General features: G+C 71.2%; 51 protein-coding genes, 1 rRNA gene and 1 pseudogene (1 of these 53 cut by a window edge). 22 read left to right on the top strand and 31 right to left on the bottom strand.

The window, feature by feature from the left end:
• From J5V16_RS21640 to J5V16_RS21625, 4 genes are all read right to left on the bottom strand, one after another.
• Nucleotides 1–726, bottom strand: the 5' portion of a protein-coding gene (locus J5V16_RS21640; protein WP_208499066.1) for a ferredoxin reductase domain-containing protein. 558 nt of this gene lie to the left of the window's left edge; 726 of the gene's 1,284 nt are visible here — the first part of the coding sequence; its start codon is at nt 724–726; its stop codon lies beyond the left edge, outside the window.
• Nucleotides 723–2,231 carry an amino acid adenylation domain-containing protein gene (locus J5V16_RS21635; RefSeq protein ID WP_208499065.1) on the bottom strand — a complete coding sequence of 503 codons (1,509 nt, stop codon included), beginning with the start codon at nt 2,229–2,231 and terminating at the stop codon, nt 723–725. Before J5V16_RS21635 ends, J5V16_RS21640 begins: the two co-directional genes overlap by 4 nt.
• A gap of 248 nt (nt 2,232–2,479) precedes the next feature.
• Nucleotides 2,480–3,865: an alpha/beta hydrolase family protein gene (locus tag J5V16_RS21630; RefSeq protein WP_208499064.1), complete on the bottom strand. Its 1,386-nt coding sequence runs from the start codon at nt 3,863–3,865 to the stop codon at nt 2,480–2,482.
• An 85-nt stretch (nt 3,866–3,950) separates the two neighbouring features.
• A complete protein-coding gene (locus tag J5V16_RS21625; RefSeq protein ID WP_208499063.1) occupies nt 3,951–4,874 on the bottom strand; it encodes a LysR family transcriptional regulator in 924 nt (307 codons plus the stop codon).
• 116 nt (nt 4,875–4,990) lie between these two features.
• Between J5V16_RS21625 and J5V16_RS21620 the strand changes: the two genes are divergently transcribed.
• Nucleotides 4,991–6,382: an MFS transporter gene (locus tag J5V16_RS21620; RefSeq protein WP_208499062.1), complete on the top strand. Its 1,392-nt coding sequence runs from the start codon at nt 4,991–4,993 to the stop codon at nt 6,380–6,382.
• A gap of 37 nt (nt 6,383–6,419) precedes the next feature.
• On the opposite strand, the gene J5V16_RS21615 is transcribed toward J5V16_RS21620, so the two are convergent.
• Complete coding sequence (locus J5V16_RS21615) at nt 6,420–7,097, bottom strand: response regulator (RefSeq protein WP_208499061.1); 678 nt, start codon at nt 7,095–7,097, stop codon at nt 6,420–6,422.
• Nucleotides 7,094–8,290: a sensor histidine kinase gene (locus J5V16_RS21610; protein ID WP_208499060.1), complete on the bottom strand. Its 1,197-nt coding sequence runs from the start codon at nt 8,288–8,290 to the stop codon at nt 7,094–7,096. Before J5V16_RS21610 ends, J5V16_RS21615 begins: the two co-directional genes overlap by 4 nt.
• A 144-nt stretch (nt 8,291–8,434) precedes the next feature.
• Between J5V16_RS21610 and J5V16_RS21605 the strand changes: the two genes are divergently transcribed.
• The 3 genes from J5V16_RS21605 (at nt 8,435) to J5V16_RS21595 (ending at nt 10,727) form a co-directional block, all read left to right on the top strand.
• Nucleotides 8,435–9,355, top strand: coding sequence for an ATP-binding cassette domain-containing protein (locus tag J5V16_RS21605; protein ID WP_208499059.1), 921 nt, complete (start codon nt 8,435–8,437; stop codon nt 9,353–9,355).
• Complete coding sequence (locus J5V16_RS21600; protein ID WP_208499058.1) at nt 9,352–10,173, top strand: hypothetical protein; 822 nt, start codon at nt 9,352–9,354, stop codon at nt 10,171–10,173. Before J5V16_RS21605 ends, J5V16_RS21600 begins: the two co-directional genes overlap by 4 nt.
• A 104-nt stretch (nt 10,174–10,277) precedes the next feature.
• Nucleotides 10,278–10,727 carry a hypothetical protein gene (locus J5V16_RS21595; RefSeq protein ID WP_208499057.1) on the top strand — a complete coding sequence of 150 codons (450 nt, stop codon included), beginning with the start codon at nt 10,278–10,280 and terminating at the stop codon, nt 10,725–10,727.
• On the opposite strand, the gene J5V16_RS21590 is transcribed toward J5V16_RS21595, so the two are convergent.
• On the bottom strand, nt 10,724–11,287 hold the full coding sequence (locus J5V16_RS21590; protein ID WP_208499056.1) for a DUF4291 domain-containing protein: 564 nt from the start codon (nt 11,285–11,287) through the stop codon (nt 10,724–10,726). The two genes, J5V16_RS21595 and J5V16_RS21590, sit on opposite strands and share 4 nt — an antisense overlap.
• 81 nt (nt 11,288–11,368) lie before the next feature.
• Between J5V16_RS21590 and J5V16_RS21585 the strand changes: the two genes are divergently transcribed.
• Complete coding sequence (locus J5V16_RS21585) at nt 11,369–12,379, top strand: phosphotransferase (RefSeq protein ID WP_208499055.1); 1,011 nt, start codon at nt 11,369–11,371, stop codon at nt 12,377–12,379.
• 51 nt (nt 12,380–12,430) lie between these two features.
• On the opposite strand, the gene J5V16_RS21580 is transcribed toward J5V16_RS21585, so the two are convergent.
• The gene (locus J5V16_RS21580; protein ID WP_208499054.1) at nt 12,431–13,339 is read right to left on the bottom strand and encodes an NmrA family NAD(P)-binding protein; all 909 of its coding nucleotides are present in this window, start codon (nt 13,337–13,339) and stop codon (nt 12,431–12,433) included.
• A gap of 81 nt (nt 13,340–13,420) precedes the next feature.
• On the opposite strand from J5V16_RS21580, the gene J5V16_RS25245 reads away from it, so the two are divergent.
• Nucleotides 13,421–13,834 carry a winged helix-turn-helix transcriptional regulator gene (locus J5V16_RS25245; RefSeq protein ID WP_307793040.1) on the top strand — a complete coding sequence of 138 codons (414 nt, stop codon included), beginning with the start codon at nt 13,421–13,423 and terminating at the stop codon, nt 13,832–13,834.
• A 179-nt stretch (nt 13,835–14,013) separates the two neighbouring features.
• Here J5V16_RS25245 and J5V16_RS21570 read toward each other — a convergent pair whose 3' ends face one another.
• From J5V16_RS21570 to J5V16_RS24710, 4 genes and pseudogenes are all read right to left on the bottom strand, one after another.
• Nucleotides 14,014–14,184, bottom strand: coding sequence for a hypothetical protein (locus tag J5V16_RS21570; RefSeq protein ID WP_208499052.1), 171 nt, complete (start codon nt 14,182–14,184; stop codon nt 14,014–14,016).
• A gap of 77 nt (nt 14,185–14,261) precedes the next feature.
• Entirely contained in the window at nt 14,262–15,062 is an 801-nt protein-coding gene (locus J5V16_RS21565) for a DddA-like double-stranded DNA deaminase toxin (protein ID WP_208499051.1), read from the bottom strand.
• A 21-nt stretch (nt 15,063–15,083) separates the two neighbouring features.
• Nucleotides 15,084–15,323 (bottom strand): DUF397 domain-containing protein, encoded by a 240-nt coding sequence (locus J5V16_RS21560; RefSeq protein WP_208499050.1) that lies wholly within the window; start codon nt 15,321–15,323, stop codon nt 15,084–15,086.
• Nucleotides 15,320–16,111 (bottom strand): annotated as a pseudogene (locus J5V16_RS24710) (helix-turn-helix domain-containing protein). Before J5V16_RS24710 ends, J5V16_RS21560 begins: the two are co-directional and overlap by 4 nt.
• A 122-nt stretch (nt 16,112–16,233) precedes the next feature.
• On the opposite strand from J5V16_RS24710, the gene J5V16_RS21545 reads away from it, so the two are divergent.
• Together J5V16_RS21545 and J5V16_RS21540 are read left to right on the top strand one after the other, a co-directional pair.
• Nucleotides 16,234–16,473, top strand: coding sequence for a hypothetical protein (locus J5V16_RS21545; RefSeq protein WP_208499047.1), 240 nt, complete (start codon nt 16,234–16,236; stop codon nt 16,471–16,473).
• Nucleotides 16,466–16,771 (top strand): hypothetical protein, encoded by a 306-nt coding sequence (locus J5V16_RS21540; RefSeq protein ID WP_208499046.1) that lies wholly within the window; start codon nt 16,466–16,468, stop codon nt 16,769–16,771. Before J5V16_RS21545 ends, J5V16_RS21540 begins: the two co-directional genes overlap by 8 nt.
• Nucleotides 16,772–16,856: 85 nt before the next feature.
• On the opposite strand, the gene J5V16_RS21535 is transcribed toward J5V16_RS21540, so the two are convergent.
• The 3 genes from J5V16_RS21535 to J5V16_RS21525 form a co-directional block, all read right to left on the bottom strand.
• A complete protein-coding gene (locus tag J5V16_RS21535; RefSeq protein ID WP_208499045.1) occupies nt 16,857–19,598 on the bottom strand; it encodes an Hsp70 family protein in 2,742 nt (913 codons plus the stop codon).
• Between the two features lie 109 nt (nt 19,599–19,707).
• Nucleotides 19,708–20,496, bottom strand: coding sequence for a hypothetical protein (locus J5V16_RS21530; protein ID WP_208499044.1), 789 nt, complete (start codon nt 20,494–20,496; stop codon nt 19,708–19,710).
• A gap of 84 nt (nt 20,497–20,580) precedes the next feature.
• Nucleotides 20,581–21,837 (bottom strand): PA2928 family protein, encoded by a 1,257-nt coding sequence (locus J5V16_RS21525; protein ID WP_208499043.1) that lies wholly within the window; start codon nt 21,835–21,837, stop codon nt 20,581–20,583.
• Between the two features lie 111 nt (nt 21,838–21,948).
• Between J5V16_RS21525 and J5V16_RS21520 the strand changes: the two genes are divergently transcribed.
• The 6 genes from J5V16_RS21520 to J5V16_RS21495 all read left to right on the top strand — a co-directional run bounded on the left by J5V16_RS21520 (nt 21,949) and on the right by J5V16_RS21495 (nt 28,272).
• Nucleotides 21,949–23,226 carry a hypothetical protein gene (locus tag J5V16_RS21520; protein ID WP_208499042.1) on the top strand — a complete coding sequence of 426 codons (1,278 nt, stop codon included), beginning with the start codon at nt 21,949–21,951 and terminating at the stop codon, nt 23,224–23,226.
• A complete protein-coding gene (locus J5V16_RS21515; protein WP_208499041.1) occupies nt 23,223–24,263 on the top strand; it encodes a hypothetical protein in 1,041 nt (346 codons plus the stop codon). The genes J5V16_RS21520 and J5V16_RS21515 overlap by 4 nt, the downstream gene beginning before the upstream one ends.
• Nucleotides 24,260–25,882, top strand: coding sequence for an ATP-binding protein (locus J5V16_RS21510; RefSeq protein WP_208499040.1), 1,623 nt, complete (start codon nt 24,260–24,262; stop codon nt 25,880–25,882). The genes J5V16_RS21515 and J5V16_RS21510 overlap by 4 nt, the downstream gene beginning before the upstream one ends.
• Nucleotides 25,876–27,054, top strand: a complete 1,179-nt coding sequence (locus tag J5V16_RS21505) for a CHAT domain-containing protein (RefSeq protein ID WP_208499039.1) — start codon at nt 25,876–25,878, stop codon at nt 27,052–27,054. Before J5V16_RS21510 ends, J5V16_RS21505 begins: the two co-directional genes overlap by 7 nt.
• A gap of 271 nt (nt 27,055–27,325) precedes the next feature.
• The gene (locus tag J5V16_RS21500) at nt 27,326–27,757 is read left to right on the top strand and encodes a peptidase inhibitor family I36 protein (protein ID WP_208499038.1); all 432 of its coding nucleotides are present in this window, start codon (nt 27,326–27,328) and stop codon (nt 27,755–27,757) included.
• A 71-nt stretch (nt 27,758–27,828) separates the two neighbouring features.
• The gene (locus tag J5V16_RS21495; RefSeq protein ID WP_208499037.1) at nt 27,829–28,272 is read left to right on the top strand and encodes a peptidase inhibitor family I36 protein; all 444 of its coding nucleotides are present in this window, start codon (nt 27,829–27,831) and stop codon (nt 28,270–28,272) included.
• 168 nt (nt 28,273–28,440) lie between these two features.
• Here the strand turns inward: J5V16_RS21495 and J5V16_RS21490 are convergent, their stop codons facing one another.
• Genes J5V16_RS21490 through J5V16_RS21450 form a run of 9 tightly spaced genes read right to left on the bottom strand, consistent with a single transcriptional unit; the run spans nt 28,441 to nt 38,422 of the window.
• Nucleotides 28,441–28,995: a hemerythrin domain-containing protein gene (locus J5V16_RS21490; protein ID WP_208499036.1), complete on the bottom strand. Its 555-nt coding sequence runs from the start codon at nt 28,993–28,995 to the stop codon at nt 28,441–28,443.
• 38 nt (nt 28,996–29,033) lie between these two features.
• Complete coding sequence (locus J5V16_RS21485; protein ID WP_304606754.1) at nt 29,034–30,659, bottom strand: long-chain-fatty-acid--CoA ligase; 1,626 nt, start codon at nt 30,657–30,659, stop codon at nt 29,034–29,036.
• A 51-nt stretch (nt 30,660–30,710) separates the two neighbouring features.
• Entirely contained in the window at nt 30,711–31,904 is a 1,194-nt protein-coding gene (locus J5V16_RS21480) for an ROK family transcriptional regulator (protein WP_208499035.1), read from the bottom strand.
• Nucleotides 31,901–32,791 carry a DUF6807 domain-containing protein gene (locus tag J5V16_RS21475; protein ID WP_208499034.1) on the bottom strand — a complete coding sequence of 297 codons (891 nt, stop codon included), beginning with the start codon at nt 32,789–32,791 and terminating at the stop codon, nt 31,901–31,903. Before J5V16_RS21475 ends, J5V16_RS21480 begins: the two co-directional genes overlap by 4 nt.
• A gap of 15 nt (nt 32,792–32,806) precedes the next feature.
• Entirely contained in the window at nt 32,807–33,667 is an 861-nt protein-coding gene (locus J5V16_RS21470) for a DUF6807 domain-containing protein (RefSeq protein ID WP_208499033.1), read from the bottom strand.
• Nucleotides 33,660–35,210, bottom strand: coding sequence for a glycoside hydrolase family 43 protein (locus J5V16_RS21465; protein WP_208499032.1), 1,551 nt, complete (start codon nt 35,208–35,210; stop codon nt 33,660–33,662). The genes J5V16_RS21470 and J5V16_RS21465 overlap by 8 nt, the downstream gene beginning before the upstream one ends.
• Nucleotides 35,211–35,224: 14 nt before the next feature.
• A complete protein-coding gene (locus tag J5V16_RS21460; protein WP_208499031.1) occupies nt 35,225–36,127 on the bottom strand; it encodes a carbohydrate ABC transporter permease in 903 nt (300 codons plus the stop codon).
• Between the two features lie 10 nt (nt 36,128–36,137).
• Nucleotides 36,138–37,061, bottom strand: coding sequence for a carbohydrate ABC transporter permease (locus J5V16_RS21455; protein ID WP_408612510.1), 924 nt, complete (start codon nt 37,059–37,061; stop codon nt 36,138–36,140).
• A 23-nt stretch (nt 37,062–37,084) separates the two neighbouring features.
• Nucleotides 37,085–38,422, bottom strand: coding sequence for an ABC transporter substrate-binding protein (locus tag J5V16_RS21450; protein ID WP_208499029.1), 1,338 nt, complete (start codon nt 38,420–38,422; stop codon nt 37,085–37,087).
• 200 nt (nt 38,423–38,622) lie between these two features.
• Between J5V16_RS21450 and J5V16_RS21445 the strand changes: the two genes are divergently transcribed.
• Nucleotides 38,623–39,654 carry a pectate lyase family protein gene (locus J5V16_RS21445; protein WP_208499028.1) on the top strand — a complete coding sequence of 344 codons (1,032 nt, stop codon included), beginning with the start codon at nt 38,623–38,625 and terminating at the stop codon, nt 39,652–39,654.
• A gap of 146 nt (nt 39,655–39,800) precedes the next feature.
• Here J5V16_RS21445 and J5V16_RS21440 read toward each other — a convergent pair whose 3' ends face one another.
• Nucleotides 39,801–42,371, bottom strand: a complete 2,571-nt coding sequence (locus J5V16_RS21440; RefSeq protein WP_208499027.1) for a GNAT family N-acetyltransferase — start codon at nt 42,369–42,371, stop codon at nt 39,801–39,803.
• 66 nt (nt 42,372–42,437) lie between these two features.
• Between J5V16_RS21440 and J5V16_RS21435 the strand changes: the two genes are divergently transcribed.
• Both J5V16_RS21435 and J5V16_RS21430 read left to right on the top strand, forming a co-directional pair.
• Nucleotides 42,438–43,151 (top strand): siderophore-interacting protein, encoded by a 714-nt coding sequence (locus J5V16_RS21435; protein WP_208499026.1) that lies wholly within the window; start codon nt 42,438–42,440, stop codon nt 43,149–43,151.
• Between the two features lie 100 nt (nt 43,152–43,251).
• Nucleotides 43,252–43,512 carry a hypothetical protein gene (locus J5V16_RS21430; RefSeq protein ID WP_208499025.1) on the top strand — a complete coding sequence of 87 codons (261 nt, stop codon included), beginning with the start codon at nt 43,252–43,254 and terminating at the stop codon, nt 43,510–43,512.
• A 324-nt stretch (nt 43,513–43,836) separates the two neighbouring features.
• Here the strand turns inward: J5V16_RS21430 and J5V16_RS21425 are convergent, their stop codons facing one another.
• A complete protein-coding gene (locus J5V16_RS21425) occupies nt 43,837–44,562 on the bottom strand; it encodes a DUF998 domain-containing protein (RefSeq protein WP_208499024.1) in 726 nt (241 codons plus the stop codon).
• A 188-nt stretch (nt 44,563–44,750) separates the two neighbouring features.
• Here J5V16_RS21425 and J5V16_RS24695 point away from each other — a divergent pair, with 188 nt between their 5' ends.
• From J5V16_RS24695 to J5V16_RS21405, 4 genes are all read left to right on the top strand, one after another.
• A complete protein-coding gene (locus J5V16_RS24695) occupies nt 44,751–46,025 on the top strand; it encodes a sensor histidine kinase (RefSeq protein WP_208499023.1) in 1,275 nt (424 codons plus the stop codon).
• Entirely contained in the window at nt 46,022–46,696 is a 675-nt protein-coding gene (locus tag J5V16_RS21415) for a response regulator (protein ID WP_208499022.1), read from the top strand. Before J5V16_RS24695 ends, J5V16_RS21415 begins: the two co-directional genes overlap by 4 nt.
• Nucleotides 46,697–46,784: 88 nt before the next feature.
• Nucleotides 46,785–47,648 (top strand): NmrA family NAD(P)-binding protein, encoded by an 864-nt coding sequence (locus J5V16_RS21410; protein WP_208499021.1) that lies wholly within the window; start codon nt 46,785–46,787, stop codon nt 47,646–47,648.
• Between the two features lie 290 nt (nt 47,649–47,938).
• A complete protein-coding gene (locus J5V16_RS21405; protein WP_208499020.1) occupies nt 47,939–49,096 on the top strand; it encodes a S1 family peptidase in 1,158 nt (385 codons plus the stop codon).
• Here J5V16_RS21405 and J5V16_RS21400 read toward each other — a convergent pair.
• From J5V16_RS21400 to J5V16_RS21385, 4 genes are all read right to left on the bottom strand, one after another.
• Complete coding sequence (locus J5V16_RS21400) at nt 49,093–50,019, bottom strand: DMT family transporter (RefSeq protein WP_208499019.1); 927 nt, start codon at nt 50,017–50,019, stop codon at nt 49,093–49,095. The two genes, J5V16_RS21405 and J5V16_RS21400, sit on opposite strands and share 4 nt — an antisense overlap.
• Before the next feature lie 52 nt (nt 50,020–50,071).
• The gene (locus tag J5V16_RS21395) at nt 50,072–51,199 is read right to left on the bottom strand and encodes a DNA glycosylase AlkZ-like family protein (RefSeq protein WP_208499018.1); all 1,128 of its coding nucleotides are present in this window, start codon (nt 51,197–51,199) and stop codon (nt 50,072–50,074) included.
• A gap of 171 nt (nt 51,200–51,370) precedes the next feature.
• Nucleotides 51,371–52,915 (bottom strand): gamma-glutamyltransferase family protein, encoded by a 1,545-nt coding sequence (locus tag J5V16_RS21390; RefSeq protein WP_208499017.1) that lies wholly within the window; start codon nt 52,913–52,915, stop codon nt 51,371–51,373.
• A gap of 128 nt (nt 52,916–53,043) precedes the next feature.
• Nucleotides 53,044–54,204: a tetratricopeptide repeat protein gene (locus J5V16_RS21385; RefSeq protein ID WP_208499016.1), complete on the bottom strand. Its 1,161-nt coding sequence runs from the start codon at nt 54,202–54,204 to the stop codon at nt 53,044–53,046.
• Between the two features lie 180 nt (nt 54,205–54,384).
• On the opposite strand from J5V16_RS21385, the gene J5V16_RS21380 reads away from it, so the two are divergent.
• A complete protein-coding gene (locus J5V16_RS21380) occupies nt 54,385–55,521 on the top strand; it encodes a hypothetical protein (RefSeq protein ID WP_208499015.1) in 1,137 nt (378 codons plus the stop codon).
• Nucleotides 55,522–55,641: 120 nt separating this feature from the next.
• Here the strand turns inward: J5V16_RS21380 and rrf are convergent.
• Nucleotides 55,642–55,758 (bottom strand): 5S ribosomal RNA (gene rrf, locus J5V16_RS21375).
• Nucleotides 55,759–55,765: the final 7 nt, after the last annotated feature.

Raw genomic sequence — 55,765 nt, 5'->3', positions numbered from 1 at the left:
GCCGTGCGTGAACCGGGCGATCGCCACGTGCGAGGACGGCCGTTTGATGTCGACCGGGACGCGGCGCAGCCGGGTCCACGGCGCGACGACCGCCGCGGTGAGCGCGACGAGCACCCAGAACTCGAGCGAGGCGAACAGTTCCTGAAGTCCGATCTGAGCGACGGTGAGCGCCCACAGCAGGACCAGTGAGGTCCACCCGCCGAAGCGGTGCACGAGTTCGAACCGGTTGTGGTTCTTGGCCCGCAGCTTCGGGATCGTCGTCACCAGCATGGCCGCGAAGAGCCCGACGAGCGTGTACGCCAAGAGCAGCACCTCTGCCGGAGCATGCTCCACTGTGGCCAGGGCGACGAACGCGGCGAACCACAGCGAGCCCGCCACAGCACCGCCGACGTGCAGTCCGCCGAAGTGGTAGACCTTCGCCAGCGTCCACCGCACCCGCAGCGGCCAGGTGACCGGCGCTGCGGTGGCGATGCGGAAGAGCAGGTTGATGAGGCGCTGGCGGCGGATGAGGATCGCCAAGGCGAAGTTGAACAGCGCTGCGCGCGAGGCGAACTCGGCGTCGACATCGGGTAGTGCGGTCGCCAGGACCACCGCGTTGACGGCGATCACGGCGGCGGCGAGCCGGTTGAAGTGCATCAGCGCCGGGTGCTTGAAGACACGGCGCGCCAGGGGCAGGAGCGGCGGGAGCGCGACGTCGTCGATGCGGTCGTGCTTGAGCTGCGTCATGCCGTGGCCTCCCGTCCGATTCGGGCGAGGCGCTGCAGCCGCGCTTTGTCGATCTTGCCGCGATCGGTGAGAGGGAGCGCTTCCAGTAGGTGGATGGCGGCCGGGACGCAGTAGTACGGGAGGGCCTCGGCGACGATCTTGCGCGCTAGATCGGCGTCCACGGTGGCGGGCTGGACGAACGCCGCGAGCGAGCGGTCGTCGAGCTTCACCGTTGCGGCCCTGACGCATCCGGGCACGCTCTCGAGGACCGCGGAGACGGCGTCGAGTTCGACCCGGAAGCCCCGGATCTTGACCTGGTCGTCGGTGCGCCCGAAGTGCTCGAGTTCGCCGTCGGGGGTCCACCGGCCGAGGTCGCGGGTGCGGAACATGGTGCGGCCGCCGCCGAGGAACGGGTCGGGCGAGTACCGCTCGGCGTTGAGCTCGGGGTTGGCGAGGTAGCCCGCGGAGACGCCGTCGCCGCCGGCCCACATCTCCCCCACTTCCCCTATGGGGCAGGGCTTCCCGTGCTCGTCGAGGATGTAGACGGTGTTGTTGGGGGTGGGGCGGCCGATGGTCAGCCGCTCGGCCCCGGGGTGGTGGCGGTGCATCGTGTTGACGATGGTGGTCTCGGTCGGCCCGCACCCGTTGTAGAACGCGCACCGCCGCGCCCACCGGTCGGCGAGCGCGCGGGGGCAGGGCTCTCCGGCGACGGCCACGGTCCTGACCCGTTCGCACGCTTCGGGGTCGAGGCGCGAGAGGATCGTCGGGGTCGCGATGAGGACCTCGACTTCGCGCGCGGTGGCGGCGATGTCGTCGCCGCGGATGAGGAGCGTGCCGCCGTGGGTGAGGCAGCCGAGGATCTCCCAGGCGGCCATGTCGAAGGCGATGTTGAGGATCTGGCCCACGGTCGTCCCCGGCCGCATGCCGAGGTCGCCGGGGTCGGTCAGGAGGAGGTTCGCGAGGTTGGCGTGCGTGACCTCGACGCCGTTGGGGGTGCCGGTCGTGCCCGAGGTGAACAGGACGTAGCAGGCGCTGTGAGGGTCGGCGGGGACTCGCGGGGCCGGGACGTCGGTCGTCTCTGCCATGGCCTCGTCGATGTCGATGCCGGTGCAGCCTTGCGGCAGCTCGACGGGCGCATCGGATTGCGTGAGGACGATCGTGCTGCGGGCGGTCGCGAGGATGTGCCGGAGCGCCGGGGTCCGGACCATCTTGGCGTCTTGCGGCACGTAGGCGGCGCCGGTCTTGAGGATCGCGAGGATGCCGACGACCATGGGGAGGCCGCGGCGCACGACGAGCGCGACGCGGTCGCCGGGGCGGACGCCTTCGCCGATGAGGCGGGCGGCGAGCCGGTTGGCGTGCCGTTCGAGTTCGCCGTAGGTGAGGCGGCGGCCGCGGTGCTCTGCCGCGGTGGCGTCGGGCGTGGTCGCCGCGTAGTGCTCGATGCACTGGTGCATCGCGACTCGGGGCACGACGCGGGCGGGGCCCCATCCGAACTGGCGGAACAGGCGCTGGTCCTGTTCCTTCAATCCGGACGGAGCCCCGCGGGCGCCGAGCAGCGCCGTTCCGTTTGATTGCTTTACGTAGTCGTAATGTTGCCGTGTGTAGTCGATTGCAGGCATAGGTCACCCCGCCGGTTGATGCGTTTGCTTGAGTCCCAACCCTTTCAGTTCATGCGCAAGCCAGCTGTGGTAGCGCTCACACGAGTGAAAGTATAGATTTCAATCAATTTCAAGTCAATGCTTCCCAAGGCGGCCGAACGGGACTCGCGCAGGCCTCACGCGGGGAAGGCGAGGTCGCCGTACTGGTCGAGGGCATCGGGGAGGTCCGCGGGCCGGTCGCGGAGGACGGCGTCGAGGAACAGCATGGCGGCGTCGGCGGTGGCGCGGAGGCCTTCGGTGCGGCCGATGGTGCCGACCGCCGAAGGGACCGGCGGGAAGTAGAGGGCGGCGTCGGTGAAGGAGAAGTGGCCGGCGTGCGGGAGCGAGAGGCGGTAGGTCTCGGCGGGGCCGAGGACGAGGGCGGCGTCGAGGGTCGGCAGGTAGTCGGGGTTCTGTTCCGCGGAGATCGGGCTCGTGATCGACAGGGCCGGTTGGGAGAAGGGGCCGGGCGGCAGGGTCGGTTCGAGGCCGCCGTCGATGTGGACGGCGGCGTCGAAGCGGGGGTCGGCGGCCAGCGCCGCGAGGGCGGCGGCGCCGCCGCGGGAGTGGCCGGCGACGGCGGCGCGGCCGGTGTCGAGGTGGTCGGCGAGTGCGATCGTGTCGAGCCGGGTGAGGACGAAGCTCAGGTCGGCGGCGCGGGTCTCGATGTTGGCGCGGTTGATCGCGGCGATCTCGTCCTCGTCGGTGGTCGTGAGGGTGTTGCGGGAGTGGACGGGTTCGCCGTCGAGGTAGGTGATCGCCGCGTCGTAGGGGTGGTCGACGGCGGCGACGGCGTACCCCCGGCTGGCCCATTCCTCGGCGAGGACGGTGTTGGCGGTGCGGGTGGCGCTCAGGCCCGGCGAGAAGACGATGACGGGGAAGCGGCCGGGGGCGGCCGGCGCGTCGGCGACGGCGTGCGAGGGGGCCGCGGCGGCGTCGGCGAGGAGGAACGCGGGGATGCCGAAGAAGTCGGCGGAGGCCGCGGTGATCGCTTGGGACGCTTCGAGTGTGGGCCTGCCGCCGATGGTGGTCGGAGCGTCGGGTCGCGGCTCGGCCGGGTACCAGAGCTGGACCACCACGGCGCGGCGGTCGTCGGGGTCCTCCGAGAGCGGTTCGGGTCGGGCGTCGTCGGTCCACTGGTAGACCGCGGTGCCGACCGCGTACTCGCCGGTCGGCTCGGGGTAGACCGGGACGGGCAGCGCCCAGGCCGCGAAGGGTGCGGCGGCGAGGACGAGCAGGCAGGCGGCCGTCGCGGGGATCGCGAACCGGCGGCGGACCCGGCGGCGGCCGCGTCGTGCCACCGCGACGGCCGCGACGATCGCGGCCAGCGCGAGGACCGGGTACAGCTGCCAGCGCAGGCCGGTCGCCGCGAGCGCGGTCCCGGCGACGGCGACCGTCGCCGCGCCGTTGAGCAGGACGGCGGTGCGGTGCGGGAGCCAGCGGGCGAGGACGACGGCGAGCGCCCCGAGCACGGCGAGGATCTCCAAGGGGGACATGCTCAGTCCCGGGATCGGTTCGGTCACCGGCCCGATTCTGGCACCGGCGCGCCCGCGCCGCGTCGGTCTTCGGGTCGGTTCCGGGGCGGGGGCCTCGGCCGTTCGGCCGATCTCAGGCGGCGGCCGCCGAGAGGTCTTGGGGCGCCTGCAGGTGCTCGCGCGTTTCGACGGCGGCGGCGACGCGGGCGGCGAAGGCTTCGACGGCGGCGGTGTGCTCGTCGGCGCGCCAGGCCAGGCCGTAGCGGACGGGCGGGGCGTCGAGGATCTGCAGGTAGGCGATGCCGGGCCGGGGCTGGTGGGCGGCGGTGTGGGCGCCGGTGAGGAGGGCGCCTCTGCCTGCGGCCGTGAGCATGAGGGCTTCTTGGAGGCTGGTGATGCCGGGTCCGGCGGGGATCGGGCGGCCTTCGGGGGTGGTGCGGGGCGGGCGGCGGTAGTCGGGGACGTCGCCTTCGATCTCGAGGAGTGGGGTCTCGGCGAGGTCGTCCATGGTCAGCCAGGGGCGGGAGGCGAGCGGGTGGCCGGCGGCGACGGCGATGACGCGGGCCTCGGTGAGCAGGGTGGGGCCTTTGGCGAGGTCGTCTTCGCGGACGGGGAGCTCCATGAACTGGACGTCGTAGTAGCGTTCGCGCAGCTGCGCGAACGGGTCGGTGAAGGACATCTCGCAGATCTCGACGGCCAGTTCGGGGTGGGCGGCGCGGAGGTCGTCGACGGCGCGGATGGCGATCTCGCCGGTGAGCGAGTCGGCGAAGCCGACGCGGAGGGTCCCGCCGATGCCGCGGGCGTTCGCGGCGGTGCGGGCGAGGGCGCGTTCGATGGCGCGGTGGTGGGGTTCGACGTCGTCGCGGAAGCGCGCGCCGAGTTCGGTGAGCCGCACGGTGCGGCTGGTGCGCTCGAACAGGGGCGCGCCGATGCGGCGTTCGAGGCGCTGGACGAGCTGGCTGACGCGGGCGCGGGAGAGGCGCATGCGCGCCGCCGTGCGGCCGAAGTGCAGTTCCTCGGCCAGGATCAGGAAGCATTCGAGTTCGTCGCGTTCCATCGGTTCCTCCGCATCGGTAAGCCTGACTTACCGAACGTTGCGGTCTTCGCCGTTGTTCCCGCCCGCTCCCGGGCCGACGATTGCCGGGCCATTGCAATCCATCTGAGGAGTGTCCTGTGAAAGCCCGTGAATGGGGTGTGCTGCTCGTCCTTTCAGGAGCTATCTTCCTGGAGGGCATCGACATCGCCATGCTCAACATCGCCCTGCCCGCGATCCGCACCGACCTCGGCCTGTCCACCGGGGCGCTGCAGTGGGTGGTGAGCGCGTACGTCCTCGGCTACGGCGGCTTCATGCTGCTGGGCGGCCGGGCCGCGGACATCCTGGGCCGCCGCCGGGTGTTCCTGGCCGCGCTGGTCGTGTTCCTGCTGTTCTCGGGTCTCGGCGGGCTCGCCGAGCACGGGGCGACCCTGATCGCGGCCCGGTTCGTGACGGGTCTGGCCGCCGCGTTCATGACCCCGGCCGGGCTCTCCATCATCACGACCGGGTTCGAGGAGGGGCCGAAGCGCGACCGGGCGCTGATGGTCTACGGCGCGATCGGCGCGGGCGGTTTCACGCTCGGCATGGTCATCGGCGGCCTGCTCACGGCGCTCGACTGGCGGTGGGTGTTCTTCATGCCGGTGGGGCTGTCGCTGGTGCTGCTGGTCGCGGCGGCGCTGCTCATCCCGAAGGCGGCCCGCCCGGAGCGGGACGGCCGGCGCTTCGACCTGCTGGGGGGCCTGACGATCACGGCGGCGGTGGTGCTGCTCGTGCTCGGCGTCGAACGCGCCTCGCATGTGGGGCTCGAGTGGACGGCCGGGACGGTCGCGGCGAGCCTGGTGCTGTTCGGCTTGTTCTGGGCGGTCGAGCGGCGGCACCCGGCGCCGCTGGTGCGCCTGGGCGTCCTGCGCTCGGCCCCGCTGTTGCGCGCCAACCTGATCGGGATGCTGTTCATGGCGGGGTTCTTCGGCTTCCAGTTCCTGGTGGTGCTGTACCTGCAGGAGCTGCGCGGCTGGTCGACGATCGAGGCGAGCCTCGCAATGCTGGTCCTCGGCATCGACGTGGTCCTCGCGCCGACGCTGACGCCGAAGCTGGTGCGGCGCTTCGGGAACGCCCCGGTGCTGCTGGCCGGGCTGGGGTTCGCGGCGCTGTCGTACGCGCTGTTCCTGAGCGCGGGCCCGGACGCGTCGTACCTCGAGCTGCTGCCGAGCCTGGTGTCCACCGGGCTGGCGTTCACGCTCGCGTACGGGCCGCTGACGATCATCGCCACCAACGGGATCGACGAGTCGGAGCAGGGCCTCGCCGGCGGGCTCCTGTACACGTCGTTCCAGTTCGGCGCGGCCATCGGCCTCGCGGGGGTCGCGGCGGTGAACGTCGCCGCGACCGCTTCGGGCGAGCCCGAGGCGCTCCTCGACGGCTATCGTGCCGCGATGCTGGTCCCCCTCGCGGCGGCCGTCACGGCCGTGGCCATCGGCGCGTTCAACCTGCGCCGCAAGGCCACCGCGCTGCAGCCGGAGCTCGCGGGCGTCTGACGCCTACGGCTGAGCCGGCCGCGGCCGGCTCAGCCGCCTAGGGCAGCGGGTCGCCGGGGCGGACCAGGCCGGTCTGGTAGGCGATGACGACGAGCTGGGCGCGTTCGCGGACGCCGAGCTTGGTCATGGCCCGGTTGACGTGGGTCTTCGCGGTGAGCGGGGAGAGGTAGAGCTTGGCGGCGATGTCGTCGTTGGAGAGGCCGTGGGCGGCGAGGGCGAGGACTTCGCGTTCGCGCTCGGTCAGGGCCGCAAGGGGTTCGGGGCTTGGGAGCGGGCCGGGCTCGTTCTGGCTGAGGAAGCGGCCGATCATGCCGCGGGTCGCCTTGGGCGACAGCAGGGCCTCGCCGCTCGCGACGATGCGGATGGCGCGCACGAGGTCGGCGGGCTCGACCCCTTTGCCGAGGAACCCGCTCGCGCCCGCGCGCAGGGCCAGGACCACGTTGTCGTCGTTCTCGAACGTGGTCAGGACGAGGATGCGCACGCCCGCGAGGTCCTCGTCAGCGGCGATCCGCTTCGTGGCCTCGATGCCGTCGACCTCGGGCATGCGGATGTCCATGAGGACGACGTCGGCGCGCTCGGAGCGGGCGAGCTCGACCGCTTCGCGGCCGTTCGCGGCCTCGCCGACGATCTCCAGATCCGGCTCGGAGCCGATGATCATGGAGAAGCCCGCGCGGATGAGCGCCTGGTCGTCGGCCAGCAGGACTCGGATGGTCACGGCGTCTCCTTCGCGGTGGCGGGCAGTTCGGCGTGGACGGCGAAGCGGCCGTCCACGGGTCCGGCGGTGACGGTGCCGCCCGCGGCGGCGGCGCGCTCGCGCATGCCGACGAGGCCGTACCCCGACCCGGTCGCTTCGGCACCGTGGCCGATCGCGTTGCCGACGTCGATCGTGACCGCGTTCGGCGTGTAGACGACGTCGAGCGCGGCGCGGCCCGTGCCGTACTTGTGCGCGTTCGTCAGCGACTCCTGGACGATGCGGTACGCGGCCAGGTCGACCACGGCGGGCAGGTCGCGGGCGGTGCCGCTCTGACGGTGCTCGACCTGGAGCCCGGCGGCCGCGAACGAGTCGAGGAGCTCGGCGAGGCGCGCGAGGCCGCGGGTCGGCTCGGTGGGCGCGTCCAGCTCGTCCTCACCGCGGAGCACCCCGACGACCGAGCCGAGCTCCTGCATCACCGTGTCCGCGGCGCGGCGGATGTGCGCGAGCGCGGGCCCGACCGCCTCGGGCCGGGTCCGCAGGACGTGCGCGGCAGCCCCGGCCTGCACGTTGATCACCGCGATGTGGTGGGCCACAACGTCATGGAGCTCCCGCGCGATGCGCAGCCGCTCCTCGGCGACGCGGCGGCGCGCCTCCTCCTCGCGGGTCTCCTCGGCGCGGCGGGCCCGCTCCTCGACCGAGTCGATGTACGCGCGGCGGCTGCGGGTCGCATCCGCGACCGCGATGACCGCGATCGACCAGGCCGCGAACCCGAGATTGTCCGGCGCGGTCCAGGCGCTGTCGCCGAACAGGCCCGCCGCCACGTACATGGCCGCGATGCACGCGCCCGCGACCAGCCACGCCCGGCGCCGGTTCGTGCGCCGCGCGAACGTGTAGCCGACGATGAACCAGGTCAGCAGCAGCAGCGGATGCCGGTTCCCGGTCGCCGCGATGATCCCGAGCAGGACCACGGTGTCGGCGATCAAGAGCCGCTCGGGCCAGCGCCGCCGCAGCGACAAACAGACCAGCGCCGTCGCGCCCACGATGACGTGGACGGCGATCGGAAAGTCGACCTGGTCGGGGCGGGGACCGTGCCCGCCCTTGTCGTCGCCCAGGAAGTAGCCGATGAAGAACAGCCCGGTGAACACGACCGCGAAGACCGCGTCGATGAGCGTCGCGTGCCTGCGCGTCCACGCCCGAGCCTGCCCCCATGCCATGGCGAAATCGTATCCGCCCGCGTACACGCAGGTCATCGTCTGCACGCAGTAACGCCGGGCCGCGCGACTACCGCAACCGCAGTAGACCAACAGCCCGCCTTCAGAGGACGACGATTACGACCGCCGGATCCGAGACTTGACCGCATGATCGAAGTACACGACCTCACCAAGCGCTACGGCGACCAGACCGCCGTCGACGGTCTCACCTTCACCGTCAAGCCCGGCATCGTCACCGGCTTCCTCGGCCCCAACGGCGCCGGCAAGTCCACCACCATGCGGATGATCCTCGGCCTCGACCGGCCGACCTCCGGCACCGCCACCGTCAACGGCCGGCCCTACGCCGACCACCCGGACCCGCTCCACCAGGCCGGCGCGCTCCTCGACGCGAAGTCCGTCCACACCGGACGGTCCGCGTACCGGCATCTGCACGCGCTGGCCGCCACCACGGGCATCCCGAAGTCCCGCGTCGACGAGGTGATCGACATCGTCGGCCTCCACCAGGTGGCCCGCAAGCGGGTCGGCGGGTTCTCGCTCGGCATGGGGCAGCGGCTCGGGATCGCCTCGGCGCTCCTCGGCGACCCTGACGTGGTCATCCTCGACGAGCCGACCAACGGGCTCGACCCCGAAGGCGTGCTGTGGATCCGCAACCTCATGCGCGACCTCGCCGCGCAAGGCCGGACCGTGTTCGTCTCCTCGCACTTGATGAGCGAGATGGCGCTCACCGCCGAGCACCTGATCGTGATCGGCAAGGGCCGCATGATCGCCGACACCTCGGTGAGCGGCTTCATCGAGAACGCCGCCAACGAGAGCGTCCGCGTCCGATCGCCGCACGCCAACGCCCTCCACGACCTCCTCGCCGGGCCCGGCACGACCGTGCTCAGCGTCGACCGCGGCCTCTTCGAGGTCACCGGGCTCACGGCCGAGGCGATCGGCGACCGCGCGGCCGCCGCCGGCATCGCCATCCACGAACTCACCGTCGTCCGCCCCTCGCTCGAGGAGGCCTTCATGGAACTCACCAAGGACGCCGTCGAATACCAGTCCACGCTGATCGGAGAAGCACGATGACCACGGCAGCCACACTCGAAACCGCCGCGACCATCCGGCCCCGCAAGCACGTCAACCTCGCCCGCGTGGTCAAGAGCGAGTGGATCAAGTTCTGGTCCGTGCGCTCCACCTGGATCACCCTCGTCGTCGCCGTCCTCTTGCTCGTCGGGTTCGGCCTGCTCGCCTCCTCGATGTTCGGCGACGGCTCCGACCCGGGCGGCCCTCCCGGCAACGAGCCCACGGACCCGGTGGGCGCCAGCCTCACCGGCACCAACTTCGCGATGCTCGCGTTCGGCACACTCGGCGTGCTGGTCATGGCCGGCGAGTACGGCACGGGCATGATCCGCTCCTCCATCACGGCCGTCCCGAGGCGACTGCCGCTGCTGTGGGCCAAGATCGCGGTCTTCACCGTTGTGGTCTTCACGGTCGCGCTCGCCGCTTCGGCGGTCGTGTTCACCGCGGGCCAGGCCGTCATCGGCGACGGCGGCGCGTCCTGGTCCGACCCGGGCGTCGCCCGCGCCGTGATCGGCACCGCGGGCCTGCTCACCGGTTCGGGGCTCCTCGGCCTCGGTCTCGGCGCGCTCATGCGCTCCACGCCGGGCGCGATCACGACCCTGTTCGGCGTCATGTTCCTGCTCGCGATGGTGGCCGCGCTGCTGGTGCCGGACAGCTGGAGCGACGCCGTCCAGTACCTGCCTTCCGAGGCGGGCGACGCGTTCACCGCTGTCACACAGGCGGACGGGACGCTCTCGCCGCTCGCAGGGCTCGCGGTGTTCGGCGGCTACATCGCCGCCGTAGTCGGAGCGGCGGCCTGGCGCATCAAGCGCTCCGACGTCTGACCGCCGCACCCCATCGACCGAACACCACCAGGAAACACCGCCGGCCGCGCTTTGGGGAGCGCGGCCGGCGGTCCCGTTCACCTCCGGCGCTTAAGCTCGGGGCCGTGGACGAACCTCTCACCCTGCGCTGCCGGGCCGCGTTCGCGCGCAAGCTCGCCGCCGTGTTCCTCCTCGGCTACTTCTCGATCGCGGTACCCGTCTTCTTGGTGCTCAACGGCAACGACGAGGGCATCGTCGAGACGCTGCTCGGCGGCTGCCTCTACCTCGTCATCGTGGCCGCGGCGGTCGGCAACGCGTTCGGCTTGCGCTGCAGGATGATCCTCGACCACGAGGGCGTCACTTTCGTCCAGTCCGCCGACGAGATCCGCCTCGCCTGGAACGAGATCACCGCGATCGAGATCGGCGGCGACGCCCACACCTGGGAGGTCGCCGTCCGCACCGCCACCGCCGAGCACCGGCCCAGCGCCCTCAAATGCCTGCGCTGGTTCCGCCCGCCGAAGTCGCTGCGCCAAGCGGTCGAAACCCTCGAACGCTACCGGGCCGCCGCCGGCTAGGACCGGGCGATCCGACGCTCGATCTCTTTCGGCAGCGGATACACCCGCTCGGGCGGCAGCAGCCGTTGCGCCTTCGCCGCACCGCCCTTCTGGATCAGCTCGGCGGCCTTGCGCACCTGCGGCGTGAGGTCGGTCAACGCCACGACCCACTCCTCGGCGAACGTCCGGATCAGATGGCGGCCCACCCCGACCTGAACCGAGTAGTGGTTGAGCGCCGCCCCGCGCTCCGACCGCTCCGGATCCCACTGCACATGCACCGCGGCCTTCGCCAGCGCCGCCTGATCCCCGGTCGTGAGCACCGCTTCCCCGAGCGCCGCCTCCCAGCCCTCCCGGGTCATCCGCACCGCGAGGATGCGCTCCTGCCCGGACTTGCGCGCCCAGTTGCTGCGGTGCATCAGCCACAGGAACGACGGCTTGATCCACGTCATCCGGTTGAACGAGAACGGCGCCGTGAACCGCCCGGCCCGCAGCGCCGCATCAGCGATCGCGGGCGAATACGCCTGGTACACCACGATAGTGCGGGCGTCGAAGTCGGCGCGGATCTCGTACTGGGAAGCCATGACCGCAGCCTGGCACCCCCACCGCCGCCCCGCAAACCGATATCCGTTGCGCCCGGCCGCGCCTCCCGGTAGTTTCCCCCGGTGACGCCCGACCCGCGACTCCCCGTCGACCTCGCAGCCCTGACCGACGCCTACCGGCTCGGCGGGATCCAAGCAATCCGCTACCTGCCCGACGGCCGGATGAACCGCAACTGGCGAGTCGACGCCGAACGCGGCCGCTTCGCCCTCAAACACCTCACCGACCGCGACCCGGACACCGTCCGCCGCAACCTCGGACTCCTCCCACACCTCGCCGTCGCAGGCATCCCCGTCGCCGCACCGGTCGCGACCACTGGCGGCGACCTGGTCTGCGAGACCGGCAGCAGCGCCTACTACCTGTGCGATTGGGTCGAAGGCGAGCACGTCGGCGCGGAGATGAGCCTCGCGCAGGCCGAGCACATGGGCGCCGTGATCGCCCGCGTCCACCGCGCGCTGGCCGATCCCGGGCGCGGACTGCCTGCGCTGCAAGCCGGCTCAGCATCGGTCAACGACCCTGACGCCGCGCTCGCCGAAACCGGCCGATTCCTCAAAGCCGCCGAACGCCCCGACCAGGACGAGTTCGACCGCGCCGCGGCCCCGGTCCTGCGCCGCCGCCTCGACCTCATCGCCGCGAACGCGCACCGTCGCCCGCAGCCAGGGGTCGTGCCCGGCCCGCACGGCTGGATGCACGGCGACTGCCAGGACTACAACCTCATCTGGAACGGCGACCGCATCCGCGCGGTCATCGACTGGGACCGCATCCGCCACGGCGCCTATGCGGAAGAACTGGTGCGGGCGGCGACCTGGCAGTTCAACGCACCCGACGGCAGCATCGGCTTCGCCCAGGTCGCGGCGTTCCTGGCCGGGTACCGGTCGGTGCGGGCGATCGACGGGACGGCGCTGGCCGAGGCGGCGCGGCGGCGCTGGTGGAAGATGCTCTCCCACTGCTGGCACCTGGACTTCCACTACGACCGGGCCGACGACTCCTGCGACGACCTCTTCTTCAGCGACGATCGCCTGATGTCCTGGTGGACGGCGAATCTCGATGCGGTCGAGGCGGCCTTCGGCGCTTGAGGCCCCGGCGCGACGCGCGGAGGTCCTCCCGTCTGACGGGCGAACGCCGGTTCAGTTCGCTCCGGCGTCGAGCGACTGGGATCGGCAGCCCGCCTTGACGGCGGCCGCGATGGCGTCGCGGATCGGGCGGGGACCGTCCGGAAGGAGGGCGGTGATGTCCGAGTGCGGGGCCTCGGTCCACCCGGCTTTGATGTTGGCGAAGATCGAGAGCGTGTGGGTGACCTGGTAGGGCAGGAGTCCGTTGCCCTGCAAGCCCGCCCGCGCCTCCGAAAGCGACACTGAGCGGTACTCGACCGGGCGGCCGAGCGACGCGGCCAGCGCCTCGGCGATCTCGGCCCCGCCGACGGCGGCCGGTCCTTCGAGCTCGTAGGTCCGGTCCGCGTGGCGGCTCCGGCCGCCGGTCCGCAGATCTCGGTCGGTTTCGGCGGCGACGCGGACCGCGGCGTCGGCCAAGTCCTCCTTAGCGACGACCGACACCCGGCCCTCGCCGAACGGGGCCGCGAAGACGCCGGTCGCCGCGGCGGTCGCCGCCCCGGCCACGGCGAGACCGACGGGGATCTCGGTGTAGAGGCCGTTGCGGAGGATCGTGACATCGAACGGGGCCTTGGCAAGGCGCTCCTCGGTCCAGCGGTGCGGGAGCGCGATGGTCATGCGCTCGCCGGAGGCGGCGAGGCTCGTGTAAATCACGTGCCGCACCCCGGCCGCCGCAGCGGCGTCGACGACCGCACCGTGGCGGGCCAGGACGACGTCGTCCTCGGCATATCCGGCCGAGATGAAGAGCAGGACGTCGGCGTCCTTGAAGCCCTCGGCGAGGGACGCGGGGTGGTCGAAGTCGATGCGGCGCGCGCTGGCGCCGTCGCCGGAGCGGGTTCCGGCGACCACCTCGACGTCAGTGATGTCGTTGAGACCCTTGAGGATGAGGCTGCCGAGGCCGCCGGATGCGCCGGTCACGAGAATCATCGGGGTGCTCCTATGCGTTGTAGGGTTCGGGTGCAGTCCGAGTATCGGCGGGGGACTGCGGTTGCGAAAGGAGGCACTTCGGTGTCAGCGACGAACACGGCGGTAAGGTCCCAGGTCGCGGTCCCTGATCCCCACGGCCCCTGTGGCGATGACGACTGCGGCATCCGGGACGTGCTCGACCGCTTGGGCGACAAGTGGAGCGTGCTGGTGGTCGTGGAGCTCGAGAAGGGCGTGCGCCGCTTCCGGGAGCTCGAGCGGGCGATCCCGGGGATCTCGCAGCGCATGCTGACGCTCACCACGAAGCGCCTGTGGCGCGACGGCCTGGTCGAGCGCACCGTACACCCGACCATCCCGCCGCAGGTCGAATACCGGCTCACGCCGATGGGCCGCAGCCTCGCGGGCGTCATCACGGGCCTCGCCGACTGGTCGCGCGAGCACAAGGACGCCATCGCGACCGCCCGCGCCGACTGGGACGCCGAACACGAGCCGCTGTAGCGGCCGAGGGCCGCAGTTCAGCACCGTGAACGTCACGGTGAACCTCAGGCGGGTTGCATCGTCCGGCAAAGGGCTCACCGTACTTCGCGGGCGGCACCGGCCACGCCGAACTTGACGAGATCGAGCCGACCTCGATCGCATGCGAAGGGCCAGGGCCGCGGGCTCGGCCTTCCGCGCAGTCAGTCTTCTTCGCCGTGGTCTTCTTCCGGCCCCCACCAGTACAGGACGCCGTTGTCGAAGTCGTCGTTCGGGTAGGCGATGACGACTTCCCAGCCCTTGTACCCGGCGGGCTCGGCCGGCGGGGTCAGCCCGAGGCCCAGCGCGTACACCGTGAAGTCTCTCGTGTCCATCTCATCAACCTTGGACCACAGGTCAGCCATCACTTCCGCGCTTGCCTCAACAGGGCGGTGCGGCTCAGCTTCGTCGGTCATTCCTTGATCGCCTCTCCCGTTCCTACGATGCGCCGTCGCCTCGGCATCCCCTGCTCGGGAACCACGAAGACGTAGGCGACGGCATCTTTGGGGATGATGTGTCGGAAGTTCTCGTAGCACTTCGCGGGGTCAGGGTATTCCGACCCTTCGGCACGTCGCCCGCACAGCGGCACATTCAGATAGAACGCTGCGCTGTCCAAGCGCTCTGCGCGAATCGCCGCCGCAGCGTCGCGCTCGACATGCCATGTAGTCGTCAGTTCCTCCGAGGATGCCCATGGCTCTTTCAAGTCTGGTTGCGGCGGCGCCTCGCCCTTCCGGTACGGCTTTAGGGCGTCGGCGTTGATCTGCTCGCCGTCGGCGGTGTACACGAACGCCCGCGCCGAGGTCTTGCCTTCGGCGTTCTTCGGGTAGCCGGCGCGGCGAATGTCGGCGATCGCGTCTTTGTTGACCCGGTTCGAGTTGAACCCTGGTATCCGCCGCCGAGGCAGTGCAGCCGTGGGCTGCCCTGTCACCGTTGTTTTCGTGCCGGACGGGAGTAAACCGCCCTGCCCGATCGCGAGGACTTGCGACTGTGCCTCGCCGATTCGGCCAGACAGGGCGGCGGCCTCGGACATCAGCCCTTCGATGGACTGGACTGCAGCGCTCGCGAGGCTGGCCGTCCCCTCGGCGCCGAGGGCGGCGAGCTGCTCCTGCAACTTCTCGGCTTGCTGCTTACTCGCTGCGAGCTGTCCGGCGAGCGCTTTGGCTTCGCCCTTATTGGCGCCGAGAGCGGCGGCAACCTCTTCCACGCTGGGCATTGACGGCCCCTTCGGTACCGGTCAATCGTTGAAGTCGAACTCGCCGTCTTTGGCCCCTGCGAGGAAGGCGGTCCACTCGGCACGGGTGTAGACGATGACCGAACCCTCAGGGTGGTGCGAGTGCCGCACCGCAACCCGCCCCGAGCCGTCCGACAGCGGCCCGGCCTCAACACACTGCCCATTGCCGCTCGTGCTTCGAGTGCTCTTTCGCCAGCGGATTCCAGCAAACTCGCCCACCGAGAGCTGCTGATCGGTGCTCATTGCTCCTTCAATCGATCGGCGAGCAGGTCGCGCGATCGTTCCGCGGATAGTGCCTCTTGGTCAAGATCCTGCCACACATCCTCAAAAATGCTCGCTCTGGGCTCCTCCACGTACAGCCCTCCAACTCGGGTTTCGATATGCGCTACCACTGGATACGGCCGAGGAAGGGTGTAGAGCGTGAAGGTTCCTTCGGAGCCCTTGTGGGGCCGAGACCCCTCCGGTATGAAGCGAATCGTGATGTTGCCCTGCTCCGAAAGCTCAAGCAGGCGCCGGAGCTGCGCACACGCAACATCCAGTGAACCCGCGATGCGCTTCAGGACCGAGATCTCGAAGATTGCATCGATTTGTGGCGCAGAGTCTCCGGTCAAGATCTTTTGACGATCAATCCTGAGGTCGGCCCATCAAGCAACCTGCTCGGCCGATTCATGGCCGAATTTCAGTTCGTTGATTACCGCTGAAGCGTAGTCGCGGGTCTGAAACAAGCCGTAGACAAGGAAGTGCTGGTAGGCCCGAAGGTGGCTGGCACGGCTCTCCAACCAAGGCACATCGATGAAGTCTTTGCCGAAGTCGTCCTTGTGGTTGTCCCACCAGTCCCGCTGCCAGGCGTCTTCGCATATCTGCTCCAGATCGGCCCGCTGCTTGGGATCCGCTACGTCGTAGAGCGTCATGAGCGCTACCAGGTCCGCTCGCCGGAGTGGGTATTCGCCGTTCTCGTAGCGGCTCATGGTGCTTGCGTCCCGCTGGAGATATTCGCCAGCCACCCGCAGCGACCATTGTCGCGCACTCACCCGACAATCCCAACCGCGATCGGTGGCCGGTCCCGCAGATCCGGGGGACCTTCACCGACTCGCGCACCAGTTTCACCGTCTGGACCTCCAGCGCTCCCGCGCCGGATGCCTTCCAGGTCGCCGTGACCGACAACCCGGCCGACCTCGTCCTGATCGTCTCCGGCCTCAACACCGGCCACCTCCACGCCACCTGGGGCGAGGGGTGGCGGGCGTTCGTCCCGGAATGGAAGGACTGGGTCCGCGACGCCGCGTTCCAGGTCTTCCACACCGGCCATGTCGGCCGAAGCGACGGCACCGACCGGCCCGGCGGCTCGACCGCAGCCCGACCGATCCCTGGGAAGGTCCGGTTCTGCAATGGCTGAATCGCCCAGTACCCCAAGGGAACCGGACCCGCATCCGGACGGCGACGGCTGGCTCGGCACCTTCTATCGCGGCCCGGCGGTCTTCTCCGTCTTCCGGGAGATCGCGACCGATCACCCGCTGACCGCCGCCGAGTACCGCATCGAATGCAACGACGGAGCGGGCCCGCGCGTGATCTGCCGGTTCTTCGGGGAGCCCGAACCGTTGCCGGAATGGTTCGGCGCCTGGAGGAACGACCCGTGGTGTCCGTGGATCCTGAAGCGGGCGTATGGCCTCGTGGCCGAACCGCAGACCGGTTGACACGGAGCCCCACCGAGCCGGGTTCGACCGAACGGCCCGCAGGTTCCGGGGCCGGGCGCAGGCCCGGCCCCGTTCTCGTCGGCCGTCAAGCCAGCTCGGGCACGGTGAGCACCCGCGCCTTGAGGTCGCCGCCGAGGACGACGAGGAGGTCGCCGGCGAAGGCGGCGTGCTCGGGCAAATCGGCGCCGACGTCGTACCCTGCGGACCGTTCACCGGTCGCCGTGTCGATGACGACGACGTCCCAGCCGCCCATCGTGGAGACCTCCATCGCGGCGCGGTCGCCGCGGACGGCGATCGCGGAGGTGAACAACTCCCCCTCGACGACCTGGCGCCCTTCGAAGTCGAGGATCTGCGCGGAGTCGACGGTGTCGAAGACCTGGTCGCCGTGGACGAGGCCGCTCGACGTGGAGTACCAGTGGTCGTCGACCGACCATTCGACGCCGACCTTCCACACCTGTTCGCCGGTCTGGGTGTCGACCGCGATCGTCTGGTACTGGTCGTCGGCCGTGGTGTGGTCGAGCGCCGCGCACACCAGGTGCGGCCCGCAGGCTTTGACGTGCTGGATGGAGAAGGCGACGTCGAGTTCGATGCGCCAGGCTTCGCCGAGGTCGCCGAGGGAGTGGGCGATGAGGGTGCTGCGGCCGGGCGACGTCGCCTCATTCGCCTTGCCGATGACCAAGTCGTCGAAGACGGTCCAGTACTCGCTGTTCACGGGCAGGTCGCCGCTGGTGACGGTGTCGCCGTCGGCGGCGTCGCGGACGATGCCCGTGCCCTCGTCGGGGAGGAGCTCCACGATCCGGTCGGTGGCGGCGAGGTGGTCGTAGAGCGCGTTCGAGTTCGGCGGGACCGCACCCGGGCTGTCGCCCTCGTCCCAGACGGTGGCGGCGCGGACGCGGTACTCGTCGATGATGAACAGGTCGTACGGCCCGGTCTCCTTCCACACCTCCTCGCCGGTGGTGAGGTCGACGCGGATGACGGCGTTGTCCTCGAACCCGGTGCGCTGCTCGATGACCGCGGCATTGCCGTAGTAGGCGACGTCGTTGCGGTCGATCCAGGGCCGCTTCCACAGCACCTCGCCGCCGTCGAGGGCGAGGGCGGCGCGCATGTTCTGGCCTTCGTCGGTGGCGGAGGCGGTGGCGTCGATGAGGAGCACGTCGCCGACGACGGTGAGGAACAGCTCGGTCGGCTCGAGGTCGACGGTGGCGCTCCAGACGGGTTCGCCGGCGGGAGTCACGGCGGTGACGGCGGTCTGGCCGTCGACGACTTCGGCGAGGATCGCGAGGCCGTCCGCGGCGGCGACCGCGCTGGCGCCGTCCGCGCCGAGCTGCTGCTCGTAGCCGAGGGTGAGTTCGGGCCCGCCGCCGGTGGCGTCGTCGATGTTGTCGGCGAGTCCTTCGAGGAGGTCGCCTGCGGCGTTGTCGCCGAGGACCCCGCCCCACTCGACGCTGTTGAGGACGACGACGACCGCGACGGCCATGAGCACGACCGCGGAGAGGACGGACGCCAGGATGCGGGTCCGCTTGGGCGCCCGCTGGCCCGGCAGCGGTCCGGTGTAGACGGACGGCTGGTACGGGGCCTGCGGCGTCATCGGGGCGTGCGGGGGCAGGCTCGGGCTGGGCTGCGGGAACGGCGGCTGCGACGGCACCTGCGGCTGCGAGTGCGGTTGCGGGAAGGGCGCGTACGTCACCGTGGGGACGCCCGCTTGGGGTGTCGCGGGCGGGCTGGAAGCGGCCGGGTCGGCCTGGTCGGTGAGGGCGAACCGCAAGGCGCCGAACGCGACGGGGAGTTCGGGCTGCTCGGGGACGGCGGGGGCGACGCCGAGGCGGGCGTGGAGGCGGGTGGCGACGAGGGGCATGCGGCTGGAGCCGCCGACGAGGAGGAGCGCGGCGAGACCGCCGGGGTCGACGCCGGCGCGTTCGACGGTGCGGCGGGTCTCGTCGACGGCGCGGGAGACGAGCGGGTCGGCGAGGGACTGGAGTTCGTCGCGGGTGAGGTGCAGCCCCATCGGGTTGTGGCCGGGGAGGGCGACGGGCGCGGTGGAGGTGCGCGAGAGCATCTCCTTGGCGGCCCGCACCTCGCCCCAGAAGGCGAGCCGGTCGCGCAGGTCGGCGGTGGTCTGCGGTTCGGAGAGGCGCTGCCACAGTTCGGGGTCGCGGCCGGCGACGATGCGGCCGAGGTGGGCGGTGAGGGCCATGTCGACGTCGAGGCCGCCGAGGTCGTCGAGGCCGCCGACGGCGAGTGTGCGGAACCGGCCGGTGTCGTCGTCCTCGCGGCGGACGACGGCGACGTCGAAGGTGCCGCCGCCGAAGTCGAAGATGGCGACGGCGCCGCCGCGCGGGATCTCGTGGCCGAGGATGTCGGCGCAGTAGGTGGCGGCGGCGATGGGTTCGGCGAGGAGCCTGACGCGGCCGAGGCCGGCGGTGGCGGCGGCGCGTTCGAGGGCGGCGCGGCGGACCGGCCCCCAGTCAGCGGGGTAGGTGAGGACGGTCTCGGTGGGCTGCTGTCCGGAGGCGGTCGCGGCGTCGGCGACGCGGCGCAGCCCGGTGGCGAGGAGTTCCTCGACGGGGATCTCGCGGTCGCCGAGGAGCACGGTGCCTTCGTCGATGCGCCGCTTGGGGTGCGGCTCGAACCGGGCGGGTTCGGCGGCGGCGAGGCGCTGGGCGTCGCGTCCGGTGTGGAGTTCGCCGTCGGCGTCGAGGTACACGCCGGAGGGCAGGAGCGGCGAGCCGTCGAACAGCAGGGAGCGGGGTTCTTGGCCTTGGCGGCCGACGACGGCGACGGTGTGGGTGGTGCCGAGGTCGACGGCGAGCCATACGGGGGTGTGCAAGCGGGTCCTGTTCATGGGCGGTGAAGGGGCGGGGACCGGCGATCCTTCGCGAGGATATCGCGCCGCCGGACCCGGGTGCCACAGTAGACCCCGGGTCCGACAGGCCCTGTTACGGCTGGAGCGCGGTGAGGACGACGAGCTCCGACTCGTCGTGCGGGAGGTACCGGACGCGGACGACCATGCCGGGCTGGAGCTGCGGGATCGCGGAGGCGTCGACGGGCTTGCGCTGGTCGAGGTCGAACGTGGTCTGGTCGGCGCGGGTGACGCGGAACTTGAGGTCGACGACGGCCCGCTCGCCTTGGATCTCGCCGGTCGGGTTCATGGCGAGGACCACGGCCTTCGCTTCGACGCCCTGCTCGGCGATCTGCAGCTGCCGGGGCGTGACGAGGCCTTTGGCGACGCGGATGCGGTCGACGACGGCCTGCATCTCGTGCTGCGGGGCGTCGGCGGCGATGGTGATCTTCCCGTCGGTGCTGCCGGGCCGGTACCGGACGGGCAGGACCGCGCCGGGGACGACCATGGCGAGTTCGGTGATGTCGATGATCGCCTTGGCGACGCCGCGGAAGGACTGCCCGTCGACGGTGTCGACGTCGAAGAGGATCTCGAGCTGCGGCTGGTCGTTGACGCTCAGGCCGGTGCGCTCGGCGGAGACGATGGTGCCCATGGCGAGCGGGGCGCCTTCGAAGCCCTTCGCGGTGAGGCCGCGCATCTCGCGGATCGGGCCGTCGGCGAGGCGGGCGATCGAGAACATCGGGAGGACGGTGATGAGGATGATCGGACCGGCCATCCAGCCGTTCACCCAGGGAACGGGGTTGTCGCTGGTGAGACCGGTGAAGACGTACATGGCGGTGAGGGCGAGGCCGACGATGAGGCCGATGACGCCGATGGTCTTGAACATGGGGGGTTCCTTTCGGGGGTCCGGGTGTTCGGGCTGTGCGTTGAGTTTCGTGGTGTGCCTGCGCCTACCGGTCACAGGTTTGGTTCAGGGGCGGCCGATCTCGACGCGTTCGATCGAGCCGCCGGGGGCGACGAGGACGAGGTCGGCGAGCCAGAAGGAGCCTTCGGGGGCGGCGATGACGGCCGTGTACCCGCCGGGGCTGACGAGTGCCCGGCCGAGGCGGCTGCCGGTCGCGGTCGAAGCGGTGACCCGTCCGGTGCCGAGGTCGACGACGTGGAGTGCGTAAGCGTCGACGGCCGGTTCGGGCTGGTGCTCGACAAGCACATGCCCGGTGCCGGCCCCGACAGCGCTGTTGCCGAACCCGGTCCACAGGTCCTCGCTCGCGGCGCCCGGGTCCTCCAGGAACTCGGCGATGAGCGCGTCCACGTCGATCCCCACTTCGAACGACGCGAACGGGGAGGTCTGGTCGAGGACGATCCCGGCCCCGTAGAACACCTTGGCGCCCAAGGCACGCTCGCCGTCGGGGCCGTCGTAGACGAGGCTCCCGCCGAGCGCGCCGTCCGCGGTCGGCTCGAGCCGGACCGTGCTCTCGCCGTCGGCGAGCAGCGCCTCCGTGCTCGTCATGCCGCCGATGTCGGGCGCGGACCCTTCGGCGAACAGCACGCCCGACCAGGTCGCGGTCGTCGCCGCATCCGCGGGCTCGGCCTCCAGGGCGTCGAGGGGGAGCACATGCACGCCACCGTCGACATCAAGGGCGACAACGGCATTGAGCGCCGGGTCGAACCCGTACGCCGCGCCCGGGAGCGCCCGCGAGCGCTCCAGGCCGGGCACTTCGCCCGGCTCGACGACCGTGCCGCCGTCGGCGAGATCGAGGATCATCAACCCATTGTCAGTCGAGACGTACGCAAAGTGGTCCCCCGCGGCGAGCACGGCCACCGGCCACGGCCGGCCATCCGCCAGCGCCACGTCCCATTTCGTGTCACCCGTGGACAACTCGACCGCCGCGAGCCGCACTTCGAACATGTCGTGCCGCATCGAAGCGATGAGCCCCCCGGACCCGTTGCGGTCGTACGGCACCAGAGCGAGCTCCTCACTCCCGTGCACGGCGAACCCGATCCCCGAGTGGATCGCGATGTCCGGTACCGGTGCCGTCAAGTGCTCGCCGACGATCGCGGTCACCGCGATCGCCAAGGAGGACAAGAGAATCCCGCCGAGCATGCCGAGTCCGCGGGCGCGCCGCCGCTTCGGCGTCAACGGGTGGTCCGGTGTGCCGTAAGGGGACCGCACGGGCTGGTGGGGCGGGAACGGCCGGGCCGACGAGTTACCGGGGACGTGGCTCATGACGGGCTCCTTCTGCGCTGGTCGCCCTCAGTGTCCGCCGATGGCGGCCCGCTACCGGTCACAAGTTTCTTCGGCGCCCGCGCCCGGCCCGATCCGACTAGAATCCGGTTCATGGTGCAAGGCATAGCGGCCGGGGCGGCCGTGCCCCGGGGCATGCTCATCGCCGACGCGTGGTCCCAGCTCGGCGACGACGTCGCACCCCTGAGCAACGCGTCCGGCCGGCCCCTCGCGCGCACCGTGAAACTCCTCCTCGACCCGCTCGTGCTGCGCCCCAACCTGAACCCGCGGTTCGCCGGCGGTCTGATCGGCGTCGAGCACGTCGACGACCTGCGCCGCGCCGTCGCCGACGCCGGACCCGCGCTGGCGGCGACCGCGGCGTGGTTCCAGCTGGTGAAGCGGGCGCGGCGGCGCGCGGGCGTCACCGAAGGCAACCCGCAGGACCTGTACTTCCAGCGCTGCTTCGAACTCGCGCACCTGCACGGCGACCCCGCGGACGCGCCTGACGCGGAGGCGATCGCGGCGGCGACGGTCGCCGAGGTGCGGGCCGAGCGCGGCGAGGTGACCGTGGACCGGTTGCGGCGCTTCATGACCGACCCCGACCAGGTGGTGCGCCTCGCCGGTCTCCTGCAGCGGGCCTGGGACGACCGGCCCGCGCCGCGGCCCGCCCCGCACGACGGCCTCACCGCGTTCCTCGACACGTGCGCGACCGCGCCCTCCGACGCCCAGTGGAACGCGCTGGCCGCCAACGGGGTCGGGAGCGCCGAAGCGGTGGAGCTCGACGAGCCGCGGGTCGCCCGCGGCTACGGTTTGACCGCCCGCGAGCGACCCGAGCCGCCGCAACTGGGCGACCGCGCCTCCAAGAAGGCACTCCCGCCACCGTTCGACCGATCCATCATGGAGCGTCTCTTCGCCGCCTTCACGTCTGTCTTCCAGCGCGAATCCATGGCCGACATCCCCTCGATGGTCGTCGGCGAGATCCACCGCTCCGCGGCCGCCTGGCAGCTCGCCGACGAACCGAGCCGCGTCGCCATGGCCCTCGGCCGCGACGCCAGCACCGGCATCGGCTACGGGGGCCAGGCCACCCCCGCCTCGGATGCCAACGCGCGCTTGATGGCCCGCTACGCGCGCGAAGCGTACGTGCACGCCGTCCAGCGCCGCCCCGACCCGGAATCGGCGATGGTGCCCGACGACCTCCGACGCGAGATCATGGACGTGCAGGAGCCGTACCTGCGGCGCCTGTGGGCGCGCCTGCACGGCCGCGAACTGCGCGGCGAGACCACCGCGGCCGGCGACGTGTGGGACCTCCTCGACGGCGTCTTCCGCTCCGTGCTCCTCGACCAGCGCGACCGGCTCCGGCGACTCCTCGAACGGGACGGGGGCCGCCCATGACCGAGTTCCCGATCGGCCGCGTCCGCGAGGTCGTCATCGTCGGCGCCGCCCCGCCCCACCAGCTGAACCGGCCCCACCCCGAGCGCACCGCCCTCGTCGAAGCCCGCGGCGCCCTCCTCTACTGGGACGTCCTCGACTCCCGCGCGCACCCGGCCGCCGAGATCCACGACCCCGGCCTCGCCGCCGACTGGCTGTGGGAGATCTACGGGCACGACGCCGCGACCGCGATCCTCACCGACGCCGACGCCATTGCGACCGAATGGGACTCGCCCGTACTCGACGCGGCCCGGCGTCTCGCCCACCTCCGCTGGGCCGAAGCCTGGTGGCCGTCCTCCCACGCCGCGGGCCTGCCCGCGCTCGACCGCGGGCTCCTCCGCGCCGAAGCCGCCTGGCGCACCGCCGCCGTCGAACACCTCCTCGACGACGACGAAGCCGTCGAACGCGCCCTCGCCGACACCGACCCCACCCCGCTCTTCGACACCGCCCACGGCGGCGGCGAACTCGCCGCCGCGCTCACCGCACTCGCCGAGGACTACGGGATCGAGCTGCGCCGCGAACCCGCGCAGCTCCGCCGCGAAGACTGGGCCCTCGCCGCCGGCGGCGACCACCCCGTCGACATCGCCCTCGCCAGCGGCGGCGCACCCGTCGACTGGGCGCACGTCCCCCAAGGCCTCGTCGACGCCGCCGCCGGCGCCACCTGGATCCTCCGCCGGCAGCCGGCCGGACTCGCCGTCACCGTCACCGTCCCCGCCGCACCCGAAGCCGCCGACCTCCCCCTCACCGCACGCATCGCCGACATCGACGTCCCCCTGCGCCTCAACCCCGAGACCGGCCACTTCCTCGGCGAAGCCGAAGCGCCCCAGGCACTCCTGCTCCTCCCCGCCGACCAGCGCACCCTCCACGTCTTCGCCCCCGACTTCACCACCGGCGACGACCCGCCCGACCCCGCCGACGCCCCCCACCGCGCCGCCCTCATCGAATACGCGCGCTCACGCCTCGGCGACCCCGACGCCAGCCTCGCCGAGCGCACCGCATGACCGACGACGACCTGATCGGCCTGCACGGCAAGGAGACCACCGGCCCCCGCTGGGCGCCCTTCAAGCGGCTCAACAACGCCGCCGCCCGCCTCGTCCACGAAGGACGCACCATGGAAGCGGCCGCGATGTTCGAACAGGCCTACCGGCTCACCCTCGTCGACGACCTCGACGGCGCCGGATACGACGCCCGCGCCCGCGTCCTCGGCAACCTCGCCACCCTCGCCGAGAACCGCGGCGACACCGCCGCATCGCTCCGCCTGGCCGGCGAAGCCCTCGACGCCTGCGCGAGCGCCGAACGCGACGCCGGCGACCGGTTCGGCACCGTCGCCGTCCGCACGTCCGTCCTCATTCAGCGCTCCCAGACCCACCAGCTCCTCGGCCGCTACGACCACGCGCTCGCCGACCTCGAAGCGGCCCTGGCGCTCACGGCCGACACCGACGACAACGACGACGACCGGCTCGTCGCGTTCAACCTCCACAACACCCGCAGCGTCCTGCTCCTCCACCTCGAACACCTCGAAGCGGCCGAGGCCGCCGCCCTGCACGCCCTCGACCTCGCCACCGCGCACTACCCGGCCCTCGCCGGGCACCCCTACTCGAACCTCGCGCGGATCGCCCAGGCGCACAACGACCACGACACCGCCATGGCGTACCTGCAGCTGGCCGAGCAGATCCACACCGCCGCGGGGGACGCCGCCCAGGCGGCGCTGGCGGTCGCGAACCAGGGCCGCGTCGCGGGCCGCCAGGGCGACCGCGACGCGGCGGTGGCGCTGCTCGCGAGGGCGGAGCGGGCGTTCCTCGACGGGGAGCAGCCGCTGCGCGCCGCCGAGATCAGGTACAGCCGCGCTCACGTCGCGTTCGACAGCGGCGCAATGGCAGAGGCGCGTGCGCTTCTGCCGGAGGCGATCGCGACGCTGCGGGAGGCGGGCCATGTCGTGGTGCTCGCGGAGGCTCTGGGTCTGCAGGGCGACATGCTCGCGGCGGACGCCGACTTCGCCGGCGCGGAGGAGGCGTTCCAGGAGGCCCGCGCGTTGTACGAGGCGACGGGCGCGCGGTATCACTTGGCGCGCTTGGACATGCGGCGGGCATTCGCCGCCGCGGCGGCGCGCGATCACACCGACGACCCCGATGAACGGCAGCAGTTGCTCCAGGTCGCGCTGTACTTCTCCCTCCCTTCGGCACTCGCGACGGACGCGATCCGGCACCAGTACACGCCGGGCCGGGCGCGGGAGCTGTGGGCGGCGACCGTGGCGATCCCGGCGATGGCGCACGCACTGCATCTGGCGATGGAGCTGCGCGACGGCGCGCTGATCTCCGAGCTCCTCGAGCACATGAGCAGCACGGTCTCCCTCCACGCCGAAGGCCACGGTGTCGCCGCAGTGGCGGCGATCGACCCGATCGAGCTCCCGGCCCCGAACTTCGAAGCGGACGAGCTTGCCTTCGCGGCATCGGCGTTCGTGACCGGCGCCTCCGAGGACTTCCCCGCGCCGCGCTTCGCGCTGCCACCCCGCTTGCGCGTCAACCCGAACCGCGAGTCCGTATTGGAGCCCTGGATCATCGAGACCGAGCGCCGCTACGGCTTCCCGATCCGCTCGGATCAAGTGGTGGACGCATGGTGAGGCCCACGGTCCAGCTCAAACTGGTCGACACGGACGACCTCTTCTATTCGTGGCGCTGGGAACACGACCTAGGCGCGATCCAGAACATCATGGTCCCCGGCGAGACCGTCTGGCCCGTTCTACAAGCACTCGCTGACGCCCTCCCCACGCCCCTGCCCGGCGAAACGGTCGAAGACGCCCTGGAACGCTCCCTGAACGGCCCCCTCACCAGGCCCGAGACGGAATTCCAACTCGCCACCGACCTGGCGAAAGCCCTCGTCCCCTACCGGCTCGCGCAGGAACTCAACGGCTACCTGGAACAGGGCCTGCGCCCCCACGTGCGCATCCAACCGTCCCACGCGACCGGCCAAGTCCCTTGGGAGGCTTTGCGAGTCGACGAAGGCGAGCGCTTCGTGACGAACTCCGACCTCTCGGTCCTCCCGGCGGCGACGGCACGGAACGCCCCCGAACGCCGCATCACGCCGTGGAACCGGCACCACCCTGCACTGACGGTGCTGGACCCGAAGGTCCCGGGAGCCGGAGCAGCCCTGGGTTCGGTCCTGGGCCCCGAAGGCCCGGCCCTCGCAAAGCGACTCGGCCTCGACGCCGAGGCCTTCCGCCGGTCAGACCAAACCAGGGACACGATCCGGCCGCTCCTCGCCGACGCCTCCCATTTCCTCTACATAGGACACGTCACCGCCTCCGCGCACAGCCTGGACGCCCGTCTCCACCTGAGTTGCGGACCCGACACGACCGGCCGCGCCGCGCTCGTCGCGGGCCACCGCCCTCTCACGGCCGCCGACATCGTCCTCGGCCACCGCCCCGGCGCGCCCCTCCCCTGGCGCATGCCCAACCGGGTCGCGTTCATCGCCTGCGAAAGCGGCGGCGAAGTCCGCTACGCCGAACCCGTCGGCCTCGTCGCCGCCGCCCTCCACACCGGAGCCCAGTACGTCACGGCCACCCGCTGGACCCTCCCCACCGACGCCGGCATCCGCCGCTTCGCCACTCGCGCCACCCCGGACACCACCGTCATCCCCGACGCCGTGCTCGCCATCGACGAGGCCCACCGCTCCCCGGACCCCATCGCCACCCTCAACGCCTGGCAACGAGCCCACGCCACCCGCTGGGAAACCCACGGCCGCCTCGAAGACTCCCCCCTCATCTGGTCGACCTTCGCCACCATCCACGGCTGACCCCTCGCCGTGGACGGCGGCATGCGGGAACTGCGCCCCGCCCACTGATCTATAAGGAAGCATTCCAAACCAATTGGGGCACAACGGGTCTCATACGCAGATTTCCGCCCAGCCGTTGTCTCACTCCCCAAAGAGAGACTTGATTCATGTAAGGCACCTTTCACCTCAAGGCACGGCGTCTCTTACTCGCACGGACCACAACAAACCAGTTGGAACCGTGACGGACATGGAGAAGACAGCGCAAAAGCGCTGCGAGCTGAAAGGTGCCGAGATGGGCAGCGAGAACAAGAGCACGATGAAGCGCCGCCTGGTGTCCGGCGCGTCGATGGCCGGCGTCGCGTTCGTCGCGATGATGGGCCTCTCCGCCGGCTCCGCCCAGGCCGAAACCACCGACGTCGAAGTCAAGGCCGGCACCTGCGCCTCCGGCTACGTCTGCGGTTGGGAGGACGACGGCTACGGCGGCGACAAGTGGATGAGCTGGAACCCCAGCGGCGTCGGCGCCAACTACGAGATCGACGGCTGGGACGGCGACAACGAGATCACCTCGATCATCAACAACTCCGGCCACGGGATCAAGTTCTACGACCAGGACGGCCAGGCCGGCAACACGCTGTGCGTCGGCAACGGCGTGAGGATCAACAACCTCCAGGACTACGCGTGGAACGACCGCGCCGAAAGCGCCAAGGCCGTCAGCCGCTGCTGACAGGCACCAGCCTCCGATCCCCGGTCATAACCAACCGGCGCTACAGGCGTCGTGAATCGAAAGGGCTCAACATGAGCAGCGAGAACAAGGGCGCGTTCAAGCGCCGCCTGGCGTCCGGCCTCGCCGCGACCGGCATCGCCGCCGTCGCGGTCTTCGGCCTCGCCGGCACCGCCCAGGCCGAGACCGACGGCGAGGCCGACACCCGCGCCGGCGGCTGCCGCTCGGGCTACGTGTGCGGCTGGGAGGACGCCGGCTACAGCGGCGACAAGTGGGTGAACTGGCGCGCCGGCAGCGTCGGCACCGTCTACGAGATCGACGGCTGGGACGGCGACAACGAGATCTCGTCGTTCTCGAACGAGTCCGGCAGGACCCTCCGCCTTTACGCCAACGACGGCGCCCAGGGCTTCTCGATCTGCTGGGGGCCCGGCGTGGACGCCCGCGACCTGAGCGACCTCGGTGGCGGCCAGACCTTCAACGACCAGATGGAAAGCATCAAGGTCGTCGCCTCCTGCTAACGGCCGCATGAGCTTACGAGCCACCTCGCGGCGGCAGGCGCCGCCGTCGCGACCCCGGCTCGCTCGCAAGCGAACTCGCAGGCACCTCACGAAGACAGACAGGCCGCCCTGGGGAAACATCCCCGGGGCGGCCTTTGCCACCAGCAACTCGCCTACTGAGACAAGCGCTTAGGCGAGATCGCCAAGTAGCCGGCCCGGTTCGCCTTCGAGGGCGAGCGCGTCGAGGACGACCAGGAGCTGGCTCTCCTCGTATTTGAAATGGGTCTCCATCACCGCGCCGATGCCGTCGAGGTGGCGGTGGAGCTCATCGGGGCCGGCGTCGGCATCCATTGCGGCGGTGAGCTGTCCGATGAGGTGTTCGAGCATGTTGTGGTCGCTCATTAGGTTGGCGATCACCGGTTTGAGGCCGGGATGCTCGGCGATGACCTGCGGGAACAGCCCGCCGTCCTCGCTGCGGTGGTGGCCGCTGAGGGCCGCGCAGAAGCCGCGGCAGTACAGCAGGAGATCCTGCCCGGCGGCATCGTCGAACTCCCCGTCGATCGAGCGGCGGGCGAGGTCGAGCGCCTTGCGGAGGCGCTGGTGGACATTGCGGAGCTGGGTGCTGAACGCAACCAGGCGGTCGGTGTCTGAACTGATGGAGGTGCTCCTTCGATCACGGCGCGCCCCTCGGGGCTGGCGCGCCGCGCGCGATATTACCCGCGATCGGCCCGGGCGGCCGGGCACACCAGCCCGGCCGCCCGCGATATCGATACGCCGCAGGCCTAGCCGCCGTAGAGGCGCTGGAGCTCCCGCTTGAGGATCTTTCCACTCGGGCCCAGCGGAAGGGACTCGACGACGTGGACCGCGCGGGGGTATTTGTAGGCGGCGATCTTTGCCTTGACGTAGGCGATCAGCTCCGCCGGATCCGGGTCGGCGCCTTCGGCGGGGACGATGGCGGCGTGGACTTCTTGGCCGTGCTCGTCGTGGGGGACACCGAAGACGGCTGCTAGCGAGACGGCCGGGTGGCGGGAGAGGACCGCTTCTACTTCGGTCGGGTAGACGTTGTAGCCGTTGCGGATGATCATGTCCTTCTTGCGGTCGACGATCCGGATCACGCCCTCGGCGTCGACGGTGCCGAGGTCGCCGGTGCGGAACCAGCCGTCGACGACGGCTGCGGCCGTGGCGTCGGGGCGGCCGAGGTAGCCCTTCATGAGGTTGTGGCCGCGGATGACGATTTCGCCGAGGGTGTCGTTGGGGAGCAGGTCGATGCGGCCTTCGGTCTCGGCGTCGGCGATCGCGATGTCGACGCCCCAGATCGGCTTGCCAACCGTGCCGGGGCGGATCGGTTCGGAGACGAGGTTGAAGCTGGCGACCGGGGAGGTCTCGGTGAGGCCGTAGCCTTCGTGGACCTGCGCGCCGTAGGCGGTTTCGAAGGCTTCGAGGAGCGCGGTGGGCAGGGCGGCGCCGCCGGAGATCGCGAAGCGGAGCGGTGGTCGGTCGGGGGTGCGGTTGGCGGCGGCGATCATGCCGGCGTAGTTCGTGGGTACGCCCGCGAAGACGGTTGCCTTGTGGCGCAACAGGAGGGCGAGCGCCTCGTCGGGGTCGAACTTGGGGAGGAGGATGATCGCGGCGCCGCGGCGGAAGCCGGCGTTGAGGACGACGGTCTGGCCGAAGGTGTGGAAGAACGGGAGGCCGCCGTAGAGGACGTCGTCGGGGCGGTATTCGAAGGTGTCGAGGAGTCCGGTGTGGACTTGTTCGATGACGGCGAGGTGGGAGCCGACGGCGCCTTTCGGGGTGCCGGTGGTGCCTGAGGTGTAGAGGATCGTGGCGGGGGCGAGGGGGTTGACTGAGGCGTGGCGTTCGATCGGGGTCGCTTTCTCGGCTTCTTCCTCTAGGCGGGCGATGGGCTGGTCTTGGAGCTTGTGGCCGGCGGGTGTGAGGACGGTGAGGAGGGGGATGTCGGCTAGGGCGGCTGCGGGGGCGGCTTCGCCGAGGAGGGGTGCGGCGGCTATGAGGAGGTCGGCGTCGGCGTCTTCGAGGACGAAGCGGATTTCTTCGGTTTTGAACAGTAGGTGGACAGGGATGACGACGGCGCCCAGGGCTAGGGCGGCGTAGTAGACGCGGGGGAAGTCGGGGACGTTGGGGATGATCATGGCGACGCGGGAGCCGGGGCCGATGCCGCGGGCGGCGAGGGCGCCGGCGTAGGCGCGGGTCTGGTTCCAGAGGTCGCCGTAGGTGATCGTCTGTTCCATGAAGTGGAGGGCGGGGGCGTCGGGGCGGCGTCTGGCGGTTTCGGCGAGGATCGCGGCGATGGAGAGGGTGCCGTGGCCGGGGCCGTCCATGGCGGCGTCGAAGGTCGTGTGCGGGCCGGTGTCGGCGCGGTGGTCGCCGGCGGGCGGGTGCGTCATTGCACGTCTCCTTTGCTCAACGGTCATCCTGCCTTGCCGGGGGCGGCGCTGTCACCGTCCGGTGGCGAGCCATGCGGTCGGGTCGCGGCGGATGCGGTCGATGACGGCCATGGCGGCGCCGATGGCGGCGGCGTCGGGGCCGAGGGTGGCGGGGCGGACGGTGACGGGGGCCCAGCGGGCGGAGAGGACGCGCTGGTTGATTTCGGTTTCGACGCCGGCGATGAGCCAGGAGGAGAGGAGGGCGTAGCTGCCGCCGAGGAGGACGGTGTCGATGTCGAGGAGGTTGAGGACGTTGGCGGTGGCGATGCCGAGGGCGGTGGCGGCGGTGTCGAGGGCGGCGAGGGTTTCGGGGCGGCCGGCGTCGGCCCAGGTGAGGAGGGCGGTGTCGAGGGTGAGGCCGGTGGGGAGGGTGGCGCCGTCGAGGATGGCGGCGAGGCTGGCGTAGGTCTGGAGGCAGCCGCGGGAGCCGCAGCGGCAGGGTTTGCCGTCGGGGTCGACGGTGAGATGTCCGAGTTCGCCGCCCCAGCCGTGGGAGCCGCGCATGAGGCGGCGGTCGAGGATGATGCCGGCGCCGATGTCGAGTCCGCCTGAGATGTAGAGGAAGTGGTCGGGGGTGGCGCGGTGGAGTTCGCCGCGGGCGGCGAGGTTCGCTTCATTGTCTACTGTGGTGTGGATGTCGAGGGGGCGGAGGTGGTCGGCGAGGATGGCGCCGGCGTCGACGTCGTGCCAGCCGAGGGAGGGGGCGGTGCGGACGAGCCCGGCGTCGGTGGGGCCGGGGACGGCGAGGGTGGCGGTGACGACGGTGAGGCCGTCGGCGGCGGCGGTGCGGGCGGCGTCGATGGCCATGCGGCCCAGGTGTTCGAGGACGGTGTCGGCGTCGGTGTCGGCGAAGGGGGCGAAGGCGAGGTGGCGGACGGTGCCGGTGAGGTCGACGACGCAGGCGGCGAGGCCGTCGGTGCGGATGTCGAGGCCGATGCCGGCGGGGCCGGTGCGGGAGACGGTGAGTCCCATGCGGGGGCGTCCGGCGCGGCCGTCGGGGGTGGCGCCGGTTTCGGTGACGAGTCGTCCGGCGATGAGTTCGTCGACGATGCGGGTGATGGTGGGCCGGGTGAGGCCGGTGGCGGCGGCGAGTTCGGTGCGGGAGACGGGGTTCTCGGCGGCGAGGACGTGCCGGAAGACGAGTTCGAGGTTGAGCGCGCGCAGGCGTTCCTGGCGGGCGGGGTCGTTGGAGCGGGCGGCGTTCATGCCGGGGGCCGCGCTGCGTCGGCGAGCGCGGCGGCCGCGTCTTGGGTGAGGATGCCGTCTGCCACGACTGCGAGGATATGCCGTTGGAGGTGCTCGCCGGGTGCGAGTACCAGTGGACGGTCCCATGTGAGCGATGAGCCGACGCCGAGGTAGTCGCGGGCGCGCACGAACCAGCGGTCGTGGGCGGTGGTGGTGTCGGCGGGGGCGAACAGCATGGTCCAGGGGGCGTCGCCGCTGGTGCCGGAGACCGTGAGCCAGGGGGCGGTGGTGCCGTGGACGGCGCGGACGCCGGTGCCGGCGGGGCTTTGGACGTGGACGGGGCCGGTGATGGCGGGTCCGCGCCAGAAGAAGCCGCCGTATCCGGCGCCGACGCGGCCGAGGGCGGCGGGGCTGCGGATGGTGAGGGGCCGGTCGGTGGCGTTGGCGAGGCGGGTCTGGACGGCGAGGGTCCAGGCGTCGGGGGTGAGGGGGCGGCAGGTGACGGTGCGTTGTTCGCTGAGGAGGGCGGCGCCGTCGCGGTCGACCCAGTCGAGGGTGTGGGCGAGTTCGGATTCGGTGTGGTGCAGCCAGCGGCGGTGGTGTTGGGCGCCGTGGTCGTCGAGCCAGGCGGGGCCGTGTCCGGCGACGAAGGTGCGGCCGCCCCAGAAGTTGCGGCCGCCGATGTCGGGGGCGGCGATCGAGATGCCGAGTTGGTGGGTGTGGGAGTGGGGGCGGACGTCGGTGACGGTGGTGCCGGCGTGGGTGCGGACGGGGTGGAGGTAGGGACGGGGCGCGGTGGAGGCGGGCAGGTCGGAGTGCCAGACGTAGTGGGCGACTTCGTGGCCGTCGACGCGGAGGCTGAGGGGTTGGTCGGCGTCGAGGGCGGGGAGGGTGCCGGAGTGCTCCATGGCGGCTCCAATCACTTAGGCCTCGCGGGGTGCGGGGCTGGTCGCGACGGTGTCGGCCAGGCCTTGGATGGCTCGGGTGGTGAGGGCGCCGTCGGCGATTACGGCGATGATACGTCGCTGGGGGCCGTGTCCTGGGGCGGCGGTGAGGGGTGTTGTCCAGGCGAGGGCGGGGCCGGCGCCGTTGTAGTCGCGCGCGCGGACGAACCAGGGGTCCCGGTGGGCGGCGGTGTCGGTGAGGATGAGGGTCCAGGGGGTGTCGCCGCTGGTGGTGAGGGCGAGCCAGGGGGCGGTGGCGCCGTGGAGCCGGGTGGTGCCGGTGGCGTGGGGACCGTGGACGGTGGCGGGTGTGGTGGGGGCGCGCCAGAAGAAGCCGCCGTAGCCGGCGCCGGTGCGGCCTTTGGCGCCGGGGCTGGAGATGGTGAGTGGCCGGTCGGTGGTGTTGCGGAGGGTGTAGTGGAAGTCGAGGGCCCAGGCGTGTTGGTCGATGGGGTGGGCGGTGATGCGGCGGTGTTCGTGGAGGAGGAGGGTGCCGTCGGGGGCGGTCCAGTGGAGTTCGTGTTCGAGGCGGGTGTGGGTGCGGGTGTGCCAGCGGTGGTGGGTTTGGGTGCCGTGGTTGGGGAGTGGTTGCGGGCCTTTGCCGCGGACGTAGGTGCGGCCGCCCCAGAAGTTGGTGCCGCCGGCGTCGGGTATGGCGAGGCTGGCGCCGAGGTGGTGGGGGTGGTCGGGGGGTGTGGCTTCGGTGACGGTGGTGCCGCCCAGGGTGCGGACGGGATGGAGGTAGGGGCGGGGGGAGAGGGCGGCGGGGAGGTGGGGGCGCCAGTGGTATTCGGCGACGGTGCGGCCGGTGAGGATGAGGGGTGCGGGTCGGTCATGCATGGGTGTGCGGGGAGCTGATGTCGACGGGTCCGAAGTGGGCGGTGCCGTGGCCGCTTTCGCCGGTGGCGAAGAGGCCGAGGGTGGCGCCGATCCAGCGCCCGGGGGTGGCGCTGAAGGGTTCGCCGACAGGCTGGAGGGCTTGGCCGGGGCGGGCGGCGTGGTATCGGCAGGTGCCGGCGGGGTCGATGTCGACGGCGAGGGTGACGGTCTCGGTGGTGCCGTGTTCGTCGAGGGCAATCGACTGGGTGGGGCCGCTGATGTGTTCGGGTGCTTCGGTTGCGGTGGTGTGGAGGGCGAGGGTGGCGTCGCTGTCGGTGCGGGTGAGGCCGATCCAGGCGTAGGTGTCGCCGAGGACGGTGAGGCCTGCGCGCGCACCGGGCGGGGTGTCGGCGAGGCGGAGGGTGGTGGTGGCGCGGCAGTGGCCGCCGGGGAGGCGCTGGCCGAGGACGTTGGGGAGTCGGCGCAGGTCGGTGATGGGGGTGGGGACGCAGGCGAGGCGGAGGCCGGGGCCGGGGCGGATCCAGTCGGGTCGGGGGTTGGCCTGCCATGTCCATTGGGGGCCTGGGCCGTTCGCGAAGTCGTCCGATGTGGCGGGTGCGGTCGGGGGCCGGCCTTGAACCGGTTTGGTGTGGGCGGCTACGGGTTGGCCTCGGTCGCCGAGTTCGGGCCAGCCGTCGTCGCGCCAGTGCAGGGGCTGGAGGTGGACGATCCGGCCGAAGGGGCCTTTGTCCTGGAAGTGGAGGAACCAATGGGTGCCGTCGGGGGCGTCGACCCAGGCGCCTTGGTGGGGGCCGTTGACGTCGGTGTCGCCTTGCTGGAGGACGATGCGGCCTTCGTAGGGGCCGAAGGGGTCGCGGGAGCGGAAGGCGGACTGCCAGCCGTCGGTGACGCCGCCGGCGGGGGCGAAGATCCAGTACCAGCCGTCGCGCTGGTAGAACTTGGGGCCTTCGAGGGTGCGGTAGCCGGGGAGGTCGTCGCCGTCGATGACGACGGTGCCGCCGTCGTTTCCGGAAGGACTGTCGAGGAGGGCGGTGGCGTCGTGGTTCATGCGGTGGACGGTGAGGCGGTTGTTCACGCCGGCGCGGCTCTTCGCCCATCCGTGCACGAGGTACGCCGAGCCGTCGTCGGCCCATAGTGGACAGGGATCGATGAGTCCTCTGCCGCCCTTGAGGAGCCGGGGCTCGCTCCACTCCCCCGCCGGGTCGTCGGTCGTGGTGACGTAGAGGCCGCGGTCGGGGTCGGGGTAGACGATCCAGAAGCGGCCGGCGTGGTGGCGGAGGGCGGGTGCCCAGACGCCGCAGCCGCGCTGCGGGGTGCTGAAGTCCGCTTCGGGCTGGAGCCGGGTGAGGGCGTGGCCGATGATCGTCCAGTTCACGAGGTCGCGGGAGTGGAGGATCGGGAGGCCGGGGACCCGGTTGAAGCTCGAGGCGGTCATGTAGAAGTCGTCGCCGACGCGGATCGCGTCCGGGTCGGACCAGTCCGCGTGCAGGACGGGGTTGCGGTAGGTCCCGTCGCCGTTGTCGGCGGTCCACGCCAGTGTCACGGCAGATGCCTCTCTTATTTGAGTCCGGTGGTGGCGATGCCTTTGACCAGGTATTTCTGTCCGGCGATGAAGAAGCCGATGATGGGGGCGAGCGAGAGCACCGACATGGCGAACATCTGGCCCCACTGCGACTGCCCTTCGGAGTCGATGAACTGGCGGAGCGCGAGCGGCACCGTGTACAGCTCGGGGTCGGTGAGGTACAGCAGCGGCCCGAAGAACTCGTTCCACACGGAGATGAACGTGAAGATCGCGGTGGTGGCGAACGCGGGGCGGCACAGCGGCAGGATGATGCTCCAGAAGGTGCGGAAGGGCCCGCAGCCGTCGATGCGGGCGGCGTCGTCGAGCTCCTGCGGGAGCGACCGCATGAACTGGACCATGAGGAAGATGTAGAACGCGTTGGTGGCCAGGAAGTTCGGCACGAGCAGCGGGTAGTAGGTGTTGAGCCAGCCGAGTTTCGCGAACAGGATGTACTGCGGGATGAGCAGCACGTGCCCGGGGAGCATCATGGTGCCGAGCATGAGCGCGAAGAAGAGCTTGCGGCCGGTGAAGTTGAGCCGCGCGAACCCGTACGCCGCGAGCGAGCAGGAGAACAGGTTCCCGACGATGCTGAGGACGACGATGACGATCGAGTTGGAGAAGTAGATCCCGAAGTCGTATTCGAGGGCGGTCCAGCCGTCGGCGTAGTTGGACGGGTGCCATTCGGCCGGCCACAGGGACAGGTCGGAGAAGATGAGCCCGTTGGGTTTGAGCGAGCTGGAGACGAGCCACAGCAGCGGGTACATCATGACCAGGCCGATGGCGCAGAGGATCACGTGCCGGGTGAAGCGGCTCTTGCGGGTGCTGCCGAAGCGTTCGATGAGGGCGTCGGCGTCCTCATTGGGCTTGGCGGCCCGCGGGGTTGACAAGGTCGTTGACATGGACGGGACCTCAGCTGTCGTAGTTGACCCAGTACTTGGCGGTGAAGAAGGTGATCGCGGTGAACACGGCGATGATGACCAGCAGGGTCCAGGCCATGGCGGAGGCGTAGCCCATGTTGAACTGGTTGAAGCCCTGCTGGTACAGGTACAGGTTGTAGAACAATGTGGAGTTCGCCGGGCCACCGCCGCCGTTGTTCATGACGAAGCCCTGCGTGAACGTCTGGAACGAGGCGATGAGCGACTGGATGAGGTTGAAGAAGATGATGGGGCTCAGCAGCGGCAGGGTGATCGAGCGGAACCGCCGCCATTTCGAGGCGCCGTCGACGGCGGCGGCCTCGTAGTACATGACGGGGATCTGCCGCAGCCCGGCCAGGAAGATCACCATGGGCGAGCCGAACGTCCAGATGTGCAGGATGATCAGGGTCGTGAGGGCGTAGTCGGGGTCGGAGGTCCACGAGATCGCCTCGATCCCGAACCAGCCGAGGAACGCGTTCACGATCCCGTCGAACCCGAACACGTACCGCCACAGCAGGACCACGGCCACGCTCGCGCCGAGCAGCGACGGCAGGTAGAACACGGCCCGGTACCAGGGCAGGCCCCGGATGCCGCGGTTGAGGAGCATCGCCACACCGAGCGCCGCCGCCAGCGAGAGCGGCACCGACACGAACGTGTACACGAACGTGACCTGCAGCGACTTGAGCAGCACCGGGTCGCGGAACATGTCCGCGAAGTTCTCGAACCCGATCCACACGGGAGCGTTCAGCAGGTTGTAGTCGGTGAACGCGAGGTAGAGCGAGGCGAAGAACGGGACGATCGTGAAGAGCATCCCGATGAACCACGGCAGCAGGAACAGGTACCCGGCGCGGTCCTTGCGCATCCGCGCCCTCCCGCCCCGCACGGGCGGCGGCGCGGGAGGGGCGTCCGCCCCCGGCATGACGGCGGTTTCGGTGGACGCGGTCACCCTTCGATCGCCGCCGTGGCGTCGGCGATGAACTGGGCGGCCCCGTCGGCGGGCGTCTGGCGGCCGAACTCGACCTCGACGGCGATCACGTCGAGGAAGTCGGCGATGGCGCTGCCGCCAGGCGGGTACGTGTAGGAGCGCGGCAGGTCCTCGGCCTGCAGGCCCATGAGGTATTCGGTGGCGGTGAGGTCGTCCGGCTCGAGGGAGTCCTTGATCTCCTCGGCCACCGCCGCGCTCGCGGGCACGCCGCGGGTGGTGCCGGTCGCGAGGGACGCCTCGGGGTCGTTGGTGAGGAAGTCGAGGAGCCGCACGGCCTCCTTCGGGTGCTTCGAAGTGGCCGCGACCGACCACAGGTGCGGGCAGTCAACCGATTGCCCGCGCCGCACGGCCTGCGTCTCGCCCGGGATGCGCAGCAGCGCGAGGTTCCCGCTGCACGCCTCGTTGTAGCCGAGGAAGTTGTTCGTGGGGATGATCTGGGACGCGAGCTTGCCCTGGGCGATGTAGGACTGGTCGGCGGAGCCGCCGATCTCCTCGAAGAACCCCGCGGGCGGGTACGCGCCGGTCTCCCGCATGCCGCCGACGAGGTCGAACCAGGCCTCCATGGTGGCCGCCGAGACGCCGAGCCTGCCGTCCTCGGTGAACAGGTCCTCGCCCTGCTGGCGCACCCACACGACGAGGTTCTGCAGGGTCTGCACGTCGAAGCCGGTGCCGTACACCTCCTTGCCGGAGGCGTCGCTGACCGCCTGCGCGAACGCCGCGAGGTCGTCCCAGCTCCAGGTGTCCCCGTCCGGGACGGCCACGCCGTACTGCTCGGCGAAGTCCTTGCGGATGACGAACCCGACCGCGTTGAGCCCGGCCGGTACCCCGAAGACCGCACCGTCCACTTCGGCCAGATTGGCGGCGTTCTCGCTGAGGCCGCTCAGATCGATGTCGTCCCCGTACCCGCTCAGGTCGAGGAGCGCGCCGCGGTCGGCGTACTCGCGCAGGGAGTCCATACGCATCGCCATGAGGTCGGGCGCGTCGTTCGCGGCGAACCGGGTCGCGAGCTTGTCCTGGTAGGGCCCGGAGTCCTGGTACTCGACCTCGATCGTGATGTCCGGGTTGGCCTCCATGAAGATGTCGAGGGCGGCCTGGGTCTTCTCGGCCCGGGTGGCGTCGCCCCACCAGACCATGTTGAGGGTGACGCCGTCGCCGGACTCGTCATCGCCGCCCCCGCCGAAGCCGCGCCCGCAGGCGGCGAGCCCCGGGACGGCGGCCAGGCCGAGGCCGGAGAGCTTCATCAGGTTGCGACGGTTGAGCTCCGAACCGGAGCCGGGGGGTCGTTCGCTGGTCACGCTGGCGGTCCCTTCACGTGGACAAGGGGTGGGGGGCATCGATCGGACTCGATGAGTGCGATCAGGTTAGGACTGCGGCCCCAGTTATGTCAAGCCATGAAAAAAATTAATCGGAAGTATCGGCAACCCATTGACGGAAATCGATGACGGTGCCTAGGCTGAGCCGAGCAGGCGCCGCCCCGTCCGATAGGAGCGTCCACATGAACCCCTCCCCCGCACCCCGCCGAGCCCTCGCCGCCGCGGCCGCGACCGCCCTCGTCCTCGCCGGCCTCGCCGCCGGCACGAGCGCCGGCGCCGAACCGCCCTCGCGCCCCGCGCACGGCTGGTCCGACACCGCCGACGGCTTCGCCTCACTCCCCGGCCTCGGCCGCGGCCCCACCACCGGCGGCGCCGCCGGCGCCACCGTCACCGTCGACACGATGGAGGAGCTCGCCCGGTACGCCACCGCCGCCGAGCCCTACGTCATCCGCGTCGCCGACGCCATCGAGATCACCCCCAAGGGCACCGAGCTCAAGGTCGCCTCCGACAAGACCATCATCGGCGTCGGCACCGGCGGCGAGATCGTCGGCGGCGGCTTCTACCTCGGCACCGGCGTCCACAACGTGATCATCCGCAACCTCACCATCCGCGACACCCTCATGCCCGAGGACGACCCCGACGACAAGCAGTACGACTACGACGCGATCCAGCTCGACACCGCCGACCACATCTGGATCGACCACAACACCCTCACCCGCATGAACGACGGCCTCCTCGACAGCCGCAAGGACACCACGTTCCTCACCGTCTCCTGGAACCGGTTCTTCGACAACAACAAGACCTTCGGCATCGGCTGGACCCCGAACGTCACCGCCCGGATCACCGTCCACCACAACTGGTTCAAGAACACCGTCCAGCGAAACCCCAGCGCCGACAACATCGCGAACCTGCACATGTACAACAACTACCTGCAGGACGTCTCCGCCTACGGCAACTACGTCCGCGGCGCGACCAGCGCGGTGATCGAGCACAGCTATTACGAGGGCACGCACAACCCGTACTACACGGTCGCGGGCGAACTCGTGCAGCGCGGGAACATCACTGTGGACTGCACGTGGGACGAGGGGATCGTCACCGAGCAGGGCGACGCGTTCGACCCGCGCGACTTCTACGACTACCGGGCCGATCCGGCCCGCGCCGTCCCGGCGCTCCTGGACGAATTCAGCGGACCGCAGCCCGAGATTGGGACCTGAGCTGCGGGGGTGCTCCTAGATGGACACCGCCTCTGCATTCCCGCGGCGGCCCTGGCATGGCACCAGTGCCGGGGCCGCCGCATGCGCGACCGGCCGCGGCAAAGGCGCCGCCGGCCGGCCCCACGCCGGGGCCGGCCGGCGGTGCTTCAGAGGCAGGCGTCCTCGCGGCGCAGGAACGCGAGGCGGGCGGTCTTGTCGGGCAGCTGGATCTCGGGGCCGAGGGTGAAACCGGTGCGGCGCATGCGGACGGCGGCCTGCTCGTTGCGGGCGTCGGGTTCGACGACGATGCGCCGGTGCTTGGGGTCGGCGAAGAGGAACGCGGCGAAGGCGCGCATGAGAGCGCCGGTGAAGCCGGGTGTGGCGGTGCCGCGGGCGGGGGCGACGAGGAGGTGGGCGCCGATGTCACCGGGTTCGACGTCGTAGCACTCGCCGACGGGGTCGGCGTCGGGCTCGTAGGTCTGGAAGAGCGCTACGGGTTCGCGGTCGCGCAGCACGAGGTAGGCGTGGTGGGTGGGGAGGGCGTCGAGGTACTCGTAGATCTCGAGCACGTAGTCCTTGGTGTGCTCGGTCATGCCCCAGAAGCGGGCGCGCTCCTCGGTGACCCAGCCGTAGATGAGGTCGAGATCCTCACTGGGGTGGACGGGCACGATGGCGACGGCGCCGAAGCCGTCCAGGGTCTGCTCGAACACGGCGGGGCGGTCGATCATGCGGTACTCCTCTTGCAGTGCTTGCCAGTCGGTGGTGACGGGGATGAGTTCGCCGTCGCGCCAGAGGGCGTGCTGGTCGCGGTAGTGCGGGCCGGGGCGCCCTGAGGCGCCGAAGGGGACGATCCAGCGGCTCTGTGGGCGGTCGGCGAGGTCCCAGACCCAGCGGGCGGCGGGCCCGCGGGAGAAGTCCTCGGTGAGGCCGGGGGCGCCGGAGGTGGACAGGACGCAGTCGGCGTCGCCGGACATGCCGGTGAGCGCCTCGGGCGGGTCGATGTCGCGCCAGGGGACGAGGCGGTGGACCTCGCCCCAGGTCGTGTCCGGCTGCGCCGCAGCGGTGTCGAGTGCGGCGCGCAGTGCGGCGTCCCGTTCGGTGGCGGTGATGAGGTCGCCGTCGAGGAGGTGCTCGAGGGCGAAGCCGATGCGGACTTCGAGGACGAGCCAGGGCGCGAACACCTCGGGGTGGCGGGAGGGCGCGGCGAGGGGGGCGACGACCGGGAGGGCGGCGAGGCCGCGGATGAACGCGGCCCGGAACGCGGCGAACGCGGCGGCGTCGGCGCTGGCGGCGTCCATGCGGCGGTCCCAGGCGAGCAGCCGGTCGCGCAGGGCCGCGGCGGGCCCGGTGAGGTCGAGCCCGGCGAGGAGGCCGAGCAGCGGTGCGGCGGTGGGCAGGAGCGTATCGGTGTGGACGGCGGCCATGTCGGCGGCGGTCCAGTCGTCGCGCGCCGCGAGGAGTTCGGCGATGCGCGCGGCCCGCGCCGGGGAGCAGAACTCGACGCCGAGCGGCCCGGAGATGCCGCGGTCGTTGGCCATGGCCGCGAACCCGTCGACCGGCTTGGAGGCCGAGGGCTTCCAACCGCGCCAGGCGTAGCGCGGGTCGGAGGCGGGGACGGGGCGGACGAGGTTGGCGGCGTCGCGTTCGGGCACGCGCCCGGCGACGCGGTGGAGGAGCCCGCCGGCGGTGTCGGCGGCCATGACCACGTTGACGGGGAGGACCCAGCCGTCGAGGGCGGCGTCGACGTCGGCGACGGTGCGGGCGCGCAGCAGTTTCGGGAGGGCCGCGAAGCCGATCTCGGGTTCGGCGTCGAGCGGGCTGCGCAGGGCCAGCGCGGTGGTGCCGTCGTCGGCGATGACGGCGCCGCGGGCGGTGGTGGTGATTTCGACGGTGGCGGGTGCGGTGCCGGCGACGTCGATGGTCTCGGTGCGGGTGAGGGCGGGTTCCCAGCCGTGGGGGCCATGGGCTTCGAGGGTGCCGTCGGGGTGGCGGCGCAGTTGCTCTTGGTAGAGGTCCTGGGTGTCGGCCATGGCGTTGGTGATGCCCCAGGCGACGTGGCCGGTGTGTGCGAAGTGGGCGATGCCGGGGAGGCCGGGCATGGCGAGGCCGATGACGTCGAATTCGTTGCAGGCGAGGCGGATTTGCTGGTAGGCGCCGGGGAGTTGGAGGAAGCGGTGGGGGTCGCCGGCGATGATGGGGGCGCCGGTGGCGGTGCGGGTGGTGATCCAGCCGTTGGAGCCGGTGGGGGCGGGTCCGTCCATGGCGAAGCGGCCGACGGCTTCGGGGCCGAGGTGTTCGATGACGCGTTCGCGCCAGAGTTTGGCGGGGAAGCCGGAGCCGAAGAGGAGGTGTTCGGCGTGCCAGACGGCGAGGGGGGTCCAGGGTTGCCATGGGGTTGGGGGGCTGGTGAATTCGGGGGCGTGGGCGGCGGCGCGGGGGAGGGCGGTGTTGACGCCGGCGGTGTAGGCGCGGACCCAGGCGGCGGTGTCGGGGTCGAGGTGGTCGTAGGCGGCGCGGGCGGTGTCGGTGATGCGGGTCTGGCGGGCGAGGCGGTCCCAGGGGAGCCATTCGGGTCCGAAGATGGCGGCCGAGGTCCCGGTGGCGCGGCGCTGAAGGGTCTCCAGTTGCCAGGCGCGGTCGTCGGCGGCGTTGTGTCCCTGGGCGAACGCGAGCGATTGGGGATCGGTCGCGCGCAGGTGGGGGACGCCCCAGGCGTCCCGGTAGCACACGAAACTCATAGTTAGGTTAGTCTAACCTAAGAGTAATGAGCTTGATTCGCACTGGGGTGCGAGAAGGGACCGGGCATGGGACACGGCTGGGAGGGCGCGGTGCTGAAGCTGCTGCGCGCCAAGGACTTCACGTTCACCGTCACCGGCGCGACGCAGATCACCGAGCACTACCGCCGGCTCGCCTTCACCGACGGCGGCCTCCTCGCCCAGCTGCCCCCGCACCCCACGATGTGGGTGCGGCTCTGGTTCGACCACGACGGCAAGCCCCACCAGCGCGGCTACACCATCGTCGACCCCGACCGCGAGGCCGGCACGTTCGCCATCGAGTTCGCGCTCCACGACGGCACCGCGAGCGACTGGTCCCGCCGGGCCGAACCGGGCGAGACCATCCAGGCGACGGTGTACGGCACCGGGTTCGAGCCCCTCGACCCCGCCCCGGAGCGGCTGCTCCTCGTCGGCGACGCCGCGTCGCTCCCAGCGATCAACTCGCTCCTCGACGCCTTCCCCGAGACCCCGGCCACGATCTGGTTCGAGACCGCCGACGACGGCGAACTCCCCTACCGCACCACCGCACACCACGACCTGCGGCGCGTCCCGCGCGGCCAGGACGGCGGCGCGCTCGTCGAGCAGGTCCGCAAGGAACTCCCCGAACTCGCCCCGGACCCCGCCGCGGCCTACTGCTGGATCGCCTGCGAAGCCGCCTCCACCCGCGCGCTGACCGCGTTCGCCCGCAAGGAGATCGGCATCCCCAAGGACCGGCTCCACGCGATGGCGTACTGGCGCGCGTGACCGCGCGCGGGGCGTCGGCGCGAACGGCCGCGAAAAACGCCCCGCGTCCATTACGGTGAGCCTCGTAACCGGGCATTCTCGAGGCGAGGGGGGACGGCGCATGGCCAGCACCGCGGAGATCAAGTCGCAGATCCAGAGCGCGATCGAACAGGTCCAGGAGGCCATGGGCGCCATCGGCGGCGCCCAGTCCCAGACCGAGAACGCGATCGGCGCCGGCACCGCCGCCACCCAGGACACCGGCAGCCCTATGCCCGGCGAAGCGCTCGGCCAGTGGCAGCAGGCGAAGGAGAAGCTCGAAGAGGCCATCACCCTCTACCAAGGCGGCGCCGACACCTTCGAGCAGTACGCCAACTCGATTTGAGCCTCATCGAGAAAGAGGGCGCGCCGCACGGACCGCCCTCACCGCTTCACTGTCCCCGCACCCGCCCGCTCCTGCCCGCGAATGTCGTACCCCTCTCGCATCCTTGATATCGGGGGCGCCTGATTCCCGACACACCCGACCCCAGGTGCACCGGACCGCCCTCCCGCTAGAACCAGCTCCCGAAGCCCGGCCCCGGCGGGGCCTCCTCCGGTCGGACGAACACCGGGCCGTCGCGCCGCGACCGCTCCCGCCGCCGCAGCTCCCCGCACTTCCCCATCGCCATCCGCGCCCGGCCCCACCGCGCCCGCAGCGCCCCGAGCCCGCTCACGACCGCGTCCCCGCCAGCGCGGGCACCGCATCCGCGACCGTCCCAATCGGAACCGCCGCCGCATCGGCACCCGCGGGCACCGGTGCCGCCGCCCGGACGGTCGCCCGGGCCGAGTTCGCCACCAGGATCCACACCAGCGCCGAGAGCACCACCAGGAGCACCCGCTGCCCGATCCCGCGCCAGTCGCCGCCGTCGAGGAATCCCGGCAGGAACGTGTTCACCGTCGTCGTCAGGAACGTCAGCGCCGCCAGGCCCGTCACCCACCATGTGCCCCGCCGCACCCAGTCGGGCACGTCGGCGTCCTTCATGCGCACCGCGCACAACGCCGCCACGACCGTGAGCAGCACGAACGCCGCCCCCGCGGTGTAGCGGTGGATCTGCGCCCACCATGTGAGCCCTGATTCGGGCGTCCCGGTCCGGAAGACCGCCGCGCACAGCAGCATCACCGCGGTCGAGCCGAGCAGGAAGCGGACGAACCGCTCCCGGGCGAGCCCGACCCCGCGCCCGGCGAGGATCGCGCACGCCAGCGCGAGGGCGAGGACCGAGGCGGGGAACAGGACGATCCCCGGCCACGTGAGGGCGTAGCTCGACACCGGCGTGGCCACCGGGTTCACCGCGTCGGACTGGGTCAGGTGCATCACCGCGAAGCCGGCCTGGCTGGCGGCGACCGCGGCCATGGCGGTCACTTCGGCTGCGCGAGAGCGGAACAGGTGCTGGAACATGCGGCGAACGGTAGGGGCGCGAACGCGCCGTTCCCTCGGGCTGCGGCGTGGAATCGGGCCTCACCCCAGGGGGTGAGAGCGGGCCCGGAATCCCGTACCCGGGAGTGAGGGCGCGCAGGCCGGGGGCGGCATACGTTGGACGGGTGCAGTCCGAGACCCGATCCGGGAAGTCCAGCCCGGTCCGTGCCGTGATCACGTACCTGATCGCCGCCGCGCCGATCGGCGCCGTCTCGTGGCGCTGGCGGTTCACGACCACGCTCGCGCTCGTCGGTCCCGGTTCGGTGCCGTTCGCGTTGATGCTGTTCCTGATCGAGAACCACACGCTGGGCGTCGACTACGGGATCGCATGGTCGGTATTTCCGGCCGGGGCCACGGGCGCTGCGGTCGTGCTGGCCCGGTTCCGGCCGTTCGAGGCGTGGCTGCTGGTCATGGCCTCGTTCACGATGATCCTGCTGTTCTCGTCAATCGAGGCCTGGATGCCGTGGCCGCTCACCACGACGAACCTGTTCGCGGCCTTGGTCGTGCTGTTCGCGCTCGGCCGAGACCGGCGGCCGTGGCTGGGCGTCCTGTGCTGGGTCGGGTATCTCCTGGCGGGGATGCTCGCGATCTGGGCGTCCAATGTGGGCTCGCTGGATCCGCAGCCGGCGGAACAGGTGCTCCCCAGCGCCAGCCTCGCCGGGGACAGTCTCACGCTCGGCGCGCTGCTGGGGGCGCTGGCGTTCCTGATCGGGTTGACGGTGCGGATCTGGCGGCAGGGCCGGGCGCGGGTGGCCGAGGAGGAGCGGGTCGCCGAGACCGAGCGGCATCAGCGGCGGCTGCTCGAGGAGCGGACGCGGATCGCGCGGGAGCTGCACGACATTGTCGCGCACCACATGTCGGTGATCGCGGTGCAGTCGTCGACGGCGGAGTACCGGCTCGCGGGGCTCGGCGAGGAGGCGAAGGCGGAGTTCCGGTCGATCAGCGGGCAGGCGCGCGAGTCGCTGGCGGAGATGCGGCGGCTGTTGGGGGTGCTGCGCAGTGAGGACGAGGCGGGTGCGCGGGCGCCGCAGCCGGGCCCGGGGGCGCTGAGGGGGCTCGCGGAGGCGGTCGACCGGGCGGGGACGCCGGTGGCGCTGCGGGTGGGCGGCGTGCCGGAGGACCTGCCGGAGACGGTGGCGCTCACGGTGTTTCGGGTGGTGCAGGAGGCGTTGAGCAACGTGGTGCGGCACGCGCCCGGTGCCGCGACGGACGTCGAGGTCGCCGCCGTGGACGGGCGGATCGAGGTTACGGTGGTGAACGGCCCGCCGCCCTCGGGCGGGGCGGTGCCGGACCCGCACGGGTCGGGGCTGGGCCTGGTCGGGATGCGCGAGCGCGTCTCGCTCGACGGCGGGACGCTCGAGACCGGGCCGACCGCCGAGGGCGGGTTCCGCGTGCACGCGGTGCTGCCCATCGAGGACCGTTCGACCATTGAGGAGTCCCCGTGACGATCAAGGTGCTGATCGCCGACGACCAGGCCATGGTGCGCGCCGGGTTCGCGGCGCTGCTGAACGCGCAGGCGGACATCGAGGTCGCGGGTGACGCCGAGGACGGTGTCGGCGCGGTCACCGAGACGGCCCGACTGCGGCCCGACGTGGTCCTCATGGACGTGCGCATGCCCACTATGGACGGCTTGGAGGCGGCGAAGCGGATCCTGTCCGTCCCGGAGGAGCGGCGGCCGCGGGTGCTCATGCTGACCACGTTCGACCTCGACGACTACGTCTACGAGGCGCTCCGCATGGGCGCCAGCGGGTTCCTGCTCAAGGACGCCCCGCCCGGCGACCTCATCGCGGCGGTGCGGGTGGTCGCGGCGGGCGACGCGCTGCTGGCGCCGTCGGTGACGCGGCGGCTCATCGAGCAGAGCTTCAAGGCGAAACCGGCCCTGCGGCGGTCGGCGAAGCTCGACACGCTCACCCCGCGCGAGGAGGAAGTCCTGCGCCTGATCGCCCGGGGCCTGTCGAACCCGGAGATCGCCAAAGCCCTGTTCGTGTCGGAGCAGACGGTGAAGACGCACGTCGGGAAGGTCTTCGCCAAGCTCGGCCTGCGCGACCGCGCGCAAGCGGTCATCTGCGCGTACGAGACGGGCCTCATCACCGCGGGCGACCCGAGAGAGCGCTGACCAGCGCCGATACCAGCCGTCGGCACTTCTTCGGAAAAACCCGGCCCCCTTATTGGAACAGATCGTTCCGCTCTGCTATGATCGGAACATGACATTCCGTTCCGGAGTTTCGAAGAAGGAGAACCCCATGCGCATCCTCGTCACCGGCGCCACCGGCACCGTCGGCCGCAACGTCGTCGAGCAGATCACCGCCCTCGACCCGACCGCCCAGATCCGGGCCCTGACCCGCAACGCCGAAGCGGCCCTTCCCGAAGGCGTCGAGATCGCCGTCGGCGACCTCGCCGCGCTCGACACCCTCGCCGACGCCTTCAAGGACGTCGACGCCGTCCACTTCATCAACTTCGCCGGCGAGGGCTACGGCGCCCTACCCGACCCCGCCGGGCTCGTCGCCCTCGCCGAGCAGGCCGGCGTCCGCCGCGCCACCGTCCTCGGCGGCGTCGCCACCGGCCCCCTCGAACAGGCCCTCGAGGCCAGCGCGATCGAGGCGACGTTCCTGCGCCCGGTCGAGTTCATGTCGAACGCGGCCATGTGGTGGTCCGGGGTGATCAAGGCCGGCGAGGCGATCCGCGAGCCCTTCGGCGACCGGCTCAGCGCCATGGTCCACCCGGCCGACATCGGCGCGGTCGCGGCGAAGGTCCTCGTCGACGGCGGGTACGACGGCGAGTCGCTGGTCATCACCGGCCCCGAGGTCCTGACGATGCAGGACAAGGTCCGCGCCCTGGGCGACGCGGTCGGCCGCGAGATCGAGTTCGTGGAGCTCACCGTCGAAGAGGCGCACGAGAAGTGGCGCGGCGAGGGCATGCCCGAGCACGTGATCGCGTTCCTCACGGAGGCCCTGGGCAACACCCCCGAGGAGGGGCGCACGGTGGCCGACACCGTCGAGCGGATCGTCGGGCGGCAGCCGCTGCCCTTCACCGCGTGGGCCACGGCGAACGCCGACGCGTTCCGTTAGATCGGGCAACACCCGAAGGGGCGCAACCGCAGTCGCGGTTGCGCCCCTTTTTGCCCGTAATTCTGGGAATTAACAGAGTATTTGACATTCCTGAAACAACACACCACTTAGGTTGATATTCACTGAATTACTTGCATCTTTAACTTTTTCCGATTTGGCTCTAATCTCCTTGTATGGCACGGCTCACCATCATCTCGGCCCGGTCCGCAACCAGCGGACGCGGCCGGCCTGCCATGGCGGTCGCCTCCCCGTCGGCCGCCCGATGCCCTCACCCGAAAGGCACGCATCACATGAATCGCCAACGCGCGCTTGCAGTCACCGCTGCCGGCGCCATCGCCACCGCACTCTCCCTGGCCGCCGGGGCCGCTCCGGCCTCCGCCGAGATCCTCGACGCCAAGGCCGAAGAGGCCCGCGCCGAACTCACCGGCAACGTCTCCGAGGCGCTGATCAGCGAACTCCAGGACACCTTCGGCCTCACCGAGGCCGAGGCCTACGACCGCCTCGCCGTCGAGGACGTCGCCGCCGACCTGCTCGAAGAGGTCCCCGCCGACCTCGACGAGTCCTATGCGGGCCTGTGGGTCTCGGAGGAGGCCGACGAGATCTTCGTCGCCACCACCGACGCGGCCGACACCACCGGGCTGCGCGCCGAGGGCGCCACCCCGGTCCTCGTCGAGCACGACCTCGCGACCCTTGAGGACGCCGCCGCCGCGGTCGCCCCGATCTCGATGGACGGCTACTACGGCAACTACGTCGACGTCGTGAACAACACGCTCGTCATCGAGGCCGCCGACACCGCCACCGCCGCCGGCCTGATCGAGGCCGCCGGGATCGACCCGTCGCTCGTCACCGTCGACACCGCGGCCGAAGCGCCCCAGACGTACTTCGTGCGCGGCGGCGACGCGTACATCGTCGAGAACTCGTGGCGCTGCTCGGTCGGCTTCTCGGTCCGCCAGGGCTCGACCCCCGGCTTCGTCACCGCCGGCCACTGCGGCTCCGCGGGCGACCAGGTCACCAGCGGCGAGGCCGCCCCGGGCACCTTCCGCAACTCGGTGTTCCCGTCCGCCGACCGCGCCTGGGTCGCCGTCGGCTCCGGCGAGCAGCTGCTCGACGACGTGAACATGTACTCCGGCACCCGCGACGTCGCCAACGCGACGCAGGCCGCGGTCGGCTCCTCCATCTGCCGCTCCGGTTCGACCACCGGCTGGCGCTGCGGGACCGTGCAGGCGTTCAACCAGACCGTCAACTACGCCGAGGGTTCCGTCTTCGGCATGACCCGCACCAACGTGTGCGCCGAGCCCGGCGACTCCGGCGGCTCGTTCATCTCCGGCAACAGCGCGCAGGGCATGACCTCCGGCGGCTCGGGCAACTGCTCCTCCGGCGGCACGACCTTCTTCCAGCCCATCGGCCCGGCCCTCTCCGCCTGGGGCCTGACCCTCGTCACCACCTAACGACGATGCGAACCGAATAACGTGGGGGGCCTTCCGGAAGGGAGGCCCCTTCGTTCGCGCCGGCGCAGCGCGCCCACGTACACCCCCGCGAGGATCAGCGGCGCCCCGACCAGGAGCGACCACGTCAGCGGCTCGTCGTCGAGCCACGCCGACACGCAGATCGCCACCAGCGGGATCACCACGAACACGTACGCCGCGCGCGACGCGCCCCACCGCTGGATCACCGTCAGGTACAGCACGAACGTCAGCACCGAGCCCGCCACCACCACGTACGCCAGCGCCCACCACGTGTCAGCGACCCGCGGCAGCACCCACTCGTCGCCCAGCGCGAACGACCCGGCGAACAGCAGCACCGCCGCGGCCGCCATCCCGACCGCGTTCATCACCACCGGGTGGACCTTCGGCAGCCGCTTGACCAGCACCGCCGACTCGGCGAACGACAGCACGGCGCCCAACGCCGCCAACAAGACCAGGGCCGGCACGTCCGCGCGCAGCGGCGCCTGCGACACGACCGCGACACCCGCCACGGCGACGAGCGTGCCCACCAGCGCGGACGCATGGAACTCCTCCTGGCCCTGCGCCACGGCCAGCAGCAGCGCCGCGAGCGGCACCAGCGCCAGCAGGGTCTGGCCCAGCCCGGCGTGGATGTAGACGAGCGCGTAGTAGGCGAGCGAGAACGAGACGCCGAAGTTGAGCACCCCGAACAGGACCGTCCCGGCGAGGGCCTTCCCGCGCGGGAAGCGCAGCCGCAGGACCGCCATGATCGCCAGGAGCAGGAGCGCGGCGGCGCCGAACCGCAGGGACGCGCCCCACAGCGGGTCGAGTTCCCGGTTGCTGAACCTGATGCCTACGGCATTGCCGCCGGCGAGGAGGGTCGCGCCGGCGAACGCGGCGAGCGCGGCCCGGTCGCGGGTGGGCTGCATACCTCCACGATAGGCCCGAAAGCGCAGGTCAGGTGGGGAACTGCGATCGGGCTCAGAGCGTGAGCGGCTGGACCTCGCCCTTCCAGCGGACCTCGGCGTTCACCCACGACGCGGCCCGCTCGACGGCGGCGTGCAGGTGCTCGCGGTCGGCGCGGGCGTCGTCCCATTGCACGGCCTCGACGACGAGGTCGCCGTTGCTGCGGCGCAGCGCGACCCGGCCCGGCAGGTCGTCGCCGACGAACACCGGCAGGCAGTAGTAGCCGAAGGTGCGCTGCGGCTCGGGCACGTAGATCTCGATCTTCCAGCCGTGGCCCCACAGGCGCTCCATGCGCTCGCGCAGCCACACCAGCTGGTCGAACATCGACACCGCGACCGCCCGCTCGGCGCCGCTGAGGCGGGTGCGGCGCACCTGCGGGTCGATCCAGGCGCGGGCCTTCCAGCCCTCGACGGCCACCTGCTCGACCTCGAGCTCGCGGAGCACGCGGTCGGTGTCGGCGATCTTGAGCCGGAAGTAGTCGGCGATGTCCTTCGTGGTGCCCACGCCGAGGTTGCGCAGCGCGGTGGACACCATGTAGCGCAGGCACGCCTCATCGTCGGCGTCCCACAGGTGCTCGGCGGGAATGGCGCGCTCGGCCAGCTGGTAGACGCGCTTGAACCCGATCCGGTGCGTGCAGGCGACCTCCCCGAACCAGAGCATCCGCTCGACCGCGTGCTTGTGGTCGGTGCGGTGGTTCCAGCTGTCGCCCATGTCCCCGGTGCCCCGGTCGCGGTGCATCGCACCGGACGGGAAGTCGGAGACGGTGATCGCGCCGTGCCGCGCGAGCAGCGCGTGCACCTCGGCTTCAGCGGCGGCGAGCGAATCGTCCTGATACCGCTCGCGCCAGTTCCGGCGCCGCCGCGCGAGATACGGCCAGGCGGAGACGGGCAGCAGCGACATCGCATGCGCCCAGTACTCGAACGCGACCGGGCTCCGGCGCCGCTCCAGGCTCCGCACGGCCTCGGCGACATCGAGGTCCCGGGCGAGCAGCGTCAACTCATGGGCGCGGCGCACCGCCGAAATCGTGTCGAGCTGAATGCACCCGAGCCGCTCCAACACGGTCTTGAACCGGGTCGCCTTCGGCCGCAACTGCGCGGCGATGGCGATCCGGCGAGCATCGGCAAGCCGCAACGACTCAGGCACAGCTCCAGTCCTCTCCCAACACAACAAGCTCCACCCCCCGACCGTACAACCGCCCCCCGACAACCCACCCCGCCAGCACCGGCGCGCGAACCGAACCCGAGCCGCCCCGCACCACCGAACCTCGATCAGTGCAATGCGACCGCCGAAAACACGCCAGCCCCCTCATTCGACCTAGTTCGGCGCGACCGCCACCGTCCCCGTCTCCGCGCGCGGGTCCGCCGCGCCCTCCGCGTGCCCGTCCTCGCCGACCTCGATCAGGTGCGCGTGGCCGAAACCGCTCCCGGCCTCCGCGTCCCGCACCGCGAACCCGCGCGACCGCAGCCCCTCGGCCCACGCGTCCGGCCGCCCCGCCTCGAGCTCCACGTCGATCTCGTGCTCGCCGGTCCACGTCCCGAACCCGGTCTCGCCGGGGTGCAGCCGCCACCGCGCCGCTCCCACGGCCGCCTCGACCGACTCGCGGCCGTGCAGCACCCGCGCGATCAGCTGCGCCACGATCTGCGGCTGCGAATCGCCGCCCATCGACCCGGCCACCAGCCGCAGCGACCCGTCCGGCCGCGTCACCAGCGCCGGCACCAGCGTGTGCGGCGGCCGCCTCCCCGGCCCGAACTCCGCCGGGTGCCCCGGCTCCAGGTTGAAACCGGTCCCCCGGTTCTGCAGCCCGATCCCCGTGCGCGGCTCGAACAGCCACGTCCCGAACCCCGCCGCGTTCGACTGGATGTACGACACGCCCATGCCGTTCCCGTCGAGCACCGCCATGTACGTCGTCCCGCCCGCCGACTGCCGCACCGGCACCTCGGCCTTCCGGTCCGCGCTGATCCGCGCCGCCCGCTCCCCCACGGCCGCAAGCAGATCCGTGACGTCAGCACCCTCGAACAACCGCTCCGGCCGGTCGTATCCGGCCTGCCGCGAAGCCTCCACCAGGTAATGCGCCCACAGCGGGTCCTGCGCGTCCGCCGGCAGCTCCAGCCGGTCCGCGATCGCCAGCGCGAGCAGCAGCAGGTACCCCTGCGAGTTCGGCGCCGCCGCCCACACCCGGTGTCCGAACGCGTCGACGCTCAACGGCGCTTCCCAATCCGCTTGGGACGCAGCGAGATCCGCCTCGGTGAAGAGCCCCTTGCCCAGCTCGATCAGCCCCTTGCCGAACTCGCCCAGGTAGAACGCGTCCCGGCCGCCCTCGGCGGCCGCGCGCAGCGCCCCGGCGGTCCGCTCTCGCCGCACCGTCGCCCCCGCCTCCAAGCCCACCAGGTCCTCCGCGCCGTCGACGCCCGCGAGCGTCTGCCCGGCCTTCGCGAGCATCGCCGTCGCGGGCCAGCCGCCCGACGCGAGCGCGATCGCGGGCGCCAGCAGCTCGGCCATCGGCCGCGTCCCGTACCGCTCGTGCAGCGCGAACCAGCCGTCGACGCACCCGGGCACCGTCGTCGAGCGCACATCGTTCCGGAACGGCATCGCCACGTGCCCCTCGGCCCGCAGCCCCGCCGGGTCGGCGCCGGAACCGGCCCGGCCCGAGGCGTTCAGGGACGCCGGCACCGGCTCGCCCTCCACGTGGACCAGCGCGAACAGGTCGCCGCCGAGCCCGCACAGATGCGGGGCGACGACGGTCAGGGCCGCGCCCGCTGCGATCGCGGCGTCCACGGCGTTCCCGCCGGCCGCGAGCACTTCGCGCCCGATACCGCTCACGAGCGGATCGACCGAACACACCACACCCTGATCGACCACGACGGCCTCCTTCTGCACAACCGACGGGCCAAGCAGCGGCCCGCCCGGGGGATCGACGCGCACCGAACCGCAGGTCCGCACGCACGCCCGAAGCCTACCTTGCCGGTCGGCAAGTAGAAAACGGCCGGTTAGACGTCCGGGTCGGCCCCGAACACACGCCGCCCGGAAATCCGCGCCGCCCGCCAGTACCACTCCGCGTACCCGCCGATGATCAACGCGAGCATCCCCAAGTGCTGCAGCGCGTTCAACTCGCCCCACAGCACCAGGCCCATCGCGCCGAGCACCAGCAGCGTCCGCGCCAGCGTCCCCGCGAAATGCCCGCGCCTCCCCCTGCCGACCAAGTCGCGGCGGCACACCGCCGGCAACGCCCGCAGCGACAAGACCCAGAAGACCCAATAGAAGAGCACCAACGCGCCCGCGACCACCCCGGACACCGGCCACGGCGTCGGGAAGATCCAGTCGACCACGTTGAGCACCAACGCACCCCGCAGCACCCACTCGTACCAGCGCCACGACCACCGCCGCAGCACGACCTCGTACAGCGGCTCCTCGCCGCCGTCCTCAGCGGCCCCGCCCACGGCCTCAGCGCCCTCGGCGGCTTCCGCGGTCTCCCACGCGACCCGCACCCCCGCGCTCAGCCGGCCCCGGGTCTGCAGGATCTCCGCGAGGTCGTCCCGCACCGCGGCATCGTCCGGGTCGAGCTCGAGCGCCCGCACATAATGCGCATGGGCGCGCTTGTGCCGCAAGTGATGGTCGTAGATCCGCCCCGCGGTGTGGTGCACCCACGCGTCCTCCGGCGCCCGCTCGATCGCCTGCTCCACCAGCTCCCGCGTCTTCGCGAACTCCTGGTCGACATAGTGGTACCAGGCCAGCTGCATGTAGTACCGGCCATTGTCCGGGGTCAGCTCGACCGCCCGCCACAACGACTCCGACGCCTCGTCCGCGCGCCCCAGCTCGAACAGGATGTTCGCCCGCAGCCAATGCGCGTCCGCGTTGTCGGGCTCCTCCTCGACCGCCCGCACCGCCCACTCGAGCGCGTCCTCCTGGCGCTCGCTCAAATGCAGGCACCACGCCAGCAGCAGTTGGGAAACCGACGCCGGACCGTACTTCCCGATGCCCTGCTCCAGGACCTCGGCGGCCTCACCGTACTGATCGCTGTCGATCAGTTGGCGCGCCCGCCCCTCCACGACCCCGGAGATGAACCCCGGCCAGGTCTTGTTCACCGCCTGCAGGACCCGCCCGCGCGCACGCTGCGACGGGACCTCAGCGGGTTCGACGGCATCGCTCATACCGACTCCAGATCGCTCGGGGGCACTTCCACAGGACTCGAACCGCGTGCCGGTGCTCACGACAGGTGCTTTTGTCTCCCGACGCCCTTAGCATAGAGGTGGACCGCGTCCACCTGTACGGCAAAGTCTTGTACCGTGGAGTGACTGCGGTGGGGACGAGAGGAAAGATCGGAACTGGTCATGGAAGAGCCGACACAGCCAGCTGACTCAGCCGGGCCGATCTCGTCGACGGTGCACCGCTGGCGGCGCCTCGCGGTCCGGCACGACCTCGAGTGGAGCGAACTCCTGCTGATCGCGTTGAACCTGTACGGGTTGCGCGGCAACAACACCGAGGGCATGCGCCTCCGGCTGAACTCCGAAGACGAAGAGTTCATGCTGGTCCTGCCCGCCGACCGCGCCACATCGCCGTTCAGCCTCCGCGCCCACGTCGACCCTTCGTCGCCGCAGCACGGCCTGAGCGAGCTCTGCGTCGACGGCACCCCGGTCGCCGAGATCATCGAAGCCGAACCCGGCGAAGAGGTCCGCGGCTACCTGCGCGCCGACGGCACCGCCGCGACCCTCCTTCTGCAGACCGACGCGGAATCACCCGAACTGGTGAAGTGCTACCGCGACCTGTTGCAGGCCTTGGCCTCCGACCTCGCCGACGACGGCGAGCCACACCTCTTCGACGAGGTCACGCTCTCCGCCGGCGGCGTCCACGACGAAGCCCTCGTGGTCGAGCACCTCGTCGCGGTCCGCGAAGCGATGACCGCCGAAGGCCTCCCCGAGACCACGACGCTCGGCGTCCTCACCCCGGCCCTCCACAGCCAGACCGCCTTCGCGGAACTGGCGGCGAAGGTCGGCCCGGTCCTGCTCTTCCTCACCACCGAGACCTTCGAGGACGACAGCCCCGCCGCCGAAGCCGAGCCGAGCGTCCCCGAGGACGCCGCAGCAGCCGACCCTCTGGTCCCGGCCACGAGCCACCAGTCGGAACGGCTCTCCGAGATCCTCGCCGCGGCCCGCGAAGCCGGCCACCGAACCTCCTTCACGTACACCGTCGGCAGCGAACCGCTCGACGAGATGCGCGCCTGGCTCCTGCCGCTCGCCGAGCAGACCACGATGTGGCCCTCGCTCACCATCCTCCCGGCCGAAACTCCCGTGGACGACTCGCAGCACGTGGCCGCGCCCGACGAACGCCTCGATTTCTTCCTCGAAGCCCGGCGCCTCCTCGAGCAGATCTTCGCCCCGACCCAGCTCCGCCCGCAACCGTGGCGCTGCTACCGAGGCCTCTGGTACCGCCAGCACGCCGGCGAACACCTCGAAGGCCCATACGTCTAAGCGAAAACAAGAAAGGGCCGCAACCCAGTGGGTTGCGGCCCTTCTTTTCTGCGTTGAAACAGTTCCAGGCATACGAAAAGGCCCCCACCGGATGGTGGGGGCCTTCCCTCTAGAATAAATGTTTGGCGGTGTCCTGCTCTCCCACACCCTCTCGAGTGCAGTACCATCGGCGCTGGAAGCCGTAACGACCGGGTTCGGAATGGGACCGGGTGTGTCACTTCCGCTCTCACCACCAAACAAACCA

It is taken from the genome of Glycomyces niveus (genome assembly GCF_017592475.1).
Lineage (GTDB): Bacteria > Actinomycetota > Actinomycetes > Mycobacteriales > Micromonosporaceae > Glycomyces > Glycomyces niveus.
This window is presented reverse-complemented; position numbering and strand designations above follow the sequence as displayed.

Excerpts from the sequence above, each read along its gene's own strand:
- J5V16_RS21625 (WP_208499063.1), bottom strand. The coding sequence starts at position 4,874 with ATGGAACGCGACGAACTCGAATGCTTCCTGATCCTGGCCGAGGAACTG.
- J5V16_RS21610 (WP_208499060.1), bottom strand. The coding sequence starts at position 8,290 with ATGGCATGGGGGCAGGCTCGGGCGTGGACGCGCAGGCACGCGACGCTC.
- J5V16_RS21605 (WP_208499059.1), top strand. The coding sequence starts at position 8,435 with ATGATCGAAGTACACGACCTCACCAAGCGCTACGGCGACCAGACCGCC.
- J5V16_RS21600 (WP_208499058.1), top strand. The coding sequence starts at position 9,352 with ATGACCACGGCAGCCACACTCGAAACCGCCGCGACCATCCGGCCCCGC.
- J5V16_RS21590 (WP_208499056.1), bottom strand. The coding sequence starts at position 11,287 with ATGGCTTCCCAGTACGAGATCCGCGCCGACTTCGACGCCCGCACTATC.
- J5V16_RS21580 (WP_208499054.1), bottom strand. The coding sequence starts at position 13,339 with ATGATTCTCGTGACCGGCGCATCCGGCGGCCTCGGCAGCCTCATCCTC.
- J5V16_RS21570 (WP_208499052.1), bottom strand. The coding sequence starts at position 14,184 with ATGGACACGAGAGACTTCACGGTGTACGCGCTGGGCCTCGGGCTGACC.
- J5V16_RS21565 (WP_208499051.1), bottom strand. The coding sequence starts at position 15,062 with ATGCCCAGCGTGGAAGAGGTTGCCGCCGCTCTCGGCGCCAATAAGGGC.
- J5V16_RS21560 (WP_208499050.1), bottom strand. The coding sequence starts at position 15,323 with ATGAGCACCGATCAGCAGCTCTCGGTGGGCGAGTTTGCTGGAATCCGC.
- J5V16_RS21540 (WP_208499046.1), top strand. The coding sequence starts at position 16,466 with ATGGCTGAATCGCCCAGTACCCCAAGGGAACCGGACCCGCATCCGGAC.
- J5V16_RS21530 (WP_208499044.1), bottom strand. The coding sequence starts at position 20,496 with ATGTTCAAGACCATCGGCGTCATCGGCCTCATCGTCGGCCTCGCCCTC.
- J5V16_RS21525 (WP_208499043.1), bottom strand. The coding sequence starts at position 21,837 with ATGAGCCACGTCCCCGGTAACTCGTCGGCCCGGCCGTTCCCGCCCCAC.
- J5V16_RS21520 (WP_208499042.1), top strand. The coding sequence starts at position 21,949 with ATGGTGCAAGGCATAGCGGCCGGGGCGGCCGTGCCCCGGGGCATGCTC.
- J5V16_RS21515 (WP_208499041.1), top strand. The coding sequence starts at position 23,223 with ATGACCGAGTTCCCGATCGGCCGCGTCCGCGAGGTCGTCATCGTCGGC.
- J5V16_RS21510 (WP_208499040.1), top strand. The coding sequence starts at position 24,260 with ATGACCGACGACGACCTGATCGGCCTGCACGGCAAGGAGACCACCGGC.
- J5V16_RS21505 (WP_208499039.1), top strand. The coding sequence starts at position 25,876 with ATGGTGAGGCCCACGGTCCAGCTCAAACTGGTCGACACGGACGACCTC.
- J5V16_RS21500 (WP_208499038.1), top strand. The coding sequence starts at position 27,326 with ATGGGCAGCGAGAACAAGAGCACGATGAAGCGCCGCCTGGTGTCCGGC.
- J5V16_RS21495 (WP_208499037.1), top strand. The coding sequence starts at position 27,829 with ATGAGCAGCGAGAACAAGGGCGCGTTCAAGCGCCGCCTGGCGTCCGGC.
- J5V16_RS21485 (WP_304606754.1), bottom strand. The coding sequence starts at position 30,659 with ATGACGCACCCGCCCGCCGGCGACCACCGCGCCGACACCGGCCCGCAC.
- J5V16_RS21480 (WP_208499035.1), bottom strand. The coding sequence starts at position 31,904 with ATGAACGCCGCCCGCTCCAACGACCCCGCCCGCCAGGAACGCCTGCGC.
- J5V16_RS21475 (WP_208499034.1), bottom strand. The coding sequence starts at position 32,791 with ATGGAGCACTCCGGCACCCTCCCCGCCCTCGACGCCGACCAACCCCTC.
- J5V16_RS21470 (WP_208499033.1), bottom strand. The coding sequence starts at position 33,667 with ATGCATGACCGACCCGCACCCCTCATCCTCACCGGCCGCACCGTCGCC.
- J5V16_RS21460 (WP_208499031.1), bottom strand. The coding sequence starts at position 36,127 with ATGTCAACGACCTTGTCAACCCCGCGGGCCGCCAAGCCCAATGAGGAC.
- J5V16_RS21455 (WP_408612510.1), bottom strand. The coding sequence starts at position 37,061 with ATGCCGGGGGCGGACGCCCCTCCCGCGCCGCCGCCCGTGCGGGGCGGG.
- J5V16_RS21445 (WP_208499028.1), top strand. The coding sequence starts at position 38,623 with ATGAACCCCTCCCCCGCACCCCGCCGAGCCCTCGCCGCCGCGGCCGCG.
- J5V16_RS21440 (WP_208499027.1), bottom strand. The coding sequence starts at position 42,371 with ATGAGTTTCGTGTGCTACCGGGACGCCTGGGGCGTCCCCCACCTGCGC.
- J5V16_RS21435 (WP_208499026.1), top strand. The coding sequence starts at position 42,438 with ATGGGACACGGCTGGGAGGGCGCGGTGCTGAAGCTGCTGCGCGCCAAG.
- J5V16_RS21430 (WP_208499025.1), top strand. The coding sequence starts at position 43,252 with ATGGCCAGCACCGCGGAGATCAAGTCGCAGATCCAGAGCGCGATCGAA.
- J5V16_RS21425 (WP_208499024.1), bottom strand. The coding sequence starts at position 44,562 with ATGTTCCAGCACCTGTTCCGCTCTCGCGCAGCCGAAGTGACCGCCATG.
- J5V16_RS21410 (WP_208499021.1), top strand. The coding sequence starts at position 46,785 with ATGACATTCCGTTCCGGAGTTTCGAAGAAGGAGAACCCCATGCGCATC.
- J5V16_RS21405 (WP_208499020.1), top strand. The coding sequence starts at position 47,939 with ATGAATCGCCAACGCGCGCTTGCAGTCACCGCTGCCGGCGCCATCGCC.
- J5V16_RS21400 (WP_208499019.1), bottom strand. The coding sequence starts at position 50,019 with ATGCAGCCCACCCGCGACCGGGCCGCGCTCGCCGCGTTCGCCGGCGCG.
- J5V16_RS21385 (WP_208499016.1), bottom strand. The coding sequence starts at position 54,204 with ATGAGCGATGCCGTCGAACCCGCTGAGGTCCCGTCGCAGCGTGCGCGC.
- J5V16_RS21380 (WP_208499015.1), top strand. The coding sequence starts at position 54,385 with ATGGAAGAGCCGACACAGCCAGCTGACTCAGCCGGGCCGATCTCGTCG.